A 56,071-nucleotide genomic window follows, 5' to 3' on the forward strand; every position below is an offset into this window, starting at 1 on the left:
TCCCCACGCTCCTCGGCGACGGCGGCGAGTTCCTCGTTCAGGTCGCCGGCGATGGCGTCGAGGACGAACCAGCCCTTCGCGTCCCGCCGCGCGGTGGTGACACGTCCGACCCAGCCCTTGACGGCCTTCGCGAGCCACTCGGAGACGTCCGGCGCGACGTCCAGCTCGGGGAAGCGCTCGAGTACGCCTTGCACGTACGGCGCGGTGGCCTCGGCGCGTGGCGCCCACCACTCCTTCGCTTGCCAGTCGAAGCGCCGGCCCGGGATCGAGCGCACGGCGTCGACGATGTCCGCCCGGTACGGGAAGCAGAACACCACCGAGTCGTGCCCTTGGGCGTTGACGCGGAGCTCGACGTGGTGGACCGGGTCGGCTTCTCGCACCCTCCAACGGTACCTAGGCCAACACGTGGCGCTCGATCGTCGCCGCAGTATGCGGCCGAAGATCGTGGAACACGTGGCGCCGGCCCGCGAGCGTGCGGACCGTCAGCTGGGCGCGCTTGCGCCGGACGCGATGCTTGGCCTCGGCGACGTTGCGGAACGTGAGGCTGTGCACGCGGGACACGGGCGCGTCGTCGAGCAGCCACAGCAGCCGGCGGTCGGTGACGGCGAGGATGGCGCGCGGGGACGCCCAGGTGGACGTCGGCGTGACGAGCTTGACGTCCTCGCCGCGGAACAGGTGCGAGAGGAGCTCGGGGCCGAGCGCGAGCCGCAGCGCCGGCAGCAGCCAGTCGCCGGGTGCCTTGGCGACGCCGGCGGGCGACGTCTCGAAGCCGATGGGGCTCGCCTGGCCGTGCTGCGCGGCGGCGCGCGCGAGGTCGTAGGCGGCGTTGAGCTCCGCCATCCGCTCCGCGCCCTCCTCCCCCGCCTTGTCCGGGTGCCAGCGCTTCGCCGCCTCCCGGTACGCGGCCACGACTTCCGCCTCCGCCGAGCCGGGACGCACTCCGAGCACGGCGTACGGGTCCATGGCGGTCATTGTGACGAGCAAGACCGGGTACCGTCCCCGGGCATGCGGGTCCTGGCGCTTGCGGATCGCCCGTTCCACGCCGACGTGGCGAAGCTCGCGGCGAACTACGACGTGGACGCGATCCTGACGCTCGGCGACCTCCAGCCCAGCTGGCTGGAGTCGCTGGACAAGTGCTGCCAGCCCAAGCTCGGCGTGTACGGCAACCACGACGACGAGCCGTACATGACCTACTTCGGGATCGACAACCTGCACCTGAACCAGCTGGACCTCGGTGAGCTGTCGTTCGCGGGCTTCGAGGGTTGCGTGTCCTACAAGCGCTCGGGCATCGCCCGCGTCGGGCCGTCCTACACGCAGCGTCAGGCGAAGCGGCTCGTCCGCAAGCTCCCGGCGGCCGACGTGCTCTGCTGCCACTGCCCGCCGCGTGGCGTCAACGACGATCCCGAGGACCCCGCGCACATCGGCTACGAGGCGCTGCGCGAGTGGGTGGACAAGTACCGCCCGCGCTACCTCCTGCACGGGCACGTCCACCCGCGCCCCGGCACGGTCCTCGACCACATCGGCGACACGAAGGTCGTCTACGTCAACGGGGCCAAGGTCCTGAACCTCGTCTAGAGGTGGGGACAACCGAACTCCGCGCTGACCTGCTGCCCGCATGTGCGCACGGTCGATCGTGGGCAATCTTGAAGGGGTGACCTCACGCAGTTCTGCCGCACTGACGTACGCCGGCGTGACCGGTGTCCTCGCGTTTCTCGCCTTTCTCGCCGGTGGCGGGACGTTGTGGGCGAGCGCCCGCTACGACGACGGCTTCTGGGCCACCGGCGGCGCCGCGTCGCTCGGCTGGGGCCTGCTCGCGCTCGGGTTCGCGGCGGTGGTCGCCACCGCGATGCTGACGCTCAACGCCACGCGCCCCGAGCCGCGCTCACCGCGCTAGCGCGCCGACCACTTCCTGCCACCAGGCCTTCTCGGCGGGCGAGGACGCGTTCGCCAGCCGCCGTCGCGCGAACGCCTGCAGCTCGCCGGCCGGTCCGATCGCCATCAGCGGCCCGGACACGCCGTAGCGCCCGTCCTCCATCGCCACCAGCGCGCCCGGCTCGTCGCGCCGCGTGCGGAGCTGCTCGACCACGTTCTGCCCCGCGAGGATCTTCGGCCGCTGCGGATCGCCTTCCTCGGAGGACCAGGGCCGAATCGTCGTCACCGAAGGGCGCGAGCGCGGCTGGCGGCGTGGCCGCTCGGGCGGGCCGACCGGGCCGGTGCGCCAGCGCCGCATCAGCTCGCGGAAGTCCATCGCGACCTCCTGGCGGACGAGCACGTGGAGCTGGTCGTGCTCCTGGATGATCGTGGACCCTCGTGGAGGGATCGCGCGGTCGCCGCGGACGATCACGTTCAGGAGCGCTTCCCGCGGCAGGCCGAGCTCGCGCACCGGCCGGCCCTCGATCGCGTCGCCGTTGCGCACCGGGAACTGCATGGTCTCCGCGCCGAGGCGGTTCAGCAGCACGGGCTCCACCAGCGGCGCCGGGATCGCGGCCTCGTCGCTCGTCACGCCCAGCCAGCGCGCGACGGGCTCGATCGTCAGCCCCTGCAGGACCGTCGAGAGCAGCACGACGAAGAACGCGACCTTGAAGATGTCCTCGCCGTGCGGGAGCCCTTCGGTGACCGGGAAGGTCGCGAACACGATCGGGGTCGCGCCACGCAGACCCGCCCAGCCGAGGATCAGCCGCTCCGGCAACGAGAAGCCGTACGCGACGAGCACCGCCGCCAACGGGCGCGCGATCACCGCCGTGACGATGGCGATCGCCGTGCCCTCGGGGATGAACTCGATCAGCTCGCGCGGGTTCACGAGCAGGCCGAGCAGCAGGAAGAGCGCGAGCTGGGCGACCCACGCGAGCCCTTCGTGGAAGGTGATGATCGTGCGCCGTGCCGGCGACGACGCGGACCCGATCACGAGCCCGGCGATGAAGACGGCGAGGAAGCCCGTGCCGTGCGCCTCCGCCGCGCCACCGTAGGCGAGCGCCGCGAACGCGACGGACGCGACCGGGTACAGGCCGGCGGACGGCAGCGTGACCTGGCGCAGCACGAACACGCCGAGGAAGCCGACCGCCATGCCGACGGCCGCGCCGATCGCCAGCTCCGAGCCGGCGAGCCACAGCGCGTCCTCGATCCCGTAGTCGCTGTGCTTGATCGCCTCGATGCCGCCGATCACGAGCAAGATGGCGATCGGGTCGTTGACGCCCGACTCGCCCTCCAGCGTGCGCGCGATCTTGCGCCGCAGCGTCGATCCGCGCAGCACCGCGAACACGGCGGCGGCGTCGGTCGCGGCCACGGTCGAGCCGAGCACGAACGCCTCGAGCGTCGTCAGCTCGCTGAACAGGAACAGCGCGGCGACCGCCGTCACGCCCGCGGTGATCAGCGTGCCGGCCGTGGCCAGCGCGATCGACGGCCCGATCACGGGCCGGATCTCCGCCCAGCCGGACGAGAGGCCGCCCTCGTACAGGATCAACGCGAGCGCGAGCACCGCGGCGCCCTGCGCGACCTCGTAGTCGTGGAAGTCGATCAGCGTCACGCCGTCGGTCCCGATGACCATGCCGAGCACGAGCACCAGCACCAGGCCGGGCAGGCGCAGACGGCCCGCGAGCAGCGAGGCGGCGATGCCCGCGGCGAGCAGTGAGCCCACCGCGAGTGCGAGGAAACCGACTTCTTCCACCGGAGGACCCTTTCAGAAGAGCGTGTCGGACGGTGGCGTGGGTGGTGCGTCCGGCGGGTGCAGCAGCTCGGGACCTTCGACTCCGGCCCTATTGACCGCCGGATTCGCGGGTGCTACGGAGACCCGCTCGCTCGGGAACGGGATCAGCAGCCCTTCGGCCTCGGGGATGTCGACCGCCTCGGAGAGCCACATCGCCTCGGCCTCGGGCCCGTCCAGGATCACGGGCATCCGGTCGTGCACGGGCGCGCAGATCTCGTTGGCCTCGGTGGTGAGGATGGCCACGCCCGTGCCGTCGTAGACGCCGGCGAACGCGAACAGCGACCCGTCGTCGACCGTGTAGCGGAACGGCAGCTTTGGCTGGCCCTTCTTCTCGGCCTTGAGCCACTCGTACCAGCCGTCGGCGAGCACGAGGCAGCGGCCGCGGTCCATCAGCCACTTGAAGCGCGTCGCCGCCGTCTCGGACCGCACGTTGATCGGCGCGAACTTGCCGCCCTTGAACGGCCGCAGCCCCCACTGCACGCCGTTGAAGTGGCCGGGCTCCGTCACCGCGGCCACGATCTCCGTCGGGCACACGTTGAAGCGCCCCAGCGTCTCCTCCGACGGCGGGTTGATGAGGCTGAAGCGCTGGGCGATCTCAGGACCGTCGACGGTCGAGAGCGTGTAGCGGCCGCACACTAGGCCGTTTCGACCTCCGCCAGCCCGAGCGACTCGATCGCGGCGTCGCGCAGCTTGTACTTCTGGATCTTGCCGGTCACGGTCATCGGGAACTCATCCACCACCTGAACATAACGCGGCACCTTGTAGTGGGCGATCTTGCCCTTGCAGAACTCGGCCACCGCGTCGCGGTCCAGCGCCGCGCCGGCGCGGGTCTGGACGTACGCCATCAGCTCCTCGCCGTAGCGCGGATCGGGCACGCCGACGACCTGCACGTCGGCGATGTCCGGGTGCCCCATCAGGAACTCCTCGATCTCCCGCGGATAGACGTTCTCGCCGCCGCGGATGACCATGTCCTTGATGCGGCCGACGATCTTCACGTAGCCCTCGTCGTCCATCTGCGCCAGGTCGCCGGTGTGCATCCAGCGCGCGCGGTCGATCGCGTCGGCGGTCTTCTCGGGCTCCTCCCAGTAGCCCAGCATCACGCTGTAGGCGCGGGTGCAGAGCTCGCCGGGCTGGTTGCGAGGGACGATCGCACCGTTCTCGGGGTCGACGACCTTGACCTCGACGTGCGGATGGACGCGGCCGACGGTGCCGACGCGCTTCTCCAGCGGATCGTCGGCGCCCGTCTGCGTGGACACGGGTGAGGTCTCGGTCATGCCGTACGCGATCGTCACCTCCTCCATGTGCATCTCGTCGACGCAGCGCTTCATCGTCTCGATCGGGCACGGCGAGCCGGCCATGATCCCGGTCCGCAGGCTCGTGAGGTCGAACTCGCCGAACTCCGGGTGCTCGAGCTCGGCGATGAACATCGTCGGCACGCCGTAGAGCGACGTGCAGCGCTCGTCCTGGACGGCCTGGAGCGTCGCCACGGGGTCGAAGGCCGGCGCCGGGATGACCATGCAGGCGCCGTGCGACGTGCACGCGAGGTTCCCCATGACCATGCCGAAGCAGTGGTAGTACGGCACCGGGATGCAGACGCGGTCCTGCTCGGTGTAGCGGCAGCCCTCCCCTACGAAGTAGCCGTTGTTGAGGATGTTGTGGTGGCTGAGCGTCGCGCCCTTGGGGAAGCCGGTGGTGCCGCTCGTGTACTGGATGTTGATGGCGTCGTCGAACTGGGTCGCGACCTGGCGCGCGTTGAGCTCCTCCGCGCTGACCCGCTCGCCGCCGCCGACGAACTCCTCCCAGTCGTGGCCGATGAACACGACCCGCTCGAGCCGCGGGCAGTCGTGGCGGACGTCGGCGACCATCCGCACGTAGTCGCTCGTCTTGAACGCGGTGGCCGCGACCAGCATCCGGATGCCGGACTGGTTGAGCACGTACGCGAGCTCGGACGTCCGGTAGGCCGGGTTGATGTTGACGAGGATGATCCCGGCCTTGGCGGTGGCGTACTGGACGAGCGCCCACTCCGCGCAGTTCGGGCTCCAGATGCCGACGCGCTCGCCCGGCTCGATCCCGGCGGCGATGAACGCCCGCGCGCAACGGTCCACGGCCTCGCCGAGCTGGGCGTACGTGTAGCGCAGGTCCTGGTGGACGGAGACGAGCGCCTCACGGTCCCCGAAGCGCGCGATCGTGCGGTCGAGGTTGTCGCCGATCGTGTCGCCGAGCAACGGCGTAGTCGACGTTCCGGATGCGTACGACTGCTCCATCGTGTCTCCAATCTCTCCTTGTCGGAGAGACTAAAGGAGGCTCAGCTGCTGGTGCGCTGGAAACGCTCGTCGGCGGCCGGAACGGTGTCCAGCGCCGTGAGCGACGTGCCGTCGAGCCGGAAGCGCACGCGCTTGGTGCCGCTCGGGGAGCCCGCCTTATCGCCGTCCTTGTAGACGCCGTAGCGCAGCGTGATCGTCGCCTTGCCCTGCTTGGCGACCTTGAGCTCTGAGCTGCGGAACTGCGCGTCCTTGTCCAGGAAGCCGTCCTTGGTGAAGAAGTAGGCCGTGTAGCCGCCCGTGGCGTCGCCGACCGGCCGGCCGATCAGCACCCGCAGCCGTGCGCGCGGGTCGTAGTCCTCCGCGCGCAGGGTCGTGTCGCCCTGCTCGCGGATCGTGTCCACGGCCGTCTCCCGCGCCCGCTTCTCCGACTTGGTCAGCGGCTTGGGCTTGGTCGTCTTCTGCTTGGACCCGCTCTTGGACTTCTTGGCCTTGGGCGTCGCGGTCGGCGTCGCCGAGGTCACGGCCGCGCCGACCGAATCGGTGCCTTCGGGGCGGACCATGTCGTAGATGGCGAAGCCGACGCCCAGGAATGCGGCCGTGGCCAGCAGGCCGAGGATCCGTCGGGTCCAGAGCGCCCAGGGGCTGCGCGCGGGCAGCCTCCGTCGATCCCTTTCCGCCTGCACCCTGCGCGCCTTCGAGTCCATCCCGCCGGGATGGTCTACGAGTTGGAGCGCTGAGTCAATGGGTGACAGAACCTATCCGCGCAGGACCACCCGCTTTGTGAGCGTCTCGGTGCCGACGCTGACCGTGAGCGTGGCCGTGACCGTCACTTTTCTGAGACGCCGGCTCGGCTTGAGCGTGGCGCGTTCGAGCGTGTTGGCGGCCAGCTTGACCGTGCCGCGGGCGAGCACGCGCGATTTGACGCCGAGCCGGCGGGCGTCCCGGGCGCTGACGAGCACGCGCGCGGCGGCCGTCGTCGCCACCGAGCTGCGCAGGCGCAGGTCCAGGCCGCGCTTGGCGAAGCGCGCGTGGCTCACGCGCGCAGGGACGCCGGTGAGCGTGTAGCTGGGCTTGGGCGCGGGCGTGGCCGCCGGGGGCTGCGGGGCCGGGGCCGGGATCGGGGTCGCCGTCGCGATGCTCCCCAGCGGCGTGGCCGTCGGGGTCGCGGTGGCGGTCGGCGTGGGCGTGGGCGTGGGCGTCGCGGTCCGCGTGGGCGTCGCGGTCGCCGTGGCGGTCGCGGTCGGCGTCGCCGTGGGCGTGACCGTCGCGGTCGGGGTGGGCGTCGCCACCTGCACGCTGCGGTAGCTCACGTCCGCGCCCGCGCCGTCGTTCTGGATCCCGAAGTACCCGGCGCTCGGGTCGCGCTCCGGGTGCGGCGACGTGTACTCGTTGATCTTGACCCCGTTGAGCCGGATCGTGATCAGCTGGTCGACGACCTGGACCTCCATCACGTTCCACTGCCCGTGCGGCTTGAGGGCGAGCGCGCGAGCCGCGGCGTCCGCGGCCCGGAACGAGTAGACGCCGCCGGTCGTGCGGCTCGGGTCGCCGTCCGTCGGGTCGATCTGGATCTCGTAGCCCTCGGCGACCGGCTTCCACGGGTCGTCGAACGGGTCCGGGAAGCCGATGAACACACCGGAGTTGTCGTCGTCGCCGTAGATCCGCCACTCGGCGCGGATCGTGTAGGGCGAGACGAGCTGCTGCTTGGCGTACCAGAGCAGGCCCATGCCGCCCCAGGCGTCGATCACGCACTCGCCGGCGCGCGGCTGGAAGCCGCCGGGGCCGGCCATCGTCCAGTCGCCCAGGCTGGGGATGGTGCCGTCGTAGAGCGCGCGGAAGCCGGGCTCGGGCGTCACCGGCGCGCAGGTTGGCACGGCGGCGATCGTCACGTCGAGCGTGGCGGCGGCGGACGTGTTGCCGGCCTTGTCGGTCGCCCGGTAGCGGACCGGGCCGGTCGCGGTGACCGTGATCGGGCCGCTGTAGGTGGCGAACGCGCCGTCGCCGAGCGCGTACTCGACCTTGGCCACGCCCGAGCCGAGGTCCGTGGCGGCGAGCGTCACCGTGGCCTTGTTCAGGTAGGCGCCGGCCTGCGTGGGGATCCCGTCCGGCGCGGCCGTGACCGTCGGCGCGGTCGCGTCCGGGCCGCCGCCGCCCACGAGGCGGAAGTAGTCGAAGCTCGCGTTCGTGACCTGGGCGGGGTCGTTGGTGACCGCGGTCAGGCCGACGCGCGGGGTGCTGAACGAGGACGCGTTGCCCGGACGGCCGATCGGCTGCCACGTCAGGCCGTCGGCCGAACCTGAGGCCGTCACGGTGCCGTTGGCCTGCGCGAGCCGGACATGGAACGTCTTCGGGAAGTCCGCGGGGATGGCGAGCCGGTCCAGGGCCGCGTCGTAGCGCGGGCTGCCGCCGATCTCCTGGACGATCTCCATGAACCGCTCGGTCGGGCTGCGCGCGAGCAGCACGGCCTTGACGTAGTTGTCATCGTCGGCGTAGAGGATCAGCCCGGCCTGCTGGCTGCCCGCCTGCGCGTCGATCGTGACCTTCGTCGTCGCCTCCCACGCGCCGCTCGGCGCCTTCTGGAGGATGAGGTTGGGCGCGTCTCCGCCGCTGCCGTACAGGTCGCCGCGCGCGGTCGGGACCTGCAGGACGCCGCCGCCGACCGTGTGCTGGTTCGTCGAGCGCACGATCGACCACTGGCAGCCGAGGCTCATGCCGTCGAACTCGTCCGTGGTCGCGGCGCAGGGCTGCGGCGGCGGCACGGAGCAGTCGCCGGCGGCGTAGCCCGCGGCCCAGCGGATGCCGCCGGCGAGGTGCTGGCGGAACGCGGGATCGGCGTAGGAGTCCTGCGTGTGGCCCATGCCCGTGTACCACGAGCGGCCGCCCTGGAAGGCGTGGCACCAGGCGATCGGGTGATCGGCGCCCATCGCCCCGCTGCCCGGCGAGTACGACAGCTCGTCCAGGTTGGCGAGGACGTGAACCTTGCCGGTGGGCGACTCGCGGTAGTTGTACCACTCGTCGTGCCGGTTCCAGACGAGTGGGAGATGGCTCGTGGAGGGGTGCGAGCGGTCGGTCACGCGGACGTCCGCGTTCTGGTTGGCCGGGTGGCTGTTGAAGTACGCGCCGACCAGCTGGCCGTACCACGGCCACGAGTACTCGGTGTCCGCCGCGGCGTGCACGCCGACGTAGCCGCCGCCGGCCTTGATGTAGGCCTCGAACGCGACCTGCTGCGCGTCGCTGAGCACGTCACCGGTGGTCGAGAGCCAGATCACGGCGTCGTACTGGTCCAGGTTGGCGGCCGTGAACGCGCTCGCGTCCTCCGTCGCGTCGACCGCGAAGTTGTTCGCCTCGCCGATCGCCTTGATCGCCGTGATGCCCTGCGGGATCGAGTCGTGGCGGAAGCCCGCCGTCTTGGAGAACACGAGGACCTTCTGCGCGTGGGCGGTCCCCGCGCCCGCGAGCAGCACCACAACCATCACCGACAACAGCTGCACCGTGCGAAGCACGTCTCCCCGCCCCTTCTGAACGCGCTTCTAACCGAAGAACGTTTGATACAGGAGAAAGCAGTTCAACGCGATGATCATCCCGGCGACGGTGCTCGCGATGACGGTCGTCAGCGTGCGGTTCACGAGCGCGCCCATGATGTCCTTGCGGCGCGTCAGCAGGACCATCGGCACGAGCGCGAACGGGATGCCGAACGACAGGACGACCTGGCTGATCACGAGCGTGGTCGACGGGTCCACGCCGATCGCGAGCACGATCAGCGACGGCGCCATCGTGATCGCCCGGCGCAGGAACAGGTTGATGCGGCGGTTGATGAAGCCCTGCATGACGACCTGGCCGGCGAACGTGCCGACGCTGGAGGAGCTCAGGCCGGAGGCGAGCAGCGCGACGGCGAACGCGAGCGCCGCGCCACCGCCGAGCAACGTCTCGAAGCCGCGGTGCGCGCTCTCGATCGACTCGACGTCGGTGAGCCCGCTGTCGTGGAACAGCTGCGCGGCGACGACGAGCATCGTCAGGTTGATGATCCCGGCCAGGCCGAGCGCGATCACGACGTCCAGCCGCTGGAAGCGCAGCAGCTGACGCTTCTCGGCGACGTTCTGCGGGGCGATCCGCTTCGACGTCAGCGCCGAGTGCAGGTAGACGACGTGCGGCATGACCGTGGCGCCGAGGATGCCGACGGCGAGCAGCACGCTGTCCGTGCCGTCGAAGCTCGGGATCAGGCCGGCGGCGAAGTCCCCCGTGTCCACGCCGACCTGGAGCAGGTCGTACATGAAGCCGAAGAAGACGATCATCAGGAAGGCGCCGATCGCCAGCTCGAACTTGCGGTAGCCGCGCGTCTGCAGCTCGAGGATCGCGAAGGCGACGACCGCGGTCATCAGGCCCGCGACGAACGGCGGCACGCCGAACAGCAGGTTCAGCGCGATCGCGGCGCCGACGAACTCGGCGAGGTCGGTGGCGATGGCGATCGCCTCCGCCTGCAGCCAGAGGCCGAAGGTCACCGGTTTCTTGAAGTGCTCGCGGCACAGCTCCGGCAGGTTCTTGCCCGTCGCGATGCCGGTCTTCGCGCTCAGGTACTGGACGAGCATCGCCATCAGGTTCGCGGCGACGATCACCCACACGAGCATGTAGCCGTACTTGGCGCCGCCCGCGATGTTCGTGGCGAAGTTGCCGGGGTCGATGTAGGCGACGGCGGCGACGAACGCCGGGCCGAACAGCGCGAGGACGCCCTTGACGCGGCCGCGCGAGCGGGTCTCCTCGAGCGGCGTCTGCGGGTGCGGCGCGGCGTCGGCGGCGCGCGCGGCCTCCAGGACGTTGGGCGGCGGGTTCACGCCGCACGCACCCGCATCGAGGCGGCCAGCCGGCCACCGAGGGCGTGCGTCTCTTCGCCGATGACCACGAACAGCGGGCCGCCGAACGGCTGCTTGTCGACGACCTCCAGCTCGGCGCCCGGCGCGATGCCGCGTGCGGAGAGGTAGCGGAGCATCTCGGGGTCGGCGTCCGCGACGCGCGCGAGCGTGCCCTGGTCGCCCGGCTCGAGCGTGGCGAGCTCCCGCGTGTCGTCCGACGGGAGCGTCAGGTCGGCGGTGGGGATCGGGTCGCCGTGCGGGTCGTGCGTCGGGTGGCCAAGCTTGGCCGCGATCCGCGCCTCCAGCTCTTCGGAGATGACGTGCTCGAGGACTTCGGCCTCGGCGTGCACGCGGTCCCACGGCATCCCCAGCGACACCGCCAGGTAGGTCTCCAGCAGCCGGTGGTGGCGGATCATCTCGAGCGCGAGGCGGCGCCCGCACTCGGTCAGGCGGACGCCCTTGTAGGGCTCGTGGGTGACGAGGTCCTGCTCCACGAGCCGGCGGACCATCGCCGACGCCGACGCGGGCGTGACGCCCAACCGCTCGGCCAGCGCCGTCGTCGTGACCGTGCCGCAGCGCTCTTCGAGCGCGTATATCGCCTTGGCGTAGTCCTGGACGGCGGTCGTGAAGTCGGGCACTAGCGTCCGATTATGGCATGCCTAACTTTGGTTTCAATAGGCCGAGAGTTGAGAGTGCTATGGCGCACAGAGCGATGCTCGCGCCCGCCGCGATCTCCAGTTGGTAGGACACGATGAGCCCACCCACGCCGGCGACGACCGCCAGCGCCGCGGCCAGGGCGAGCACGTGCGGCAGCCGCTGCGCGAGGTTCAGCGCCGCGGCCGCCGGCGCGAGGATGAGCGCGACGAGCAGCAGGTTGCCGAGCCCTTGGACCGCGGCGACCGTGGTCACGGCGAGGATCGCGAGCAGTGCGAGGTCGGCGCGGCCGCCGCGGCCTTCGAAGCCGGCGAGGGCCAGGCTGCGGTAGGCGAGCGCGAGCGCGATCAACACGCCGACCGACAGCAGCGCGGCCGCGAGCAGGTCGCCGTTGGTGACGCCGAGCAGGTCGCCGAACAGCAGCTCCCCGAGCCGCGGCGGCGTCTCCGGCGAGAGCGCGAGGATGCCGCCGAGCCCGAACAGGCCCGAGACGACGACCGCGACGCCGACGTCCCCGCGCACCGCCGCGATCAGCACGGCGGCGACGAGCACGCCCGCCGCCGCGCCGAACACGAGCGGAATGCCCGCCAGCGCGGCGATCACGAGCCCGGGCAGCATCGCGTGGCTCAGCGACTCGGCCGCGTACGAGCGCCGCAGCAGCAGGATCCACACGCCGAGCGGCCCGCACGCGAGCCCGAGGACGATCGCCTCGACGAACGCGCGCTGCATGATCCCGGACGAGAACATCAGCCGCGTGCCTCGTCGCCCGCCCGCGACGGCCCGGCGCCGCCGCCGCTGATCTCGCGGCGCGCCATCAGTGGTCGTGGTGGTGGTGCGCGACGGTCACGGCCTGGCCCGAGCCGTCCAGGATCACGAGCTCGTCGCCGTACGTCGCCGACAGCACCGCGGTGCTCAGGCAGTCGTCGGGCTTGCCGTACGCGACCTGGCCGTGGTTGAGGCACAGCACGTGGCCCCACGTGCGGGCCTGCGCGACGTCGTGCGTGGCGACGAGCAGCGCGCGCCCCTCGGCCTGCAGCTCGCCGAACACCCGCTCGATCTGCACGACGCTCGGCCGGTCGACGCCCGACAGCGGCTCGTCGAGCAGCAGCACCCGCGCGTCCTGCACGATCGCCCGCGCGATCAGCACGCGCTGGCGCTGCCCGCCGGAGAGCGTGCCGAAGCGGTCGTGCGCGCGGTCGGCGAGCCCGACCCGCTCCAGTGCCTCGTCGGCGCGGACGCGATCGGCCTTGGCGACGCGCTTGAACCACGCCGTCCGCCCGTACGCGCCCATCAGCGCCACGTCGTGCGCGGACACGGGGAAGTCCAACCGTGCCCGCTCGGTCTGCGGCACGTACGCCGGCCGCCCCTCGAGGTCGACGGTCCCGCTGCGGAACGGCAGCTCGTCGAGCAACGCGCGGAAGAGCGTCGTCTTGCCGCCGCCGTTGGGCCCGAGCACCGCGACGATCTCGCCGGGCTGGACCACGAACGTCGCCCCGCCGAGGACGTCGGTGCCGCGCACGTACCCGCCCCGCAGGTCGGTGACGGACAGCGCCGGAGTGCTCATGCGGTGGCTCCCTTCGGCGTGACGATGTGGTGGATGTGCTTCGCCCCGAGCGCGGCAGCGCCGTAGACGAGCGCGCCGAGCACGGCCAGCGCCGGGCCCGGGCCGACGTTGAAGGTGTCGGCCACCGCGATCGCGATCACGCCCTCGACCGCGGTCAGCGCGAAGGTCGCGACCTGCTGCGTGCGCAGCCCCGGCTCGAACAGGCGCACGGTCGCGGCCGGCACCGTGAGCACGACGGTCACGAGGAGCGCGCCGACCGCGTCGATCGCGACGACGACCGCCACGGCGACCGCGACGAGCAGCATGCGGTCGGCGAGCGCGGTCCGCACGCCGCCGGCGCGGGCGGTGTCGGCGTCGAAGCCGGTCGCCAGCCAGGAGCGGTGCATCAACCGGTCGCACACCAGAGCCGCGGCGGCGGCGGCGGCCGTGAGCCACAGGTCGAGCGGCGTCAAGGCGATCAGCGAGCCGAACAGCAGCCGGTCCACGCCGGCGCCGGATTCATACACGTCGCTGGCAAGGATCACGCCGACCGCCAGTGCGCCCACGAGCAGCAGGCCGATGGCGGCGTCCGGATCGATCCGGCGCGTGCGCTGCAGCCGCTCCAAGACCCCGCCGAAGCCGACCGCGCACACCAGCGCCGTCAGCTGCGCGGGCACGCCCCACGGGCCCGCGACCACGAGCCCCGGGAACGTCGCGGTGCCGATCGCGTGCGTGTAGAACGGCAGCCGGCGCAGCACGATCCAGGTCCCGAGCACGCCCGCGATCACCGCGAGCAGCAGCACCTCGATCAGCCCGCGCTGGATGTAGGGAGCCGAGAGGTCAAGCATCGCCGAAGCTGCAGTCCGCCGGCTTGCCCGTGAAACCCTCGACGAGCGCGCGCGTGTTGGCCTCGATCGAGCCGATGTACGTCGCGCCGTCGCTGCCCTCCGGCCCGAGCGAATCGGCCCACAGCTCGGCTCCCACCTTCACGCCGGCCTCGCGCGCGATCGCGTCCTCGACCTTCGCGTTCACGGAGCTCTCGGCGAAGATCGTCTTCACGCCGGTCTCGCGGATCGTGTTCACCAGCGCGTCGACCTCGCCGGCCGACGGCTGCCCGCTCGTCGACAGGGAGGGAATCACGGTCCCGACCACGCGGATGCCGTAGCGGCGCGCGTAGTACCCCAGCGCGTCGTGGCTCGTCACCAGCAGCCGCTCGGCCTCCGGCACCGCGTCGATGCACGCCTGCACACCCCGGTCCAGCGCATGGAGCTGCTCCACGTACGGACCCGCGTCAGCGCCGTCGATCCCCCGCCCGATCGCCGTCGCCGCCTTCTCGGCCTTGCGCGGGTCCTGCCACCAGTGCGGATCGTCGCCCTCGAGCCCGGCGGCGGCGCCCGCGTCGACGATCTTGTCGTCGCTGACGCCCGCGCTCTTCAGCGCGCCGTCGAGCCACTCGTCGGTCTCGCCGCCCGAGCGCAGCACGACGTCGGCCTTGGCCAGCGCCTTCACGTCGGCGGGCCGCACCTCGTACGCGTGCGGGTCGGTGTTGGCGCTCAGGATCGCCGTGACGTCGGCGTCAGGCGCGACGTTGCGCGCCATGTCGGCGAGCTGGGTGGTGGTCGCCACCACGCGCGGACCGCCGGAGGAGGCGCCCTCGGAGGAGGAGCCACACCCCGCCACGAGCGCCAGGAAACCGATGAGAAGGACGCGCATCTTCAAGACGGGACGTCAGCTTACTGAAACTCATTCCCATTTTCGATCGCAGGATCTCGTGCAAGGCCCCAGACCGCTCCAAACCGCACCATGCTGGGTTTGTCTTCTCGATGGACCTCTCCCGCCGCCAAGTCCTGGGGCTCGGCGCGGTCGCCCTCGGCGCGCTGCGACTCCCCACTACCGCGAACGCGAAGGCCGCGTCTTCGCCGCGCCTGTTCGAGCTCGGCCTCGGCAACCTCAACAGCTCCTCCTGGCAGCTGACCAAGCCGCTGAAGGCGCCGGGCCGCTTCGACCTCGTCGGCCTGCGCTGGGCCAAGGGCGCCCACGTCCACGCCCAGGTGCGCGCCCGAGTCGAGGGTGGCCGCTGGACGCGCTGGACCGCTCTCCCCCACCCGCACGTGCCGCTCGACGGCACCGACCCGGCCTTCACCGGCACCGCCGACGAGCTGCAGTTCCGGCTCCGGGGCGAAGCCAAGCAGCTGTCCGCGCGCTTCGTGCGCGCCCTCGGCGACGCGCCCGCACGGCCCAAAGCGCGCGCCAGCCAGGCCGGCCCGCTCGTGATCCCGCGTGACAGCTGGGGCGCCGCCCAGGTGCCGCCGCGTGGCGCGCCGAGCTACGGCGTCGTGCAGGCCGCGTTCGTCCATCACACGGCCGGCAACATCGCCTACGCACCCGAGGAGTCGCCGAGCATCGTGCTCGGCATCGCCCGCTACCACGTCGAGTCCAACGGCTGGAACGACATCGGTTACAACTTCCTCGTCGACCGCTACGGCGCCGTGTTCGAGGGCCGCGCGGGTGGGATCGAGGCCGCGGTCATCGGCGCGCAGGCGCAGGGCTTCAACGACGACACCACCGGCATCGCCTGCCTCGGCACGTTCACCGCGGTCGCGCTGGACGAGCCCGCGATCGAAGCGCTCGCCAAGGTGATCGGCTGGAAGCTCAGCCTCCACGGCGTCCCGGTCCAGGGCCAGGTCACGCTGATCTCCGGCGGCGGCGCCACGAACCGCTACCCGGCGGGCACGCCGGTCGTGTTCGAGCGCATCAGCGGCCACCGCGACAGCAACGAGACCAGCTGCCCGGGCGACCAGCTCTACGCGCAGCTCCCGCACCTGCGCACGCGCGCCGCCCGCTACGCGTTCTCCGCCTCGGGCCTGACGCTCAAGGCCGCGAGCCAAAAGGGCGCCGCGCCCGCCACGGTCTCCGGCCAGCTGCGCTTCGCGGACGGCTCCTCGCCCGCCGGCGCGCCGCTCGGCGTCGAGTACACGACCGCGGGCAGCGCCTGGACGCAGATCTCGACCACGACCGCGGGCCCGGACGGCACCTGGGCGGTCAGCGTGACGCTCCCGGCCAGCGGGCAGGTGCGTGCCGTGTTCGCCGGCGACGCGTCCCGCGGGCGCCTGGAGTCGACGCCGATAACTGTCAAGGTCGTCCCAAGCCTCACGCTGACGACGGACAAACGGCGGGCGAAGCACAACATCGCGTTCGCCGTCTCGGGCGTGCTCACGCCGTCCCAGCCGCGCGTCGAGTGCGTGCTCGAAAAGCAGGTGAAAGGCCGCTGGACGCGGGTTCAGCGCAAGCGCATCAACGTGCGCGGCGGTCGCTTCGCCACGAAGGTCAAGCCGAAGACGCCCGGGCTGTACCGGGTTTCGATCGTCGCGGACGGTGTCGTCCGCCGCCGCACGCTCCGCGCGCTGCGCTGAAGAAACTCGACAGACGTCCGACCAAGGTGGCGTGACGTCTTGGATCCCACGTGGCCGCGCATTGCCCCACGAGGTGTGGGCTGCCCGCCACCGGGCGCTCCTGCTCGTGCTGGCCGCGCACCTGATCGTCCTGCCGGCCTTCGCGGCCACGCGGGGCTGGTCGCTCCCCGCCGCCTGGGCGTTCGACGTCGCCCCCGCCCTCTCCGGCGCGCTCGCCTGCGTTCCGCGGCTGAGCCGCACGGTGCGCTCGTCGCTGTGCGCGACCGCGCTGCTGTGCTGCTCCGCGGTGCTCGTCGTCGCCTGGCACGGCACGACCGAGGCGCACTTCCACTACTTCGTCATGGTCGGCACGCTCGCCCTCTACCAGCAGTGGTGGACCTTCCTGCTGGCGATCGGCTTCGTCGTCGTCCAGCACGGCGCGTTCGGCGCCGTGCACGCCGAGACCGTCTTCTCGCACGACCACAGCCCGTGGAAGTGGGCCGCGATCCACGGCGCGTTCGTCGCTGCCCTGGCGGTCGCGATGCTCGCCAGCTGGCGTGAGAGCGAGCGCGTCGCCGAGGCCGAAGCGGCGTCCGAGGAGCGGTTCCGGCGCGCGTTCGACGACGCGCCGGTCGCGATCGCGCTCGTCTCGCCCCGCGGCCAGGTCATCCAGGGCAACCGCGAGCTGCGCGAGCGCACGGGCCACGTGCAGCCGGAAGGCCTGCTGATCTGGGACTTCGTGCCCGAGCTGGATCGCGTCGAGCTCGCCGCCGCCTGGCCGCCCGCGCCGGACGCGCCCGAGCAGGAACGTCGCTACGTGCGCGCCGACGGCACGGTCGGCTGGTTCCTGTGGCGCTCGTCGCTGATCAGCGACGCGTCGGGCAACCCCGACCACTGGATCCTCCAGGGCGTCGACATCACCGCCCGCAAGCAGGACGCCGAGCGCCTCGACCACCAGGCGCACCACGACGCGCTCACCGAGCTGCCCAACCGCGCCCGCTTCGACACGGTGCTGAAGGCCGCGCTCGCGCCCGGCCGCGACGTCGCCGTGATCTTCGCCGACCTGGACAACTTCAAGATCATCAACGACTCGCTCGGACACCGGACGGGCGACGAGCTGCTGGTCGAGGTGGCGGAGCGGCTCGCGGCCGAGCTGCGCCCGGACGACGTGCTCGCCCGCTTCGGCGGCGACGAGTTCGTGATCCTGCTCGAAGGGCTCGACGGCATCGGCGAGGCGCGGCGCACCGCGAACCGGCTCGCGGCCGTGCTCAAGGAGCCGTTCGTGCTCGCCGGCCACCAGCGGTTCGTCAGCGCGAGCTTCGGCATCGCCGTCGGCAACGCCGACGCCGAGGCGCTGCTACGTGACGCCGACGCCGCCATGTACCACGCCAAGGAGCAGGGCAAGGCGCGCCTGGAGGTCTTCGACGAGTCGCTGCGGGCACGCGCGATGGCGCGCCTGGAGATCGAGGCCGGGCTGCGCGAGGCGATGGCCGCCGGCGAGCTCGAGCTGCACTACCAGCCGAAGATCTCGCTCGCGGACGGCTCGCTCTACGGGCTGGAGTCCCTGCTGCGCTGGCAGCACCCGGTGCTCGGGACGATCTCCCCCGCGACCTTCATCCCGATCGCCGAGCAGAGCGGGCTGATCGTCCCGATCGGCGAGTGGGTGCTCAACACCGCCTGCCGCCAGGCCGCCGAGTGGCGCTCGCGCGGGCACGAGTTCGTGATCGCCGTCAACCTGAGCCCGGTGCAGCTCTCCTCGCCGAGCCTCGCGCGGGTGGTCGACGACGCGCTGCGCGACAGCGGCCTGCCGCCGGCCGCGCTGTGCCTGGAGATCACCGAGACGGCGATCATGGAGGACCCGGAGGCCGCGCGGCGCGTGCTGCAGTCGCTCAAGGCGCTCGGCGTGAAGCTCGCGATCGACGACTTCGGCGTCGGCTACTCCTCGCTGTCCAAGCTCAAGTACCTGCTGCCGGTCGACATCATCAAGATCGACAAGTCGTTCGTCGACGGCATCACCGACTGCCCGGACGACCGCGCGATCATCGCCGCGATCGTCTCACTCGCGCACGAGCTCGGGGCGACCGCGGTCGCCGAGGGCGTCGAGACGGAGGATCAGGCCAACGCCCTGCGCGCGCTCGACTGCCACGTCGCGCAGGGGTACCACTTCTCGCGGCCGTTGCCGGCTTACCGCTGCTTCAGCCAGTCGGAGATCTTGTCGGCGGCCTCGCCGGCCTTGTCGCCCGCCTTGCGCGCGCCGACGCCGACCTCCTCGAAGATGCCCTTGAACTTCTCGGCGTAGTGGTCGGTGGCGTCGGCGGCCGCCTCGCGCGCGTCCGCCTTCGAGCCGCGCTGGACGTACTCGCCGTTGATGATCCGGTCGTACTCGCCCGAGCGGACCCAGTTCATCAGCTCGTGCACGCGGCGGACGGGATACGGGTGCGTCATCTGCAGCTCGCGCCCGAACCGCATCAGCTTGTCCCAGCCCGGCTCCCAGTCGACGTACTCATTGGCCTGGTTGACGAACTCGTCGAGGCTGAGCTTGCGCGACGCGGTGCCGGCCGCCATGACCATCATCGTCTGGCAGGTCGTCATCGGGCTGCGGGTGACGAGCGTCGCCGCGCGGTCGCAGCTGAGCTCCGCGGCGCGGTACCACTCCAGCAGCGCGAGCTTGATCGCCAGCAGCGGCAGGCCCGCGAAGAACGGCAGCCGCTGCAGCGGGCCCGCGCTGAGCCGCAGCAGGATGAACAGCGCCGTCTGGTAGAGCACGTGGTCGGACAGGATGTGCCCGGCCTCGTGCCCGAGCACCGTGCGCAGCTCCTGCGCGTCCATCACGTTGACCGTGCTCGAGTTGAGCACCACGATCGGGTTCTTGGAGCCGATCGCCATCGCGTTGATGAGCGGCCACTGCATGATGTACAGCGGCGGCAGGTACTCGATGTCCAGCCGCGCGAGCGCCGCGCGATGGGAGGCGTAGACCTCCGGCATCTGGTTCTCGCCCAGCCGGACCGCGCTCGCCAGCAGCTCCTGGTAGACGGACCGCTCGCCGAACTCGATCACCCGCCGCAAGATCGTGTCGATCATCGGGATCTGCTGCAGCGCCGCGGTCGCGGCACGGTCAGCAGGATGCTCGTACGCCTTGGGCGAGATGTTGTGGAGGCGCTGGTCCTCGGGAAGCTCGTCGGCGGCCATGTCGCTCAAGGTAGCCGGTCTTTGACGCGAATCACGAGGCGCAGACCGCTCCACGTCTCGTCAATGGCGGCGACCTTGTTGTCCACCAGCCGGTTTCTCAGCGCGATCTCACGAACGACGTCCTCGGTGATGTCGGTCGGCTGCTTGGACGCCTTCTTCGGCCAGGCGATCCACAATCCGGCGTTCTGCTCCATGTGGCTGCGCAGCTTCGGCAGTCGCTGCTCGAACGCCCTGCGCTCGGTGTGGAAGCTGAGGATCACGTCCGCAAGCCCGCTCGCGCGTTGGACGACCGGCACGTCGTGGAGCTCGAACCCCTCGGGCGCGTTGAGCAGCAGCACGCGATGCCCGGGCTTGATCCCGAGCTTCTTCTCCAGCGGTGTGCCGCTGTAGCCCGCGCTCATGACGCCAGTTCGGCGATCACCTTCGAGACCTGGGCGCCCTGCCAGGCGAGGGGTGAGGCGCCTTCGTCCTCGGAGATCAGGCGCGCGTTCGGGATCGCCTCGGCGTAGCGCTGGCCGGTCTCGTACGGGTGCTCGGGGTCGACCTCGTCGCGGCTGGCGACGACGACCGTGGGCGCTTGGATCTGCGCCAGGTCGCTCCAGGCCTCGAAGGGCTTCGAGCGCGGGACGGCGCTGAGCGCGTCGGCGAGTGCTTCCGGGTGCGCGTGGGCGGAGAGGCGCTGGTGCAGGACGCGCAGGATCGTCTCGTGCCACTTCTCGGGCACGTTCGGGGTGCCGTAGGCCTCGACGAAGCCGTCGACGCCGCCGGTGCGCAAGCCGTTGGCGAGGCGGTCCCAGCGCTCCAGGCCGGGGTCGCGCTCGGGCGAGTAGGCCGGGGTGAGGATCGCGAGGCCGGCGACGCGGTCCGGGTGCAGGAGGGCGAAGCGGGTGATCGTGTGGGCGCCCATCGAGGCGCCGGCGAGCGTGGCCTTGTCGATCCCGCGGTCGTCGAGGACGGCGAGCAGGTCCTGCGCCAGGCGGTCGTAGGAGTAGTCGTCGCCGCCGTCGGACTGGCCGTGGGCGCGGGCGTCGTACATGACGACGCGGTGGCCGGCGCGCTCGAGCGCCTTGGAGCCCATGACGACGTAGCGACGCGTCGCCGTCAGCCCGTGCAAGAGGACTACGGGCGAGCCCTCGCCCGCGTCTTCGCCGTCCAGCGTCACCCCGTCCGCGTCGATCTGCATGAGTTCTATCCTCGCAGCGTGCCCATCGACGCCACTGATACGACGTTCGAGCAGGAAGTCATCAAGCGCTCGTACGAGAAGCCCGTCGTTGTCGACTTCTGGGCGGAGTGGTGCGGTCCGTGCCGCTCGCTCGGCCCGGTGATCGAGAAGGCCGTCGAAGATCGTGACGGCGCCGTCGAGCTGGTCAAGGTCGACACGGACGCGAACCCGCGCGTGTCGCAGGCGTTCGGCATCCAGTCGATCCCCGCCGTGAAGGCGTTCAAGGACGGCAAGGTCGTCGAGGAGTTCGTCGGCGCGCTGCCGCCCGCGCAGGTCAACCGCTTCCTGGACCTGCTCGTCCCCTCCGAGGCCGAGGCGCTCGTGGCCGAGGGCAGCGAGGCCAGCCTGCGCCGCGCGCTCGAGCTCGAGCCGAACCGGATCGACGCGAAGGTCGCGCTCGCCCGCCTCGTCCCGCGCGAAGAGGCGGTCACGCTGCTCGCCAACGCGACCGGCTTCGCCGCCGAGGGCCTGCTCGCCCGCCTGCGCCTCGAAGAGGACCCGAACCTCGCGGAGGCGTTCTCCCAGATCGACCGTGGCGAGACCGAGCAGGGGCTGGACACGCTGATCGCCGCGATCGCCGCTTCGAGTGGTGAGCAGCGTGAGGATCTGCGCCGCGCGGTCGTTGGTGTGCTCGACGAGCTCGGCGTGGAGCATCCCGTGGCGCGCGAGGCGCGTCGCAAGCTCGCCAGCGCTTTGTACTAGTTCCTCGGGAACACCCAGGGACTTATCGCGTGGGCCGAAACTGCCAGGGACCCATCGCGTGGGCGCGGGTCCTGTCCTCGCGGGACCCGGGTCGTCGGTGAACGGCCACTCGTGTGCCAGGCGCCGGTCGTGTGGCACCGTTCACCGCCGACCCCCAAACGCCCACGAGGCCACCCGCGCGTGGAGCGGCGCGGAGCGGCGCCGTGGATTGCGCTCGGTGTGGCGGGCGTGGTTGGCGGGCATTACTCAGGGCATGGAGGCGCTTGTCCAGGCGGTGGTTCCCGGCGGGTCGGTCGCAGTGCTGCGTGACGAGATCGGGCTGTGGATCGGGTCCCGGCTCGAGGGCGACGAGCGTTTTGGGGCGACCGCGATCGAGGATCGGCGTGCCGGGAGTACGAGCGGGCCGGGCTGGACGGCCGTCGGCGGCGGGCTGCCGCCGCGCGTCGACCGTGCGGTTGTGCGCGGCCCCGCCGGGCCGGTGGACGCTGAGATCGGCCAGGGCGCGTGGATCGCCGTGCTGCCCGCGAACGAGTCCGGCCCGGCCGTGCGCTTCGAGGACGAGGACGGGCTGCTGGTGCGCGATCCGCCGCAGGGCGCGTCGATCGCCGACGCCACCGACCGCTGCCCGGCCTGCAACGCGCTCGACTGGGAGCTCACGAACGACGCGTGCGTGCGCTGCCGCGCGTGCGGCCACACGTTCCGGATGCCGCTGCTGTACGCGGGCGCCCCGAACGGCGACAACGGCGACTGGCAGCACGTGCGCCCCGACGGTCCGCGCTTCACCCGCGCCCGTGCCGACCGCGCCGCCGACGCGCTCCGCCAGGCGCCCGGCCCGGTCTACGCCGCGCCCGGCGGCCGGCCCGAGATCCGCGGCTTCGGCGGCACCGACGACGCGATCAGCCACATCAAGCTCGCCACGGGTGAGATCGAGGTCGACACGCGCTTCGGCCCCGCACCGGGCGCGCCGGAGGACGCGGCGCGCGCCGCGGTCGCCCAGCTCACCAGCGACGTCGCGTGGCCCGCGCGCTCGGAGCCCGCGATCGCGATCTGGCTCGACGCCCGCCGCCGTGAACGCGAGGAGGCGAGCGCGAACGCCGAGGCGAGCGAGGTGCGGATCGCCGTCGACGGCCAGACCCGCACGTTCACGCTGGTCAGCGTCGGCCGCTGCTGGGCTGCCGCGTGCGGCGGCATCCTCGTGAGCGGGCGCGGCGAGCTGCCCGCCGCGATCCACAGCTACAACGGCAGCACGAGCTGACCGCGGGCGGACCGGCGCACTTGGACGGCCCTTAGAGCGGCAGCACGAGCTGACCGACCGGCGCGACGGGCGCCGGCGGCTTGTCCGGCTCCACGTCGTCGAACGCCGCCAGGCGTACCCCGAGCAGCCGCACCGGCTGCGACGGCGCGTACGCGCGCAGGAGCGTCACCGCCGTCTCCGTGACGAGCTCGATCGCGTTGGTCGAGCCGTCCAGCGTCTTCGCTCGCGTGACCGTCGTCCAGTCGGCCAGGCGCACCTTGATCGCGACGGTCCGTCCTTTGCGGCCCTTCTTCTGCAGGTTCTCGCACAGCTCGCGGGCGAGCTTGCGCATGATCTCCTCCTGCTCGTCGTGCGTCTCGACGTCGGTGTCGAACGTGCGCTCCGTGGACACGGACTTCGCGGCGCCGGACTCCGTCTCCACGGGAGAGTCGTCGTGGAACGAGGCTCGGGCCTTCAGGTAGCGCGCCCAGCGGTCTCCGAAGCGGGCGGCGAGCTGCGCCTCGTCGGCCTCCTGCAGCTGCGCGACGGTCACGTAGCCGAGCTCGGCCAGCCGTTCCGCCGTCTTGGGCCCGATGCCCGGCAGCCGGCGCGTCGGCGCGGCGGCGAAGCGAATGCACGCCTCCTCCCGCCCCATCGCGACGAACCCGGCGGGCTTGCCCAGATCGCTGCAGCACTTGGCGATGAGCCGGTTCGGCCCGACGCCGACCGAGATCTGGATGCCGGTCTCCGTCTTGACCTGCTCGACCAGCTCCCGCAGCACGCGCAGCGGCTTCTCGACGCCAGTGAGGTCGGCGTAGGCCTCGTCGATCCCCATGCCCTGGACGGACTCCAGGCGCGCGCGCACGAGCGTCCACACCTCGCGCGACTTCTCGCGGTAGGCCGTGAAGTCCGGCGGGATGACGACGGCCGTCGGGCACAGCCGGCGCGCGTGGGACGCGGGCATCGCCGAGCCGACGCCGAACTTGCGCGCCTCGTACGACGCGGTCGTGACCACCGAGCGCGGCCCGGAGCCGGCGACGATCAGCGGCTTGCCCTTCAGGTCAGGCTGCTTGATCAGCTCGACGGTCGCGTAGAACGCATCGCAATCCAGATGGGCGATCACGCGCTTCGGGGCCATCCCACCACACGGTAGGGATGACCCCGGACGCGAACGTATGTGCGCCTTAACGCGTGGCCTGGATCGGCCCGTGGCCGCTGAAGCCGAGCTTGCGCGCCGTGGCGGCCGTCAGGTCGTACTCGCGGCCGCCGACGTACGGGCCGCGGTCGATCACGCGCACGCGCAGCACGCGGCCGCGGTGGCGCAGGGTCACCTTGCTCCCGCACGGCAGGTGCTTGTTGGCGACGCCGATCGAGCCGGTCGTGAGCGTGCCGCCACAACCGAGCTTGTTGCCGAACAGGCCGGGGCCGTACCAGGACGCCAGGGCGCGCCGGTACACGTTCAGACGGCCGACGACGCGCGTGGCGCCGGTGCTCGTCTTCACGCGCGCGCGAGCGCTCGTCGGGCGCTTCAATCGCCCACGCAGGGCGTAACGCCCAGCAGCATCCGTGCGGTCACGGTCGATCGTCACCCAGCGGTTGCCCCGCTGGATCTGCAGTCGTGCGGTGCCGGGAGCAGCGAGGCGACCCTTGACGGTCGCGCGGCTTCCGGCGTGGATGTTCAATTGCTTCGCGCTGACGCCCACCTGGGGAGCAGCATCAGCCAAGGCCGGGGTGGTGGCCGAAGCCGTGAGGCACAGCGCACCGGCGCCGAGCGCGCGGAGCAGCGTGGATCGCGGCATGGATCCTCCTGTATCGCTCGTCCGGCTGGGACTCTTTGCCTGCAGGGTGTGTCGGTGATCTCCGCGCGTCTCCTCCCGAGACGCTTGCCCTTCTAGAGATCCCCCACCCGCGAGCACCACCGGGCGCTCACGGCTCGGCAACACCGAACGAGCGTTCTGTTATAGCGGCGCTCGGAGCCGCTTCAACCGCGCGCCCCCCATCCGGAGGGGTCTCACACTGCGACGGCGTATTCGTCCCGCAGGCGGGCGAGCCCGAGCCGGATGCGGCTCTTGGCGGTGCCGAGCGGGACGTGCACGCGGTGCGCGATCTGGTCGGCCGTGAGCCCGCCCCAGTAGGCGAGCACGAGCGCCTCGCGCTGCGCCTCGGGCAGCTTCTCGAGCGCCTCGCGGACCTCGTCGGTCTCCTGGTGGCGGTAGGCGACGATCTCCGGCTGCTCCTCGGCGCGCGGCTCCTCGTTGCCGCCGACGAGCTTCAGGCGGTCGGCCGCGCGGGTGCGGACCTGGGTCTCGCGCCACAGGTCGAGCGCGCGGGAGCGGCCCATCAGGCGCAGGTAGGCGCCGAGGTCGCCGCGGGCGGGATCGAACGCCGTCGGGCGCTTCCACAGGCGCAGGAACACGTCCTGGACGACGTCCTGGGCCAGCGCCGCGTCCCCGATCACGCCGTACGCGGCGGCGTACACCTTGCGGTGGTGGTCGTCGAACGCCCGACGGAAGGCGCCGGGCTCACGGAGATCGGTAGTCACAAACAACGTTATACACGCTGTTGAAGGTTCTGAAACACCGCCTCTGGGAGACTTTCTGACCATGGCACGGCTGACGGGTCTGGATGCGTCGTTTCTCGCGTTCGAGAAGGACGGCGCGCACATGCACGTCGGGTCGGTGCTCGTGTTCGAGGGACCGGCGCCGGACTACGTCGCGTTCGCCGCGCGGATCGAGAACGGGCTGCACTCCGTGCCGCGCTACCGGCAGAAGCTCGCGTTCCCGCCGCTCGGGGTCGCGCGGCCAATCTGGGTTGACGATCCGCACTTCAACGTCGGCTACCACGTGCGCCACACCGCGCTGCCCGCGCCCGCCGGCGACGCGGAGCTGCGGGCGCTGGCCGGGCGGGTGTTCGCGCAGCAGCTGGACCGCGACAAGCCGCTGTGGGAGATCTGGCTCGTCGACACGATGGGTGACGGCCGCTTCGCGCTGATCTGCAAGACCCACCACGCGCTCGTCGACGGGATCAGCGGCGTGGACATCATGAGCGTGCTCTTCGACCTGTCGGCCGACGCGGAGGAGCCGGAGCCCGGGCCGCCGTGGTCGCCGCGACCGGCGCCGAGCGGCGCGGAGCTGCTGGCCGAGGGCCTGATCGAGCGCGTGACCGGGCCGGTGCGCTTTGCGCGCGGGCTGGTGGCCGCGCCGGATCGGGCGGGCGCGGACGCCGGCCGTGCGGTCGCCGGGTTGGCGGCGATGGCCGCGGCCGGCGTGGCGGGTGCGCCGCCGTCGCCGCTGAACGTGCGGATCGGGCCGCACCGTCGCTTCGCGTGGGTCTCGGCCGACCTCGACCAGTTCAAGGCGATCAAGAACGCACTCGGCGGCACGATCAACGACGTCGTGCTGACCGTGGTCACGGGCGCGCTGCGGGCGCACCTGATCCGCCGTGGCCGCGATCCCGAGGGCACGGAGCTGAAGGCGATGGTGCCGATCTCCGTGCGCGCGGACGCCGAACGCGGCGCGCTGGGCAACCGCGTCGCCGCGATGTACGCGCCGCTGCCGGTCGGCCTGCCCGGCGCGCTCGAGCGCTTCCGCACCGTGCACGAGGCGATGGCGGGCTTGAAGGAGTCCGGCCAGGCCGTCGGCGCGCAGGCGATCACCCGCCTGGCGGACGTCGCGGCGCCGACGGTGTTGGATCAGGCCGCCCGGCTGCAGTCCCGTCAGCGGTTCTTCAACCTGACCGTGACGAACGTCCCCGGCCCGCAGCTGCCGCTGTTCATGATGGGCCGCAAGCTGGAGGCGTTCTACCCGAAGGTGCCGCTCGTCCTGAACACCGCGCTCGGGATCGCCATCATGTCCTACGACGGGCACCTGTTCTTCGGGCTGCTCGGCGACTACGACGCCATGGAAGACCTCGACGAGCTGGCCACCGACCTCGAAGCCGCGATCCGCGAGCTGGCGTCCTGCGCCGGCGTCAAGACGTCCCGCAAGCCCCGCCGTCGCGTGCCGGTCCGCACGTGAAGGCGCTCTACGCGCTCGCGGTCGCGGGACTCGCCGCGGGCCTGTGCCTCGTCCTGATCATCGTCCTCGCCTCGCGCGATTCCTCCCAGGTCGACCCGGGCGCCGCGGCCGGCCCGGGCACGCTGGAGTCCGACCGCGGCGCGCAGGTGGTGACCACCGGGCCGGACACACCCGCCTCGGCACCGGACGCACCCCCGACCTCCGGCCCGCACCGCGAGGAACCGGTCGACGCGGACCGCAACGCGCTGACCGACGACCAGATCCTCACCGCCCTCGCGCAGGGCAACGTCGTCATCGCCTACGAGGGCGACCCACCCACGGCCGTGCAGGAAGCGGTGAGCGGGCCGTACGACCCGGAGCTCGCCGCGGCGGGCCAGGCCGTGATCCTGGCCAAGCGCCCGGGCGTCGGCGCGCCGCAGGCCCTGTCGTGGCGGCATCGCTTGGTGGCGACCGGTCCGGAAGACCCGAAGCTGCGCGACTTCGCCGAGGCGTGGCTGGGCCAGGGCGCGCCGACCGGCTCCGGCTAGCCGCGCGCCACGGTCGTGCGCACGACGGCGCAGAGCCGGCCCTCGGCGTCCGACACGTCCGTCTCCCACACCGCCGTCGTCCGACCACCGTGCCGCCGTCGGGCGACCACGTTCATCGTCCCGCCCAGCACCGGCCGCAGGAACGACGTCTGGTTCGTCACCACCCGCCCGTCGCCCGCGGTCAACGCGTCGGCGATCACCGCGTAGACCCCGCCGTGCACCAGCCCGAGCGGCTGCTTGAGGCCGTCGGTGACCGGCACGCGAGCACGCACCTCGGTCTCCGTGGATGAGTCGATTTCCAGGTCGATCAGCGCAGATCCGCTCATGGCTTCACTAGGCTACGAGCCCAGATGCCGGCAAGCCGCGCCACCGCGTTCGACAGGCTGGCGCCCGATCAGCGCGCCGCCGTGGAGCTCGTCCTCCGTCAGGGGCGGTCCTACGGCGAGCTGTCCGACCTGCTCGGGATGCCCGAAGAGACGATCCGCGCCCGTGCGCGCGGCGGCGTCGCTACGCTCGCGCCGGATCTGCCCGCGCCGGGCCGGTCGGGCGAGATCGCCGACTGGCTGCTCGGCCAGCAGTCCGAGGCGCACGCAAAGCGCACGCGCGAGCTGCTGCTGAGCGACCCGGCGGCGCACACCTGGGCGGCGACGGTCGCCGCGCCGCTGCGCGACACCGCCGGCGGCGAGGCCGTGCCGGAGCTGCCGACGAGCCCCGACGCGGAGACGCCGCGCGTCAACGGCAAGAGCCGCCGCGCGGTGACGCGCGACGAGGCCACGCCGACGGACCGCGAGGCGGCGCGCGACGAGACCGCGCCGACACCCCGCGCCGACCAGGCCGGTGAAGACGCGGACGCGCCCGAGCCGCACGCGCCCGTCGGCCACGACGGCGGGTCCTCGTCCCGCCTCGGCGGCGCGCTGCTCATCGGCGCGGCCGTCGTGATCGTCGCTGCGGTGATCGCGTTCGTGTTCCTCCAGGGCGACGACGAGCCGGAGACCGCGGCCACGGGCGACACGCCGACCGCGACCGCGACGCCCGCCACCACGGCGGTCGGCTCCAACCAGTTCGCACTGCGCGGCCCGGCCGGGTCCAGCTCGATCGCCCTGGCGCAGATCTTCGAGGCCCAGGACAAGACGGTGCGCTTCGCGCTCGCCGGGCAGGGCGTCGCGCCGAACGCCGACGGCGAGCGGTACTCGATCTGGCTCACCCGCCAGGACGGCAAGCCGCTGCTGCTGGGCGACGTCAACGAGCCGGTAGCTGAGAACGGCGAGCTGACGGCGGCCGGCCCGGGCAACGACGACGCGCCGAAGTTCCTCGAGTGGCTGCAGACCTACGACGCCATGGCGATCACCCTTGACGAAAAGGGCGCCAAGGAGCCGGGCAAGGTCATCCTCACCGGCACCTTGCCGCGCGGTTAGTCGACGAGCAGCTTGCCGGGGTTCATGACCCCGGCCGGGTCGCAGCGCGTCTTGACCGTGCGCAGCAGCTCGATGCCCAGCTCGCCGATCTCCTCGCCCAGGTAGGGCGCGTGGTCGCGGCCGACCGCGTGGTGGTGCGTGATCGTCCCACCGGCGCTCACGATCGCGCGTGAGGCTGCGTCCTTGAACGCGCCCCACTGCGCGACCGGATCGTCCGACTGCGCGCCGAGCACCGTGAAGTACAGCGACGCGCCGGTCGGGTACAGGTGCGAGATGTGGCAGCCGACGTGCAGGCCCGGCAGCGCCGCCAGCACGGCGCGGTAGAGCCGCTCGAGGTTCGACCACGTCGTCGCCGTCTCAATCGTCTCGACGAGCACGCCGCGGTCCATCAGGTCATCACGCAGGTGCGGCCCGGCGAAGCGCGACTTCTCCCACGCGTGGCCCGGCGCCGGGCCCAGCGGCAGCGCGCCGCCGCGGATGAGCTTGCGCGCGGCGCTGGCCCGCCCCGTCGCGCCCTGCCAGCCGCACACCAGCAGGCAGCGCCCGCCCAGCAGTCGACGGCCCACGGTTCCCGTCCCGGCCAACGCCAACGACGTCCGCGTCTCCTCCTCGTCGGACAGCCGCGCGATGTCCGGCGCGATCCCGTCCTGCTCCAGTGCCCGCAGCAGCTCGGCGCCCGCCAGGAACGACTCCACCGACCAGGCGTCGTAGGACGCCTCGACCCGCCGCCGCACGCGCAGCGCGACCGACGTGATCACGCCCAGCGTCCCCTCGGACCCCAGCACGAGCTCCCGCAGCGCAGGACCGGCAGCCGAGCCGGGAGCGTCCAGCGTCGACAGCGACCCCACCGGCGTCACGCACGACAGCGCCACGACCTGCTCGTCGATCCGCCCGTGCCCGGTGGACGTCTGCCCGGCCGAGCGCGTCGCCGCGCAGCCGCCGACCGTCGCCCACTCGTACGACTGCGGCACGTGTCCCAAAGCCAGGCCCTGGGCCCGCAACGCGGCATCGGCCTCGGGCAGCCGGATGCCCGGCTCGAACACGGCGACGAGCGACCACGGATCGATCGAGACCACGCGATCGAGCCGGCCCAGGTCCAACGAGACCAACGCCGAGCACCGGCCCCGCTCCCCCGCGAGCCCGCCGACGACGCTCGTCCCGCCGCCGAACGGCACGACCGCTACGCCGTACTCCGAGCACAGCTGCAACACCGAGGCCACGGCGCGCGCGTCGGCAGGAACCACGACGGCGTCCGGGGCGGAAGCGAAGTCGCCGGACCGCGAAGCCAGCAGGTCCAGGTACGACTTCCCGCGCGAGCGGAGCACCCGCGCCTCCACGTCCTCGCGCACCTCGGCGACCGCTTGCAGCCGCTCCCGCAACGCGGCGGGCAGCGCGGACGGCGGCAGCGCCACCGCGTCGAGCTCGACCGGCCGCGAGACGATCTCGCCCGAGACGCCGATCTCCTCGCGCAGCAGCTCACCCGCGTGCTCGGGCAGCGACGGCCCGGCACCGGGCTCGCCCCAGCCCCAGAAGACCTGCTCGCGCCGCACTACTCGCCTGAGTAGGCGATCAGCGTCTGCACGTCGATCCCGTCGAGCGTCGAGCGCCCGTTCAGGAACGCCAGCTCGACCAGGAAGCCGAACCCGGCGACGACCGCGCCGCGCCCCTGCACCAGATCGACCAGCGCCCGCGCCGTTCCGCCCGTGGCGAGCAGGTCGTCGTGCAACAGGACCCGCGCGCCGCCCTCCAGCGCGTCGGCGTGCATCTCCAGCGCGTCCACGCCGTACTCGAGGATGTACTCGGCCGACACGGTCTCCCCCGGCAGCTTGCCGGGCTTGCGGGCCGGCACGAAGCCGACGCCGAGCTCCCGCGCCAGCGCGCCCCCGAGGATGAACCCGCGCGCCTCGGCGGCCACAACGAGGTCCACGTTCAACGGCCGCGCCCACGCCGCCAGGGCCGCCACCGCGGCATCCAGCGCCGCCGGGTCGAGCAGCAGCGGCGTGATGTCCTTGAAGACGATCCCCGGCTTGGGGAAGTCCGGGATGTCCCGGATGTACGCCTTGAAATTCATCCGGTGGTCCGTCGGAGATCCCGGACCAGCAGCAGGTGCTTCAGGTGCGAGGCGACCGCGGCCAGGTTCTCCAGCGCATCCAGCGCCTCACGGCGGCGCTCCGGATTGCGCGAGCGCAGCGATGGGGCGAGGATCTGGTTCAGCAACGCCGCTTCACGTTCCGCCGAGGACTTGAAGACGCGCAGGTTGCGCCCGGCCACGCCGTACGCGGCCAGCTCACGCACCGCGCGCACGATCTCGCGGTCGGTCTCGTCGTAGTAGCGCGTGCCGCCCTTCAGCTCGCCCTTGATGATCCCGAAGTCCTCGAGCTCCTGGACGAGGCGCGCCTCGGCGCCCGTGTCCTCGACGACGTCCTCGAGCGAGTAGGTCGAGCCGCCCGGGCGCACGGACACGGACATGCGGCGCGGCGAGCCACCGGCGGGACGGGCCGCGGGCGCTGCCCCGTCCGCGGACGCGGGTGCCGCGGCCGAGGAGTCCTCGACCGTCCGGCCCGAGGCCAGCTCCTGCCGGATGACGGCGAGCGGCATGTACTCGTCGCGCTGCAGGCGCAGGATCGTCCGCAGCCGCGCCACGTCGGAGGGCGAGTAGAGCCGGTAGCCGCCCGGCGTGCGCCGCGGCGTGACCAGCTTCTGGTCCTCCAGGTAGCGGATCTTGGAGATCGAGATGTCCGGGAACTCCTGCTGGAGCCCCTTGCAGACCGCCCCGATGGTCAGGGACTTGGCCTGGCGCGGAGGCTGCTGAATCGGCTGCTCGCTCGCGAGGGCGGCGTCGTCGGTCATGGCCACCGTCAGCGCGCGAGATAGGTGAGCTTGTACTTGCCGACTTGCAGCTCGTCGCCGTCGTCGAGCTTGTGCGACTCGATGCGGCGGCGATTGACGTAGGTGCCGTTCAAGGAACCGGAATCATCCAGGAACCAGTGACCGGAGCGTCGCACGAGCACCGCGTGGTCGCGCGAGACGGTCACGTCGTCCAGGAAGATGGCAGCGTCGGGCGAGCGGCCGATGACCAGCCGGTCGCCCTCGAGCGGGAACGACTGACCGACCCGGCCGCCGCCGGAACGAATGACGAGTGCGCCTGTGGCAGCGGCGACATCACCGACGTCGACCGGCTTCAACTCGCCGGTCTTGTCGTCGATCATGTACGTCGCGGTCGTCGCGTCTTTGTCCCGCGTCTCTTCGCGCACACCGACGTACGCGCCGCAACGCGGGCAATAGTTCGCGCCTTCCGTGACGACGAACCCGCATTCAGGGCAATGACGGGCCAAGCGGCCGGGCCTCCCCGTGCGGGTTAGATCGTGTCGTCGCCGGCGCCCGAAGCGCGACCGGCGAGAATGTCGGTCAAGCGCTGGACGTCAGCACCGGAGATGACTTCCTCGCCGCCCTCGTGCTTCTTGCGGAGGCGATTCACCAGTTCGGCACGGAGGATGTCGATCTTGCCGTGCAGGATGCGACGGCGATAGGACACCTCCTGCTCTTCGTCAGTGAGCTGCTGGATGAGGTCCTTGAGCTCCTGGTCGGAGAGTGAACCGAGATCGGGGAAGGTGTCCATCTGTGAGCGAGTCCTCTCCTCTGGGCGACGAGACGGAAGGGGAAGCATAGCGTTCGTAAAGCTCAACTAGAGCCTTGGCCTCGCGCCATGCGGCGACCATCACGAACGTACTGCACGGTTGAGCCGAGTACCAGCACCAACCCGACATAAAGGCACGCTAGCGCGAGCCAATCCACATTGCACAGCGCGAAGAACAACGCGCTGAAGACGGGCCACACGCCCCATCGGCCGAGCCAGTTGATCTTGAGATCGACCTTGCGATGAAGCGCGTAACGGGCCAGCCCGACCATGAACAGCTCCCGGGCCGCCAGGATGGCGAGCGCCCAGCGCGGCAGCAGGTCGAACTTCCAGCACACGATGACGCCCGCGATCACGAGCATCCGGTCCACGAGCGGGTCCAGGATCGCACCCATCCGCGAGTACTGGCCGGTGACCCGGGCGGCGATGCCGTCCAGGTAGTCGCTCCAGCCGATCACCGCGAACAGGACGGCCGGAAGCGCGTCCGTGCCCGACTCCGACTGCAACGCGAGCACCAGGAACACCGGCACCATGAGCAGGCGGACGTAGCCGATCGCGTTCGGGATCGTCCACGGGCGCAGCGGCGCGCCGGCCACCGTCTCCGGCGGCGGCGGGCCCGAGCGATCGAGCCCGGACAGCCGCCGGAAGGTGAGCTTGGCCTTTTCTACGGAAGTGTCTTCCACAGCTCGTACGCGGCCTCAGCCGCGCCCTCGAGCGGGACGGAGCGGGTCTCGCGGCCACGCCGGACCTGGGCCTCGACCTCGCCGGCCTCGATCGTGCGCCGGCCGACCGTGAGCCGCAGCGGGCAGCCGACCAGCTCGGCGTCGGCGAACTTCGCGCCGGGACCGCCGTCACGATCGTCGTAGACGACGTCCAGGCCGAGCGCCCGCAGCTCCTCGTAGAGCTTCTCCGCGAGCGCGTGCTCGTCCGTGCCCGCCTTGCCGAGGCCGACGAGGTGCACGTCGAACGGCGACAGCGAACGCGGCCAGGAGATGCCCTTCTCGTCGGCGAACTGCTCGACCGCGGCGGCGCAGATGCGCGCCGGGCCGATGCCGTAAGAGCCCATCCAGACCGGCTTGGAGTTGCCGTCCTCGTCGAGGAAGGTCGCGCCGAGCGGGACGGAGTAGCGGGTGCCGAGCTTGAAGATGTTGCCGATCTCGATCGCGGGCTCGATCCGGATCTCGTGGCCGTCGACGGTGTCCCCCGCCTCGACGTTGCGCACGTCGACCAGCGTCGACTCGAAGTCGCGCTTGGGGTTGACGCCACGCACGTGCTTGTCCGCCTCGTTCGCGCCGGCGATGTAGGAGTCGCCGTCCAGCGCGGAGTCGAGCAGGATCGGCACGCCGGACACGCCGACCGGGCCGATGTAGCCGGCCGGGCCGATCCTGTCCGCGAACTCGGCCTCGTGGGCCGGGCGGAACGCCGCGCCGAGCGCGTTGCCGAGCTTGATCTCGTTGACGCGATGGTCGCCGCGGACGAGCACGAGCCGCAGCTCGTCCTCGCCGACGATGATCGGGAACGCCTTGATCAGCGCGCCCGCGGGCACGCCCGCCAGCTGCGACACGGCCTCGATCGTGGTCGCGCCCGGCGTCTCGAACACCTCGGGCGCGTCCAGCGCGGCCGGCAGCTCCACGGGCTTCGGGGTGGCGGCCGCCACCTCGACGTTGGCCGCGTAGCCCGGCGCGAGCGCGACGTCGTTCTCGCCCGCGGGACACGGCGCCATGTACTCGTGGGCGCCGGTGCCGCCCATCATGCCGACGTCCGAGTCCACCCGGTACCACTCGAGCCCGCAGCGGTCGAAGATCTTGTCGTAGGCCTCGCGGTGCTTCTCGTAGCCCACGTCCAGGCCCGCGGCGTCGCGGTCGAACGTGTACGAGTCCTTCATGATGAACTCGCGGGTCCGGAGCACGCCGGCGCGCGGACGCGGCTCGTCGCGCTCCTTGACCTGGAAGTGGTAGAGGATCTGCGGCAGGTCGCGGTAGGACCGCACGACCTGGGCCACGTGCGTGGTGACGATCTCCTCGTGCGTCATCGCCAGCACCATGTCCGCGCCGCGGCGATCCTTCAGGCGGAACAGCTCGCCGCCGATCGCGTCGTAGCGGCCCGACTTCTGCCAGATCTCCGCCGGGTTCAGGACCGGCATCAGCATCTCCTGGGCGCCGATCGCGTCCAGCTCCTCGCGGATGATCTGAACGGCCTTCTGATGCGCGCGGTAGCCCGCCGGGAGCCAGCTCCACAGGCCGGCGCCGACCTGCCGGATCATGCCGGCACGGACGAGCAGCTTGTGCGAGAGCGCTTCCGCGTCGGCAGGCGGCTGCTTCTCGGTGGGAAGGAAGTACTGGCTCAGTCGGGTCATAGCGAGGCCCGAAGCCTAGTGCCCGGGGGTTACGGACCGGCGCTCGGTGATAGAACGCAGGGACCGACGCAGAGTTCGAACCCGCCGGGAGGCATGTCCCAATGGCTTACGAAGTTCCCGCACTGCCCTACGCGTACGACGCGCTCGAGCCGCACATCGACAAAGAGACGATGACGGTGCACCACGACAAGCACCATCAGGCGTACGTCGACAAGGTCAACGCCGCGCTCGAAGGCACTGAGTGGGCCGACAAGCCGATCGAGGAAGTTCTCAAGAACCTCGATTCGCTGCCCGCCGACAAGCAGGCGGCCGTCCGCAACAACGGCGGCGGCCACTACAACCACGCGCTGTTCTGGGAGTGGCTCTCCCCGGACGGTGGCGGCGAGCCCACGGGCGAGCTGGCCGACGCGATCAACGCCGCCTTCGGGTCCTTCGACGACTTCAAGGCGAAGTTCAAGGACGCCGGCATCACCCAGTTCGGCTCCGGCTGGGCCTGGCTCGTCCACGACGGCTCCGGCCTCGCGGTCACCAAGACCCCGAACCAGGACACGCCGCTCTCGGCCGGCCAGACGCCGCTGCTGGGCGCCGACGTCTGGGAGCACGCGTACTACCTCAAGTACCAGAACAAGCGCCCGGACTACCTGGACGCCTTCTGGAACGTCGTGAACTGGGCCAAGGTCGCGGAGCTGTACGCCGCCGCCAAGTAAGAGGCGAGCCGCGCTAGCCGGCTAGCGCCGGCTGGCTTGGGTCGCGCGAATCGCTTCGCGATTGCTGCACCGCAACTCCCGTCCGGGCGGGGCGTTGGAATGTCTCTGATGAATGAGACGACCCGACGCCGCGCCCGGCGGCTGTTCGCCGTGGCCGCAGTGTGCACCGCTGCCCTGCCCGCGGCCCCCGCTCTGGCCGCCCCCGACCAGCTGTCCCTCATCGAGGATGAGAAGCTGATGCTCGAGTCGGGCCCGGAGGTCCAGGCCCAAGCCCTGGACGAGGCCAAGGCGCTCGGCGCTGATCTCATCCGCGCCAACGTGATCTGGGCTCGTGTTGCTCCTGCCTCGAACGCGACGAAGAAGCCGAAAGGGTTCAACGGCAAGAAACCCGAGTCCTACGGCGCCGCGTTCGCGATGCTCGACTCGTTCGTCGCCGGCGCCCAGGCGCGCGGCATGCAGGTGCTGCTGACGCCGACCGGCCCGATTCCCGCGTGGGCGTCCCGCTGCAAGGGCTCCGCCGCCGCGCGCAAGGTCTGCAAGCCCGACCCGAAGCTCTTCGGCGACTTCGTCCGCGCGCTCGGCACCAAGTACCCGACCGTCAAGTACTGGTCGATCTGGAACGAGCCGAACCTCGGCTCGTGGCTCTCGCCGCAGTACGAGGTCGTCGGTGGCGTCGCCGTCCAGCGGTCCGCGTCGCTGTACCGCTCGCTCGCGAAGGCGGCCATCTCCTCGCTGAGCGCGACCGGCCACAAGACCAAGACCGACCAGATCTGGCTCGGCGAGACCGCCCCGCTCGGTGACGACCCGTCCGGCTGCTCGGCCCAGCGCAAGCTGCGCGCGCCGAAGTCGTGCGCGTCGAAGATCAAGAAGACGTCGCCGTCGACGTTCCTGCGCGGCGTGTTCTGCCTCTCGACGTCCGGCGGCTCGCTGGGCGGCGTCGAGGCCACCGAGCAGGGCTGCAAGGGCTACAAGAAGCTCGGCGTCAACGGCTACGCGCATCACCCGTACACGCGTGGCGGCTCGCGGCCGCCGCTGTCGAAGACCAACGCCGGTGAGATCACGATCGGCACCTCCTCGCGCCTGACCAAGCTGCTCGACCAGGCCGGCAAGCGCAAGCGCATCCCGACCAAGCTCCCGGTGCACTACACCGAGCACGGCTGGCAGACCAACCCGCCCGGCGTCAACGACATCTTCGCGGTGACCGACGCCCAGCAGTCCGAGTACATCAACCAGTCCGACTGGATGGCGTACAACAACTCGCGCGTGAAGACGGTCGCGCAGTACAAGATCGTCGACGACCAGAGCATCGGCGCCGGCTTCCAGATGGGCCTGCGTCTCTTCTCGGGCGGGGCGCGCAAGCCGTCCTACGACGCCTACAAGCTGCCGATCTGGGTGTCCAAGAAGGGCGCCAACGTGACCGTGTATGGGCAGGTCCGCCCGGCCGACGCCGGAGCCGCCGGTACTGTGGAGGTCCAGAACGCGGCGGCCGGATCGTCGTCGTTCAAGACGGTGCAGAGCGTGCCGGTCACATCCGCGAACGGCACCTTCACCGTGGAACTGCCCGATTCGGGCGGTGTGTGGCGGCTGAGCTGGAACGGGATCACGTCCCGCCAGGCGGAGGTAGCGAGCAAGTGAAGCGTTTCGTAGTGGCCGCCGTGGCGGCGGTGTCCTTGGCGGCGGCGGGAGCACCCGCCGCGCACGCGGCCGATTTCGAGGTCGGCATGGAGGACGAGGGCCTGATCCTCTCCAACCAGCACCTCGCGCCCGCGGCCGTCGAGGCGTGGAAGAAGTTCGGCGTCGACGTCGTGCGCATCCACGCGCGCTGGTGGGAGATCGCGCCGGCCGACAGCTCGGCCAGCAAGCCCGCCGGGTTCGACGCCGGAAACCACCTCGATCCGCAGTACAACTGGGCCAAGTTGGACGCCGCGATCGCGATGGTCCGCGCCCAGAACATCCGCGTGATGCTCACGCTGACGGGTCCCGGCCCGCTGTGGTCGAGCTCGGAGCCGGCGAAGCGCAACCCGCGCTACAAGCCGGATCCGAAGGCGTTCGCGGACTTCTCGAAGGCCGCGGCGACGCGCTACAAGGCCGACGTGGACCGCTACCTGATCTGGAACGAGCCCAACCAGAAGGGCTGGCTCCAGCCGCAGTGGGAGCGGATCGGCGGCAAGTTCCAGCCGGTCTCCCCGCACATCTACCGGTCCCTGGTGCGCGCCGCGCAGCCCGTCGTCAAGGCCGCCGACCCCGGCGCCGAGATCGTGATCGGCGAGCTCGCGCCGGTCGGCAACAAGCCGATCAGCGTGGACACGCCGATGCGCCCGCTCGCGTTCCTGCGCTCGCTGGGCTGCGTCGACGACAACTACAAGACGGTCAAGTCCGGGCGCTGCAAGGGCTTCAAAGCGGCCAAGGGCGACACGCTCGGCTACCACCCGCATCCGCAGAAGTACGCGCCGGACCGCGCGAACCCGGACCAGGACGCCGCCCAGTTCGGCGACCTCAAGCGCCTGTTCACGGCGATCGACAAGCTCAAGGCCCGCAAGCGCCTCTCGGTCAGCAAGAACATCCACCTGACCGAGTTCGGCTACGAGACGTCGCCGCCGGATCCCGCCTCGGGCATTTCGACGACGCTGCAGACCAAGTACCTGCAGCAGGCGTCCTACATCGCCTGGGCGACCAAGCGCGTGCGCGGCCTGTCCTTCTACCAGTGGGACGACGAGCGCGTGCAGAACCTCGGGTCGGGCACGAAGCGCTACTCGGGTTGGCAGACCGGCCTGCGCTTCAACGACGGTCGCCCGAAGCCGGTGCTCTCGATCATGTCCTCGCCGTTCGTGATCGACCAGAAGGCCGGCGCGAAGTCCGGCCTGCTCTGGGGCCAGGTCCGCGCCGAGGCGCAGAGCCAGGTCCGGATCGAGGTGCGCGCCAAGGGCTCGGCGGAGTTCAAGGCCGTCACGACGCGCAACGCGGCCGCCGACGGCGTGTTCTCGTACCGCACCACGCTGCAGACGGGCGCGTCCTACCGTTATGTGTGGACGCCGAAGCCTTCGCTCCTGGACCCGAACCCGCAGCCGCGGACCTCGGGGATCATCGATCTGAGCAAGAAGGAAAAGAGCCAGTACAAGGCCGCTGCGGCGCTGACCACCACCTCATGAGCATCGAAGCGCGCCAAGACCCCACGGCCTTCTACACCGCCGGCTATTCGCTGGACGACCACGAGCGTCGTCTGAAGATGGGCCGGTGGCGGGCGATCGGCGCGCGTTCGAAGGCGGCCCACGCCGCTGAGCTGTGCGCCCGGGCGGACCTTTCCCCCGCCCGGGTGGTCGAGATCGGCTGCGGCGACGGCGCGCTCTTGAGCGCCCTGTCGGACCTGTGGCCGGCGAGCCGCTTCGACGGCTTCGAGCTCTCCGCGCCCGCGATCGAGATCGCCCGCGGGCGCGGCATCAGCCGTGTCGAGCGCCTCGAGGCCTACGACGGCGACCGCATCCCCGTCGAGGACAGCACGTACGATCTCGCGATCCTCTCGCACGTGCTCGAGCACGTGCCGGACCCCGAGCCCCTGCTGGCCGAGGCCGCGCGCGTGGCCAAGCACGTGCTCGTCGAGGTGCCGCTGGAGAACAACCGCTCCGCGGCCCGTCCGGCCAAGCGCGCCATCTCGGCCTCGATCGGCCATCTCCACGCTTTCGACCGCGCCTCCGTGCGGTCGCTGGCACGGCGTGCGGGCGTCAAGCCCGTCGCCGAGCTGGCCGACCCGCTGGGGCGCGAGCACCACGCGTTCTTCGCGGAGTCCGCGAAGTCACGCGTGGCCGCGGCCGCCAAGTGGGCGGTCCGCGCCGCGTCGCACCGCGCCCACGCGCCCAGCGCGGAGCGGATGTTCACGGTGCACTACGCGGTGCTGACCGAAGCCGCGTAGAGCGGCAACGGCACCGGCTGAGCACACCGTCGGGCGTCGCGTCAAGCAATTCATGCCCCGACGTTGGGGTTGACGACGCGGTCGTCAGGAATTGCTTGACCCGCCGCGGCCGGTGCGCTGATGGGCAGGTGAGGAGGGTTCCCCTCACTATGGAACGCGTTCGCGTTCCCCCGGGGCCATGGCTAAGGCCGATTTCGGAGGGGTGTGCCCGGAAAAGTCCGCGAGGCGGGAGTTTCCGGACACACCCCCTCGTCCAACCTGCGCGGGCTGGTCCTTCGTGATCGATCCGAGGTGAACGCATGTGCGTTCGCACAGTGAGGGGAACCCTCCTCACCTGCCCACATCACGCCCGCCGCGACGGGTCAAGCGGGCTCGCCGCGAAGCGCGAGTTTGCTTGACGCGGCGCCCGCGGGTGTGATCAGCCGTTGACTTACGCGCGGGTGAAGCGCCGACCCGCGACCGGGCTCAAAGCCTCGTCGATCGCGTCCGCGTCGGCCTTGGCCTTCTCCAGCTCCATCGCGGCGAGGCGCTCCGGCGTCATCGCCGTGGCGTCCTCTTCCTCGGCGAGCCAGGCGGCGGCCTCGGCGGCGGCGGTCGCGTCACGCGTGACCTGCTTGCCGGAGGCGTAGTACTTGTCGATCTCGGTGAAGAGCTCGTCGACGAGGTTCTCGGTGCGGACCTTCTTGATCGGCTCGCCCTTGGAGTAGATCATGCCCATGTCCTTGGCGCCGGTGATGCCGAAGTCGGCGTGGCGGGCCTCGCCGATGCCGTTGACGGCGCAGCCGAGGACGGAGACCTCGATCGGGTCGTCGTAGGCCTCCAGGCGGCGCTCGACCTCGGCGACGACCGAGTCCATGTCGAACTGGAGCCGACCGCACGTCGGGCAGGCGATGAGCACGGGCCCGCGCTCACGGAGCTTCAGCGCCTTGAGGATCTCCCAGGCGACCTTGACCTCTTCCTCGGCGTGGAAGGTGCTCAAGGAGATGCGGATCGTGTCGCCGATGCCGTCGGCCAGCAGCGTGCCCAGGCCGACTGCGCTCTTGAGGGAACCCGACCACTTGGTGCCGGCCTCGGTGATGCCGAGGTGCAGCGGGTAGTCGATGCGATCGCTCAGCAGGCGGTTGGCGGCGATCGTGTTCGGGACGGACGTCGACTTGAGCGAGACCTTGAAGTCCTCGAAGCGCAGGCGCTCCATCAAGCCGACGAACTCGACGGCGGCGGTGACGAGCGCCTCGACCGGGTTGGTCATCTCCAGGTCGTGCAGATGCTTGGGCAGCGAGCCGGAGTTCACGCCGATGCGCAGCGGCACGCCCGCGGCCTTGGCGCGGTCGGCGACCTCGGCGACCTTCTCTGGCCCGCCGATGTTGCCCGGGTTCAAGCGGATGCAGTGCGCACCGGCGTCGATCGCCTTCAGCGCCAGCGTGTGGTTGAAGTGGATGTCGGCGATGATCGGGATCGGCGACTCGCGCACGATCGTCTTCAGCGCCTCGACGTCCTTCTCACGCGGAACGGCGCAGCGCACGATGTCCGCGCCGGCGTCGGCGACGCGGCGGATCTGGTCCATCGTGGCCTGCAGGTTGGCCGTTTCGGTCTTGGTCATGGTCTGGACCGCGACCGGGGCGCCCCCGCCGATCTGGACACCACCGACGGTCACTGAGCGCTTGGAAGCCATTGCCGACGAGTTTAGAGGCCGGAGCGACGTTCAAGTGTAAACGTCTTGATTCCGAAAGGTTTTGTGGCTAATCTTTTGGAGACGAACTATGAACCTTGAACCTCATGTCAAGCGGATCGCGATCGCCGTCGTCCTCGGCTCGATCATGTCCGTGCTCTCCACCACCATCGTCAACGTCGCACTCGAGACGCTGGCGGTGAAGCTCGACTCGCCCCTGGATGAAGTCCAGTGGGTCGTCACGAGCTACATGCTCGCGCTCGCCGCGGTCATCCCCGTCTCCGGCTGGGCCGCCAACCGCTTCGGCGCCCGCCGCCTCTACGTCATCTCCCTCGTGCTCTTCACCGCGGGCTCCGCGCTCTGCGGCCTGGCCTGGAACCTCGAGACGCTGATCGGCGCGCGCGTCCTCCAGGGCCTCGCGGGCGGCCTGCTCGTCCCGATCGGCCAGATGGTCCTCGTCCGTGCCGCCGGCCCCGGCAACATGGCGCGCGTGATGAGCGCGATCGGCGTCCCGATCATCCTCGCCCCCGTCTTCGGCCCCACGCTCGGCGGCTTGCTCGTCGAGCACATCAGCTGGCAGGCGATCTTCTTCGTGAACATCCCGGTCGGCATCGTCGCCGCGATCGCGTCGCTGCGCCTGCTGCCGCGCGACGAAGCGGCCCCCTCGACCGAGAAGCTCGACGCGATCGGCCTCGGGCTCGTCGCCACCGGCCTCGTCGGCCTCACCTACGGCCTCGCCGAGAGCGGCACCACCGGCTCGATGACCGCCCCCGCCGTGCTCATCCCGGCGCTCGGCGGCCTCGCGCTCGTCGCCACCTTCGTGATCCGCGCGCTGCACATCCCGAACCCGCTGCTCGACGTGCGCCTCTACGCCAACAAGGCCTTCGCCTCGGCGTCCGTCACGACCTTCGCCCTCGGCGCCGTGCTGTTCGGCGGCATGGTCCTGATGCCGCTCTACTTCCAGCTCGTCCGCGGCGAGGACGCCGTCACGACCGGCCTGCTGCTGATGCCGCAGGGCATCGGCGCCGCGCTCGCGATGGCGCTCTCCGGCCGCGTGACCGAGCGCCTCGGCGGCGGGCTCACCAGCGTCCTCGGCGCCGCGATCATGATCGTGGCCACACTTCCGTTCGTGCTGATCGACGAAGCCACGCCGCTCGTCTTCCTGGCCGCCGCCATGGTCGTGCGCGGGTTCGGCATCGGCATGTCGATGATGCCGGCGATGACCGCCGCCTACGCGACGCTCAAGCCCGAGCAGATCAAGGACGCCACGCCGCAGCTGAACGTCCTGCAGCGTGTCGGCGGGTCGATCGGCACCGCCATCCTCACCGTCGTGCTCCAGAACGGCTTCACGTCCAACTCGCCGTCCGTCATGGCCGGCAGCTTCGCCCACACGTTCTGGTGGGTGATCGGCATCGGCGTCGTCGCGCTGATCCCGACGCTCCTGCTCGCGTCGATCGAGCGCCGCCGCGTGACCGAGCGCGAGCCCGAGCTGGTGCTGGCGTGACCGACGAGGTGCGGGCCGCGATGAACGAGCTCTTCGCCGCGGAGCGCCGCCTGCGGGGTCGCGATCCGCACCGCGCCGGCGACCTGTCGGCCACCCAGGTGCGCGCCCTCTTCCAGCTCGAGCGCGGCGAGGCGTGCACCGCGGGCGAGCTGGCCAAGCGCGCCGACCTCTCCCCCGCCTCGATGACCGCGCTGCTCGACCAGCTCGAGCAGAGCGGAATCGTCGAGCGCCGGCGCAGCGAGAAGGACCGCCGGCAGGTGATCGTCTCCCTCACCGACGCCGGCCACGAGGTGCTCGCGGCCAAGCGCGCCCGGATCGAGGAACGCACGCGGGAAGTGCTCGGCGTCCACAACGACGAAGAGCTCGACGCAGCGGCGCGCGTGATGCGCTCCCTGGTCGAGCTCCTCGACAGCCTCGGAAAGTAGGGCCACCCCCACCTTCAGATGGGGGCCTCTACGCAGTCGATCGCGCGGACGGGGCGACAGACTGGAGATCCTCCGGCCGACCACGGCGTCATCGCGTGGTCGGCCGCTGAATCTTTCGGGGCTTAGGACAGGCGGAACGTGGCGACGAGCTGCTCGAGCTCGGCGGCCGTACCGGCCAGCTCCTGCGCCGACGCAGCAATCTCCTGCGTCGAAGCGCTGGTCTGCTGCGTCGAGGCGGAGACCTGCTCGCTCGAAGCGCTCGCGGACTCGGCGACCGTGGCGACGCCGACGACGTCGTCAGCGATCTGGTTCGCGTCCAGCGAGAGGGTCTCGACGGCGCCGGCGATGTCCGCGGCACGCGCCGTGACCTCGTCGACCGCCGCGCCGATGGCCTCGAACGCCGCGCGGGCGCGCTCGACCGTCTGCGTGCCACCCTCGGTGCGCTCGGCCGTGTCGGCCACCATCGCGACGACGTCGGTCGTCTCGCGCTGGATCTCGCTGATGAGGCCCGCGATCTCGCCGGCCGCGGACTGCGACTCCTCGGCCAGCTTGCGGACTTCCTCGGCCACGACGGCGAAGCCGCGGCCCTGCTCGCCGGCACGGGCGGCCTCGATCGCGGCGTTCAGCGCGAGCAGGTTGGTCTGCTCGGCCAGGCCGGTGATCGTGGTCACGATGCCGCCGATCTTCTCGGACTTGGCAGCGAGCGTCTCGATCGCGCCGGTCACGCCGGACGCGGACTCGGCCAGGCCGCTCATGGCGGCGGACGCCTCACCGGCGGCCACGAGGCCCTCGGTGGCCATGCCCTTGGCCTTCTCGGCCTCGCCGGCGGCCTCGTGGGCACGCTCGGCGCTGTCGCGGGCGGTGCCGGCGACGCGCTCGGCGGCCTCACGGACGGCTTCGACCTTCTGGACCTGCACGTTGGTGCCCTCGGCGACCTCGCCGATGGCGACCGCGATCTCCTGGATCGCGCGGCCGGCCTCGTCGGAGGTGCTGGCCATCTGGCGCGAGGCGTCGCTGACGCCCGTCGCCGTGCTGGTGACGCGACCGACGATCCCGCGGAGGTCCTCCACGAGGCGGTTGAAGGCGATCCCGAGGACGTCCTTCTCCGAACGCGGCTCGACGGACACCGTCAGGTCGCCGTCGGCGACGGCCTCGGCGGCGGTGGCCTTCTCACGCAGGTAGTCGACGGTGCGCTCGAACGAACCGGCCAGGCGGCCGATCTCGTCGTTGGTCTTGACGTCGATCTGGACGTCGACCTCGCCGTTGGCGACGCGCTCAGCGGCGTCGGTTACGGTGCGGATCGGCTTGGTGAGCAGGTTCGCGACGAACACGATCACGAGGCTGATGAGGATCAGGGCGATCACGCCGACGATGAGCAGCGTGTTCTGCAGGCTCTTGACGGGCGCGAGGACCTCGGACTGCGGGACGGCGGTCAGGAAGCTCCAGCCCGCGGCGTCGATCTTGTTCCAGGTCAGGACGATGTCCTTGCCCGTGAACGGGTCCTTGGTCTCGATCTGGCCGTCCTTGCCGGCGGCGATCGAGTCGGCGACCTGCTTGAGCTCCGGGTTGCCCGTGCTCTCGGCGAGCTGCGCGAGGCTGACCTTGCCGGTCTTGGTCTTATCCGGGCTGGAGAGCAGCACGCCCTTGCCGGACACGGCGTAGGCGTAGCCCGTGTCGTAGAACTTCATCTCCGACAGACCCTTGTCGATCAGCGCGAGCGTGTTGGCGGTGCCGGCGTAGCCGACGACCTTGCCGCCGCGCTCGACCGACGCCTGGTAGGTCACGTACATCGTGCCCTCGTAGGCGGCCGGCTCCTGAACGCCCGGCTTCGGGGCCTTCACGTACGCCTGCGCGCCCGTGACGCCGTCCTTGCTGGCCGTGACGGCGATGTTGCCCTTCTCGTCGAGCGCGACGCTCGGCTGGAACGACCCGTTGGGGAGCGTGGCCGGCTGGCCGACGGCCTTCGCGTCGCTGCCGAACGTGTTCGGGAGCAGGCCGCCGAAGACGGCCACGACGCTGTCCTTGCTCTTGGTCTCGAGCGCGGTGAGGCCGGCGATGGCGTCCGCGCGGCTGTTGCTGGTGGACAGGATCAGCGCGGCGCTGTTGGCGATGTTCTGGACACCGGCGATGGCGCCGTCGACGTTCGACGACTCGAGCGCCGTCGTCTTCTGCAGCTCGGCATAGGAGGACTTCTCCTGCGACGAGCCGGCCTTCGAGATGGCGATGAACGTCACGGCGGCAAGCGCGACGATGACGGGGACGAGGATCAGTGCCAGCATCTTGCTGCGCAGTGATCGAAGCTTGGGCATTGGGGGCGGTCTCTCCTTGAGGTTGCCTTGACGTGAGCTTGACCTCGGAGATCGGGAAACCGCCGCAAATCTTTAGCTGTACATCCCCTCGATGTGGAGGGAATACTTCTCATAAATCGGCCGCCGCTTGAGCTTCATCGTGGGGGTCAGCTCATCCCCACCGGGGAGCCAGTCACCCTCCAGAATCGTCCATTCCTTGATCTGCTCAGGGCGCGAAAGCGTTGAATTGGCACTCGCGACCGCTTCGCCCACGACCCGCTCGTGGTCGTCAACCGTCGCGGCGTAGTCCGGGTCGAGCACGAGCAGCGCGACGTTGTACGGACGGCCGTCGCCGACCACACAGGCCTGGCCGATGAGCGGCGACGCCCCTTTGAGCGCCGCTTCGATGTTCGCGGGCGACATGTTCTTGCCCGCGGCGTTGATGATCAGCTCCTTCTTGCGATCGACGATCGTGACGTACCCGTCCTCGTCGATGGTCGCGACGTCGCCCGTGTGCAGCCACCCGTCGTCGTCGAGCGCTTCGGCGGTCTTCTCGGGCAGATTGCGGTAGCCGACCATGACCACCTCTGAGCGCGCGAGCAGCTCCCCGTCCTCGGCCAGCTTGAGCTCCACGCCGGGCGACGGCAGGCCGACCGTGCCGATCTTGATCCGCTCCTCGGGGTTCGACGCGCCCGCGCCGCAGGTCTCGCTCATCCCCCAGATCTCGGCCAGCGGGACGCCGATGGCGTGGAAGAACACGAGCACCTCACGCGGCGTGGGTGCGGCGCCGACGTTCACGAGCTTCGCCTCGTCGAGCCCGATCGCGGCCCGCAGCGGCGCGAACAGCTGCTCCTCCCCCAGCTCGACCGCACTTTCGAGTGCGTCCGGCACCGGCTGCCCCGCCTGGCGGAGCTCCACGACCTGCTTCGCGGCCCCGAGCACCGTCTGCGCCTGCTCGTTCGCCGCCAGCTTCGCCTCGATGCCGGCTTTGAGCTTCTCCCACACGCGCGGGACCGCGAAGAACCAGGTCGGCTTGACCGCCGGCAGCCACTCGCCGATCCGGCGCGGGTCCGGGCACGTCGTGATCGTCATGCCGTAGACGATCGGGAGGTAGTGGTGCGCGGTGCGCTCGGCGACGTGCGCGCTCGGCAGCCACGAGATCACGCGCGAGCCGTCCGGGAAGCCGACGCGCTTCTCCACGGCGTCCACGGCCGCCATCTCGTTGCGGTGCGAGAGCTGGACGCCCTTCGGCGGGCCGGTCGTGCCGGACGTGTAGATGATCGTGAGGATGTCGTCGGGCTCGACCGCGCGCCAGTCGGGCTCGAAGCCCTCGACGAAGTGCTCCTCCCACTCGTCGACGACGATCACCTGGTCGACGAGCGGCCGCATGGCGTCCGCGAACGGCGCCTCGACCACGGCGACCTTCGCGCCCGCGTCGCCGACCACGTACGCGATCTGGTCCGGCGCCGACGTCAGGTAGATCGAGAACGGCGTCGCGCCGAGCATCGTGGCCGCCAGGTCGGCGACCACGAACTCCGGCCGGTTGGAGACCATCAGCGCGAGCGTGTCCCCGCGCCCGAGGCCGAGCTTGGCCAGCCCGCCGGCGAAGGCGTCGACCTTCGCCTGCAGCTCGGCCCACGTCCAGGCGACCTCGTCGTCCTTCGTGCGGACCGCGATCCGGTCCGCGTTGTCCTCGACCGTCAGCCGGAAGGCCTCGGCGATGGTCGGGGCGTTTACTGAGCGTCTCTCCCCCATGGGAGGACGCTATCGAATCCCGAAGCCGCCGTTCTGCAGTCGGTCGATGTCGTTCGTGAGGCCGATCACGAACAGCATGATCACCAGCGCGAAGCCGACGAAGCCGGCGCGCTCCATGACGGCGAACGGGATCGCCTTGCCGCGCACCTTCTCGGCGAGCGCCCAGAAGATGTGGCCGCCGTCGAGCGGCAGGAACGGGAACAGGTTGATGATGCCGAGGCTGAGCGAGATCAGGGCGAGGATCGTGAGCGTGAGGATCAGGTCGTCCTGCTCGATCGTCTGCCGCGTCTGCTCGTAGCCGCCGACGACGCTCCCGATCTCCTTGCGCTTCTCCGCCTTGAAGATCTGGGCGATGTGGCTGACCGTCGTCGAGGTCACGACCCACATCTGGTCGAGCGCGAGCCCGGGTGCGCGGCCGACGCCCACGTCGGTGCGCATCGCCTCCTGGTCGTACCCGAAGCCGAAGCGGTAGCGCGGCTCCTCGAGCTTGTTGTCGAGGAAGGTGTTGCCGCTGACGGTCAGCTCGCGGCCGTCACGCACCAGCGTGAACGAGACCGCGTCGCCCTTGTGGGCGCCGACGGCGTTCGTGACCTGGTCCAGCTGCGTGCCGGCGTCGCCCGTCAGGCGCTTGCCGTCGACGGCGATCACCTGGTCGCCCTCCAGCAGCTTGCCCTGGGCGGGCGTGCCGTTCTGGACCGCGCCGACCACGAGCGGGGGCTCGATCGGGCCGCGGAGCATGAACACGACGGCGAGGATGATGAACGCGAGCACGATGTTCACCAGCGGCCCGGCGCCGATCACGACGATCCGCTTCCACACCGGCTGGCGGTAGTAGGCGCGGTGAGCGTGCTCCGGCGAGATGTCCTCCGCCGGGTTCATGCCCGTGATCTTCACGTAGCCGCCGAGCGGGATCGAGCCGATCGCGTACTCGGTCTCGCCGCGCTTGTAGCGGGCGACGAGCGGCGGGAAGAAGAGGCTGAAGCGCTCGACGCGCATGCCGACGGCCTTGGCCGCGAAGAAGTGCCCCGCCTCGTGCAGGATGATCAGCACGGCAAAGCCGAGGAAGGCCAACAACCAGCTCATGGGCGAACCATCCGGGCAGCCGCTGACGCGGCGCCATCGGGGGTCGCTTGGAGCATCGCTTCGCGGATGCTCATGCGTGCACGCTCTCGATCAGCTCGGCGGCGATCTCGCGCGCCTCGGCATCGGTCACGTACAGCGCCTCGAAGTCGTGCACGCGGCGTGAGCCGAGTTCGTCCAGGACGCCCGCGATCACCTGCGGGATGCCCGTGAACGGCAGGCGGCCGTTGAGGAAGGCGTGGACGGCGACCTCGTTCGCGGCGTTGAGCGCGCACGGCGCGGTGCCGCCGGCGACGGCCGCCTCGCGCGCGAGGCGCAGGCACGGGAACGTCTCGAGGTCGGGCGCTTCGAAGGTGAGCTGGCCGAGCTCGACCAGGTCCAGCGGCTTGATCGGCAGGTCGGCGCGGTCCGGGTGGTGCAGCGCGTAGCCGATCGCGACGCGCATGTCCGGGTAGCCCATGTGCGCCTTGGTCGAGCCGTCGCACAGCTGGACCATCGCGTGGATGATCGACTGCGGGTGCACGACGACGTCGATCTTGTCGTACGGCGTCCCGAACAGGTGATGCGCCTCCATCACCTCGAGGCCCTTGTTCATCAGGGTCGCGGAGTCGATCGTGATCTTGCCGCCCATCCGCCACGTCGGGTGGTTAAGCGCGTCCTCGACGGTGATGCCGGTCAGGTCCTTGCGCCCGCGGAACGGACCGCCGCTCGCGGTGATGACGAGCTTGTCGACCACCCCGGGAGGCTCGCCCGTCAGCAGGTGGTGGATCGCGGTGTGCTCGGAGTCGATCGGGATCAGGCGCGCGCCCGTGGCCTCGGCGAGCGCCGTGACCAGCTCTCCGCCGACGACGAGCGACTCCTTGTTGGCCAGCGCGACGTCCATCCTCTCGGTGAGGGCGACGATCGTCGGGCCGAGGCCGGCGGAGCCGACGATGCTGTTGAGCACGAGGTCGGCGCCGGACTCCGCGACGAGCTGGACGAGGCCTTCGGGACCCGACAGCACTTCGCCGCCGGTCCAGTTCTCGCCGGCGCGCGCGGCGGCGTCCGGGTCGGTCAGCGCGATCCGCTTGACGCCGCGCTCGATCGCCTGCTGGACGAGCGGGAGGTGGTTGCTGCCGGCCGACAGGCCGACGATCTCGAACTGCTCTGGTGCGCGCTTGACGACGTCGAGCGCCTGGGTGCCGATGGATCCCGTGGAACCCAGGATGAGAAGCCGCTTCACGGTGGCTCAGTGTGGCACGGGCCAGATCAGGCGCGGATAAGCTCGCGCGTATGGCGGTCGTGTTCCTGCATGGCGTGATGGTCGATGGTTCGCTCTGGGACGACGTCGTGGCGCGCCTGCCCGACGAGGAGTGCGTGGTGCTCGAGCTGCCGCTCGGCTCGCACACGCAGCCGGTCGCGGATCGTTCCACGCAGACGCCCGCGGGCGTGGCCGACTGGATCGTGCGCGAGCTCGAGCGCCGCGACCTGCGCGACGTGACGCTGGTCGGCTGCGACACGGGCGGGACGCTCGCGCAGCTGGTCGTGGCCCAGGACGCCTCGCGGATCTCACGGTTGGTGCTCACCCCGTGCGACGCGCTGGAGGTGTTCCCGCCCGCGCTGTTCAAGCCGCTCTTCTCGCTCGGTCACGTGCCGCTGGCGATGAGCGCGTTCCTGCAGCCGATGCGGTTCACCCCCGCGCGCCGGCTGCCGATCGCCTTCGGCTGGCTGACGAAGCGCGTGGACCGCGAGCGGCTGCGGCGCTGGGGCACGCCGGCGCTGCGAGATCGCGAGATCCTGCGCGACGCCGCCCACTTCGCGGCGGCGTGCTCGCCCGCGATCACGCTCGACGTCGCGCCGAAGCTGCGCGCCTTCGAGGGCGAGGTGATCATCGCCTGGCCGCCGGAGGACCGCTGCTTCCCGATCGAGCTGGGCTATCGCCTCGCCGCGCTGTTCCCCAATGCCCGCCTGGTCGAGGTCGAGGACTCCTACGCCTTCGTCCCGATCGACCAGCCGGACGTGCTCGCCGCGCTCATTTGAAAGTCAGCGGAAGTCCTGGCCCCTGGGCCATGACTTTCAGCGGAACGAGCCCGCAGGGCGAGGCTCCGCCGGCCATTCGATCTCGCGCCGGACCGCGTCGGCGTCGTCGCCCAGCAGGTACAGCGCCATGTCGATGCCCGAGGTCACGCCGCCCGCGGTGACGATGTCGCCCTCGTCGACGTAGCGCGCGTCCTCGGCGACGTCGGCGCCCGCCGCGCGCAGGTCCTCGATCGCGGTGTGGTGGGTGATCGCGCGGCGACCGGTGAGCAGCCCGGCCTCGGCGAGCAGCATCGCGCCCGTGCACACGGAGGCGATGCGGCGGCCGGCCGCGTGGCGCTCGACGAGCTTGGCGCCGATCACGCCGCGCTGCGCCTCGAGGTAGGCGCCGCCGGCTGCGCGGTCGCTCCAGCCGCCGCCGGGGATCACCAGCAGGTCGGGGTCGCCGAGCACGCCGTGCGGGACGACCGTCGTGCCGTGCGAGGACGTGACGCGCTCGACCGGCTCGACCGTGACGTAGCGCGTGTCACGGCCCGCGGTCCGGAACACCTCGAACGGGCCGAACGCGTCCAGGTCGTCGAAGCCGTCGAACAGGAGGATCTCGATCGTCATGCGGAGATCGTCCCGCGGCACGCTCACCCGCACGAGTGGCAGGAACGCCAGTGTTCGTTACGATCCTGCCAATGGCCGTTCACGAGATCGCCGTGCTGGCGCTGGATGCCGTCGTCCCGCTCGACCTCGCGATCCCCGCGCAGATCTTCGGCAACTACGAGGAGGCGCCGTACCGCGTGACCGTGTGCGCGGCGACGCCGTCCGTGGCGACCACCGCGGGGTTCACGATCGGCGCGCAGGCGGGCCTGGAGGCGCTCGCGACCGCCGACACCGTGATCGTCCCGGGCTTCACCCCGCACCTGCGCGTGCCCGACGACGACGTGCTGGAGGCGCTGCGCGGCGCGCCCGGCCGGATGGTCTCGATCTGCACCGGCGCGTTCGCGCTCGCCGCCGCCGGCCGACTGGACGGCCGGCGCGCCACCACCCACTGGCGCGACGCGGCCGATCTCGCCGCCCGCTTCCCGCGCGTGGCCGTCGAGCCCGACGTCCTCTACATCGACAACGGCGACGTGCTGACCTCGGCCGGCGTCGCCTCCGGGCTGGACCTGTGCCTGCACATCCTGCGCCAGGACCACGGCGCCGCGCTGGCCGCCTCGATCGCGCGCCGGATCGTCGTCCCGCCGCACCGCGAAGGCGGGCAGGCGCAGTACGTCGAGCAGCCGCTCCCCAAGTACCCGGGCGGCTCGCTCGCCCCCACCCGCGCCTGGGCGCTTGAGCGCCTGCATGAGCCGCTCACCGTCCGCGTCCTGGCCCACCACGCGCACGTCTCCGAGCGCACGTTCGCCCGTCGCTTCCAGGCCGAGACCGGCACCTCGGTCCTGTCCTGGCTGCTCGCCCGCCGCGTCGACGCCGCCCGCGGCGCGCTCGAGACGACGTCCGCCGCGATCGACGACATCGCGTCCGAGTGCGGCTTCGGCACCGCCGCGAACCTCCGCAAGCACTTCCACCGCCAGCTCTCCGTCACCCCAACGGCCTACCGTCGCGCCTTCCGCTCCCAGTAGTGAGCGCGCGTGCGCTTTACTCGGCGCCCAGGCGGTGGCGGGAACAGTCGGTGATCATTGGGGCGTGGCCCTGCTCGAGCGTGAGGCCGAGCTCGACGTGGTGCGCGAGCGGTTCGACCAGCTCGGCGAGCACGGCGAGACCCTCGTGGTGCGCGGTGAGCCCGGAGCGGGCAAGTCCGCCCTCGTCGGCTGGGTGAAGGCGGAGGCCGCGGCGCGCGGGCTGCTGGTGCTCAGCACCGTCGGTGTGCAGTCGGAGGCGCTGATGCCGTTCTCCGGGCTCCAGCAGCTGCTGCGGCCCGCTGCCGATCGCGTCTCGGCGTTGCCCGACGCCCAGCGCGACGCGCTCCTGAGCGTGTTCGGCGCGGCGGCCGGTGCCCCCGACCCCTATCTCGTCGGGCTCGCCACGCTGACCCTGCTCGGGGATCTCGCCGCCGGCACGCCGATGCTGCTCGTCGCCGACGACGCCCAATGGCTGGACCGCGCGACCGGCGAGGCCCTGGCGTTCGTCGCGCGGCGGCTGGACGCCGACCCGATCCTGCTGCTGGCGAGCGCCCGCGAGGAGAGCGTCGCCTGGCTCGAGGACGCGCGTGCGCGCGAGCTGCGGCTGGCGGCGTTGAGCGAGGCGGGTGCGCGGCGGCTGATCGAGGCCCGGGCGCCCTGGCTGGCCCCGGACGTCCAGGAGCGGGTGCTCGTCGAGGCGGCCGGCAATCCGCTGGCGCTGATCGAGCTGCCGATCGCCTGGCGGGACCGCGGCGGCGACGTGCTCGCGGACACGCTCCCGTTGACCGCGCGCCTGGAGCGCGCGTTCGCGTCCCGGGTGACCACGCTGCCCGCGGCCACCGCGACGCTGCTGCTGGTCGCCGCGCTCAACGACGCCGAGTCGCTGGCCGAGACCCTCGACGCCGGAGCGCGGCTGCTGGGCGCGCGGCCGCAACTGGCCGACCTGGCGCCCGCCGAGGCGGCGGGCCTGATCGGGCTCGACGCGCACGGGGTGCGGTTTCGCCACCCGCTGGTGCGCTCGGCGATCCGCCAGGCGGCCGGAACGGTCGAGTGCACGCGCGCCCACGCGGCCCTGGCCGAGGCGCTCGCGGGCGAACCCGATCGCAGCGTCTGGCATCGCGCTGCGGGAACGCTGGAGCCGGACGAGGACGTCGCGAGCGCGCTCGAGGCGGCGGCGGGGCGGGCGAAGCGCCGCGGCGACCTCCCGCTCGCAGTCACGGCGCTCAAGCGCGCGGCGGCGCTAACGGCGGCGCCCGCGGCTCGCGCCTTGCGCCTGATCGCGGCCGCCGAGCTCGAGCACCAGCTGGGCCGCGAGGACGAAGCGCTGCAGCTGCTGCGCCAGGTCGACGAGAGCCGGCTGGACGACCCGCAGCTCGGCCGCCTGCTGTGGCTGCGCGAGGTGATGCACCAGACGGCGGGTCCGGTCCCGATCGGCCGGCTCGTCGCGCTCGCCGGGCGCATGCTGGGTGCACGGGAGACGGGGCTGGCGTTGGACGTGGCGCTCGCGGCGGCCTACAAGGCGTACTGGTTCGACGCCCCGGACGCCGAGCGGCGGGCGATCGTGAACGTGGCCCGGCGGCTCGGGGCCGACGAGCGCGAGCCGCGGCTGCTGGCCACGCTCGCCCTAGCGGACCCGGTCGGGCACGGCGCGCTCGTGATCGAGCGCCTGGCCGACAGCGCGGCGGAGACGTTCGCCGACCCCGAGGAGGTGCGCCTGCTCGGCATCGCGTTGATCGTGATCCCGGAGTACGAGCTCGCGGGCACGTTCCTGGCGCTCGCCGTCGAGCGGCTGCGCGAGCAGGGCCGGCTCGCGATGCTCGCCCGTGCGCTCGGCTCGCAGGCCCACGCGGCGCTCTTCCGTGGCGACTTCGCGCTCGCCGAGCAGGCGGCCGAGGAAGGCCTGCTCCTGACGCGCGAGACCCGGCAGCCCCGCTGGGAGTGCTCGTGCCTGACGTTCCTCGCCCACCTCGCGGGGCTCCGCGGCGACGCCGAGCGTGCCGAGGCGCAGCTCGTGCGCGCGGAGCAGCTCCTGCACCCGCCGAGGTCGACGCCGGCGCTGCAGCATCTCCAGCTGGCCCGCGGCGCCGTCAGCCTCGCCGCCGGCGAGCCGGAGGCCGCGTTCGACCAGATCACGCGCGTCTTCGATCCCGAGGACAGCACCTACAACCCGCTGGTCGGCGCGCCCGGCCTCGTCGATCTGGCGGATGCCGCCGCGACCGTCGACCGCCTGGATGACGCGCGGGCGATCGTCGAGCGCATCGAGCCATTGCTCCTGCGCACCGGCTCCCCGACGCTGCACAGCCAGCTCCGGTACGCGCGCGCCGTGCTCGCCGAGCCGGAGGCCGCCGAGGCGTGCTTCCAGGACGCGCTCGGCCACGACACCGCGGACTCGACCTGGGAGCGCGCCCGGCTCCGGCTCGCCCACGGCGTCTGGCTGCGCCGCCAGCGCCGTGCCGTCGAGGCCCGCGTGTCCCTGCGCATCGCCCGCGAGGGCTTCGACGCGCTCGGCGCCCACCCGTGGTCAGAGCGCGCCCGCCAGGAGCTCCGCGCGACCGGCGAGCGCAGCCGCCGTCAGGAGCCCAACGCCCGTGACGCGCTCACCCCGCAGGAGCTGCAGATCGCCCAGCTCGCCGCGGAGGGCCTGACCAACCGCGACATCGGCAAGCGGCTGTTCATGTCCCACCGCACGGTCGGCTCGCACCTGTACAAGATCTTCCCGAAGCTCGGCATCACGTCCCGCGCCGAGCTCGCCCGCGCCGTCGTGACCGGCGCTGACCGCTAGCTACGGGACGTCGGTGGAGAGCGTGACGAGCAGGACCTTGCGGTAGCTGCCGGACGCCTTGCGCTCGACCTTCTGGCGCAGCTTGACCGTCGCCGCCTCCCGCGCGAGCGGGCCCGTCCAGCGCGCGAGCGGCTCACCGACCGTCGTGTCCAGCGGCGTGAAGGACGCAGAGCCGACCCGCGCCTCGAGCGGCTCGGGCAGCAGCTTGGACCCGCTCGCGAGCCGGCCCACCTTCGCTCCGCTGGCGACGTCACCGTCGACGACCGACAGCAGCGCCCGGTTCTCCGTCGTGGTCGCCAGCACGTCGAACGACGTCGAGTACGTCTTCGCCGACGAGAACGTCGAGAACGCCGCCTTCGGCTGGCTGAGGATCAGCTCGTAGTAGTTCGGGCCGACGACCCCGCCGACCCCGGTGTCGCCGTCGGTCTGCGCCGCCGCCCCCGGCGCGGCCACGAGCCCCGCCGCGATCACTGACCCCACGATTCGCCACTGCATGCGAACGAGCGTAGCCACGCTGCGCCCGGATCGGACCGGTATCGCGGGTGCCTCGGGGAAGGAACTCCGGGTGCGCGGCGCCGTCGGCGCCGCGCACCCTCCGCTCTACGCCGTGTCCGCCTCGTAGGTCAGCTCGATGTACGGGGCGGTTGAGGGACCGTCCTCGGAGGCCGCGAAGGTCGCGGCGAGCACCCCGGGCCAGGGGCTCACGAGCGCGAGGCCGTTGTTGGGCACGACGCCCGCGGCCCAGTCGGCGGCCATCGCCGTCACGTCCCAGTCGGCCCAGTCGGGCAGATCGATCGAGGAGATGTAGTTCTCGTCCTCCGCCGAGCCGAAGTCGCCGCCACCGGTCGTCCACGCGGTCACGCCGTCGCGCGTGTTCCAGGTCGCGTTCCCGTCGAAGCTCGACGTGAGCCGGTGCACCGTCGCCCAGCTCTCGGACTCGCCCTGGTCGATGAACTTGAGCTTGAGCGTCGCGGACTCGACGTGATAGCCGTCCGGCACATACGCCGCGACGTCGAACTGCAGCACGGAGTGGATCGCGTTGCCGGCGACGCCGAAGTTGCGTCCGACGTTGAGCGTCGTGTCCGTGCAGAACGACGTCGACCCCGAGTTCGCGTACAGCGAGCAGTCCTCGGTGACCGGAACGTCCACCGTTGTCGCCTGCGCGACGCCGGCGAACGCCGTCGTGCCACCGATCGCGGCCAGCGCGGCCGCCGTCATGACGCACCGGCGCAGCGCAAAGCCGCGCCGGCTCGAAGAACCAACACTCATCTCGTACCCCTCTTAACGTGGTCCGCCACCAGCCCTTGCCGATGGCGCCTGCCCCATCCCTTCGGCCCGGCTTGCCGACCACGTACGAGCGCCGGCGGGCGCAACAAAACCCGTTCCTTGAGCGAGTGTCAACCGCTGAACGACGCGAACTGCCCCTTTTGTTCGCGCCCTGACGAACGCGATCAAGAAGCGTCTTTTGACTCAGCCGCGCAGGATCGGGCGTGCGAACCAGAAGACCACGAGCAGCAAGGCGATCGCACCCGGGCCGGCGATCACGATCCAGTGCTCGTACAGGAACGACGTGACCATCGTGATCGCGAGGACGATCGCGATCGCCAGGCACGTCAGGCCCGCGATC

Annotated in this window: 54 protein-coding genes and 1 pseudogene (2 of these 55 running past the window's edge); 18 read left to right on the forward strand and 37 right to left on the reverse strand. The window is 71.3% G+C overall.

Annotation, left to right across the window (positions count from 1 at the left end; translation table 11 throughout):
- On the reverse strand, positions 1–380 hold the beginning of the coding sequence (locus OJ997_RS10455) for a DEAD/DEAH box helicase (RefSeq protein ID WP_270025033.1). It extends 1,777 nt beyond the left edge of the window; the window shows 380 of its 2,157 coding nt (coding positions 1–380); its start codon is at positions 378–380; its stop codon lies off the left edge, out of view.
- 13 nt (positions 381–393) lie between these two features.
- Positions 394–963, reverse strand: coding sequence for a J domain-containing protein (locus tag OJ997_RS10460; RefSeq protein ID WP_270025034.1), 570 nt, complete (start codon positions 961–963; stop codon positions 394–396).
- Positions 964–1,005: 42 nt separating this feature from the next.
- Between OJ997_RS10460 and OJ997_RS10465 the strand changes: the two genes are divergently transcribed.
- The gene (locus tag OJ997_RS10465) at positions 1,006–1,575 is read left to right on the forward strand and encodes a metallophosphoesterase family protein (protein WP_270025035.1); all 570 of its coding nucleotides are present in this window, start codon (positions 1,006–1,008) and stop codon (positions 1,573–1,575) included.
- A gap of 115 nt (positions 1,576–1,690) precedes the next feature.
- Positions 1,691–1,894, forward strand: a complete 204-nt coding sequence (locus tag OJ997_RS10470; RefSeq protein WP_270025036.1) for a hypothetical protein — start codon at positions 1,691–1,693, stop codon at positions 1,892–1,894.
- Here OJ997_RS10470 and OJ997_RS10475 read toward each other — a convergent pair.
- The 11 genes from OJ997_RS10475 to OJ997_RS10525 all read right to left on the reverse strand — a co-directional run bounded on the left by OJ997_RS10475 (position 1,883) and on the right by OJ997_RS10525 (position 14,721).
- A complete protein-coding gene (locus OJ997_RS10475) occupies positions 1,883–3,664 on the reverse strand; it encodes a potassium/proton antiporter (RefSeq protein WP_270025037.1) in 1,782 nt (593 codons plus the stop codon). The genes OJ997_RS10470 and OJ997_RS10475 overlap by 12 nt on opposite strands.
- 12 nt (positions 3,665–3,676) lie before the next feature.
- Positions 3,677–4,339 carry an SOS response-associated peptidase gene (locus tag OJ997_RS10480; RefSeq protein WP_270025038.1) on the reverse strand — a complete coding sequence of 221 codons (663 nt, stop codon included), beginning with the start codon at positions 4,337–4,339 and terminating at the stop codon, positions 3,677–3,679.
- A complete protein-coding gene (locus OJ997_RS10485; protein ID WP_270025039.1) occupies positions 4,339–5,967 on the reverse strand; it encodes an AMP-binding protein in 1,629 nt (542 codons plus the stop codon). Before OJ997_RS10485 ends, OJ997_RS10480 begins: the two co-directional genes overlap by 1 nt.
- 41 nt (positions 5,968–6,008) lie before the next feature.
- Positions 6,009–6,650, reverse strand: coding sequence for an LppP/LprE family lipoprotein (locus tag OJ997_RS10490; protein ID WP_270025040.1), 642 nt, complete (start codon positions 6,648–6,650; stop codon positions 6,009–6,011).
- Between the two features lie 72 nt (positions 6,651–6,722).
- Complete coding sequence (locus OJ997_RS10495; RefSeq protein ID WP_272599617.1) at positions 6,723–9,437, reverse strand: ThuA domain-containing protein; 2,715 nt, start codon at positions 9,435–9,437, stop codon at positions 6,723–6,725.
- A 57-nt stretch (positions 9,438–9,494) separates the two neighbouring features.
- Positions 9,495–10,793: an Nramp family divalent metal transporter gene (locus OJ997_RS10500; RefSeq protein ID WP_270025042.1), complete on the reverse strand. Its 1,299-nt coding sequence runs from the start codon at positions 10,791–10,793 to the stop codon at positions 9,495–9,497.
- On the reverse strand, positions 10,790–11,449 hold the full coding sequence (locus OJ997_RS10505; RefSeq protein WP_270025043.1) for a metal-dependent transcriptional regulator: 660 nt from the start codon (positions 11,447–11,449) through the stop codon (positions 10,790–10,792). Before OJ997_RS10505 ends, OJ997_RS10500 begins: the two co-directional genes overlap by 4 nt.
- 10 nt (positions 11,450–11,459) lie before the next feature.
- Positions 11,460–12,212 carry a metal ABC transporter permease gene (locus OJ997_RS10510; protein WP_270025044.1) on the reverse strand — a complete coding sequence of 251 codons (753 nt, stop codon included), beginning with the start codon at positions 12,210–12,212 and terminating at the stop codon, positions 11,460–11,462.
- Between the two features lie 67 nt (positions 12,213–12,279).
- The gene (locus OJ997_RS10515; RefSeq protein ID WP_270025045.1) at positions 12,280–13,029 is read right to left on the reverse strand and encodes a metal ABC transporter ATP-binding protein; all 750 of its coding nucleotides are present in this window, start codon (positions 13,027–13,029) and stop codon (positions 12,280–12,282) included.
- Positions 13,026–13,856, reverse strand: a complete 831-nt coding sequence (locus OJ997_RS10520) for a metal ABC transporter permease (protein ID WP_270025046.1) — start codon at positions 13,854–13,856, stop codon at positions 13,026–13,028. Before OJ997_RS10520 ends, OJ997_RS10515 begins: the two co-directional genes overlap by 4 nt.
- Complete coding sequence (locus tag OJ997_RS10525) at positions 13,849–14,721, reverse strand: metal ABC transporter substrate-binding protein (RefSeq protein ID WP_270025047.1); 873 nt, start codon at positions 14,719–14,721, stop codon at positions 13,849–13,851. Before OJ997_RS10525 ends, OJ997_RS10520 begins: the two co-directional genes overlap by 8 nt.
- Positions 14,722–14,831: 110 nt before the next feature.
- Between OJ997_RS10525 and OJ997_RS10530 the strand changes: the two genes are divergently transcribed.
- A complete protein-coding gene (locus OJ997_RS10530; protein WP_270025048.1) occupies positions 14,832–16,421 on the forward strand; it encodes an N-acetylmuramoyl-L-alanine amidase in 1,590 nt (529 codons plus the stop codon).
- A gap of 31 nt (positions 16,422–16,452) precedes the next feature.
- Complete coding sequence (locus OJ997_RS10535) at positions 16,453–18,699, forward strand: putative bifunctional diguanylate cyclase/phosphodiesterase (protein ID WP_270025049.1); 2,247 nt, start codon at positions 16,453–16,455, stop codon at positions 18,697–18,699.
- On the opposite strand, the gene OJ997_RS10540 is transcribed toward OJ997_RS10535, so the two are convergent.
- The 3 genes from OJ997_RS10540 to OJ997_RS10550 are packed head-to-tail and all read right to left on the reverse strand — an operon-like array spanning position 18,585 to position 20,772.
- Positions 18,585–19,589, reverse strand: a complete 1,005-nt coding sequence (locus tag OJ997_RS10540; RefSeq protein WP_270025050.1) for a M48 family metallopeptidase — start codon at positions 19,587–19,589, stop codon at positions 18,585–18,587. The genes OJ997_RS10535 and OJ997_RS10540 overlap by 115 nt on opposite strands.
- A gap of 5 nt (positions 19,590–19,594) precedes the next feature.
- Positions 19,595–19,990 (reverse strand): DUF3052 domain-containing protein, encoded by a 396-nt coding sequence (locus tag OJ997_RS10545; RefSeq protein WP_270025051.1) that lies wholly within the window; start codon positions 19,988–19,990, stop codon positions 19,595–19,597.
- Positions 19,987–20,772 (reverse strand): alpha/beta fold hydrolase, encoded by a 786-nt coding sequence (locus tag OJ997_RS10550; RefSeq protein ID WP_270025052.1) that lies wholly within the window; start codon positions 20,770–20,772, stop codon positions 19,987–19,989. The genes OJ997_RS10545 and OJ997_RS10550 overlap by 4 nt, the downstream gene beginning before the upstream one ends.
- Positions 20,773–20,790: 18 nt before the next feature.
- Between OJ997_RS10550 and trxA the strand changes: the two genes are divergently transcribed.
- Positions 20,791–21,513 carry a thioredoxin gene (trxA, locus tag OJ997_RS10555; RefSeq protein WP_270025053.1) on the forward strand — a complete coding sequence of 241 codons (723 nt, stop codon included), beginning with the start codon at positions 20,791–20,793 and terminating at the stop codon, positions 21,511–21,513.
- A 253-nt stretch (positions 21,514–21,766) separates the two neighbouring features.
- On the forward strand, positions 21,767–22,768 hold the full coding sequence (locus tag OJ997_RS10560) for a zinc ribbon domain-containing protein (protein ID WP_270025054.1): 1,002 nt from the start codon (positions 21,767–21,769) through the stop codon (positions 22,766–22,768).
- Between the two features lie 31 nt (positions 22,769–22,799).
- Here the strand turns inward: OJ997_RS10560 and dinB are convergent, their stop codons facing one another.
- From dinB to OJ997_RS10575, 3 genes are all read right to left on the reverse strand, one after another.
- Entirely contained in the window at positions 22,800–23,885 is a 1,086-nt protein-coding gene (gene dinB, locus OJ997_RS10565; RefSeq protein WP_270025055.1) for a DNA polymerase IV, read from the reverse strand.
- A 46-nt stretch (positions 23,886–23,931) separates the two neighbouring features.
- Positions 23,932–24,546, reverse strand: a complete 615-nt coding sequence (locus OJ997_RS10570) for a septal ring lytic transglycosylase RlpA family protein (protein ID WP_270025056.1) — start codon at positions 24,544–24,546, stop codon at positions 23,932–23,934.
- 212 nt (positions 24,547–24,758) lie between these two features.
- Positions 24,759–25,289 carry an RNA polymerase sigma factor gene (locus OJ997_RS10575; RefSeq protein ID WP_270025057.1) on the reverse strand — a complete coding sequence of 177 codons (531 nt, stop codon included), beginning with the start codon at positions 25,287–25,289 and terminating at the stop codon, positions 24,759–24,761.
- A 61-nt stretch (positions 25,290–25,350) separates the two neighbouring features.
- Between OJ997_RS10575 and OJ997_RS10580 the strand changes: the two genes are divergently transcribed.
- Together OJ997_RS10580 and OJ997_RS10585 are read left to right on the forward strand one after the other, a co-directional pair.
- Complete coding sequence (locus tag OJ997_RS10580) at positions 25,351–26,763, forward strand: WS/DGAT/MGAT family O-acyltransferase (RefSeq protein WP_270025058.1); 1,413 nt, start codon at positions 25,351–25,353, stop codon at positions 26,761–26,763.
- The gene (locus tag OJ997_RS10585) at positions 26,760–27,290 is read left to right on the forward strand and encodes a DUF3105 domain-containing protein (RefSeq protein ID WP_270025059.1); all 531 of its coding nucleotides are present in this window, start codon (positions 26,760–26,762) and stop codon (positions 27,288–27,290) included. The genes OJ997_RS10580 and OJ997_RS10585 overlap by 4 nt, the downstream gene beginning before the upstream one ends.
- Here the strand turns inward: OJ997_RS10585 and OJ997_RS10590 are convergent.
- Positions 27,287–27,616: a PaaI family thioesterase gene (locus OJ997_RS10590; RefSeq protein ID WP_270025060.1), complete on the reverse strand. Its 330-nt coding sequence runs from the start codon at positions 27,614–27,616 to the stop codon at positions 27,287–27,289. The genes OJ997_RS10585 and OJ997_RS10590 overlap by 4 nt on opposite strands.
- A gap of 24 nt (positions 27,617–27,640) precedes the next feature.
- Here OJ997_RS10590 and OJ997_RS10595 point away from each other — a divergent pair, with 24 nt between their 5' ends.
- Positions 27,641–28,705 carry an RNA polymerase sigma factor gene (locus OJ997_RS10595; RefSeq protein WP_270025061.1) on the forward strand — a complete coding sequence of 355 codons (1,065 nt, stop codon included), beginning with the start codon at positions 27,641–27,643 and terminating at the stop codon, positions 28,703–28,705.
- Here OJ997_RS10595 and OJ997_RS10600 read toward each other — a convergent pair.
- From OJ997_RS10600 to OJ997_RS10635, 8 genes and pseudogenes are all read right to left on the reverse strand, one after another.
- Complete coding sequence (locus tag OJ997_RS10600) at positions 28,702–30,255, reverse strand: FAD-binding oxidoreductase (RefSeq protein WP_270025062.1); 1,554 nt, start codon at positions 30,253–30,255, stop codon at positions 28,702–28,704. The genes OJ997_RS10595 and OJ997_RS10600 overlap by 4 nt on opposite strands.
- Entirely contained in the window at positions 30,255–30,776 is a 522-nt protein-coding gene (locus OJ997_RS10605) for an adenine phosphoribosyltransferase (RefSeq protein WP_270025063.1), read from the reverse strand. The genes OJ997_RS10600 and OJ997_RS10605 overlap by 1 nt, the downstream gene beginning before the upstream one ends.
- On the reverse strand, positions 30,773–31,555 hold the full coding sequence (ftsR, locus tag OJ997_RS10610; protein ID WP_270025064.1) for a transcriptional regulator FtsR: 783 nt from the start codon (positions 31,553–31,555) through the stop codon (positions 30,773–30,775). Before ftsR ends, OJ997_RS10605 begins: the two co-directional genes overlap by 4 nt.
- Before the next feature lie 8 nt (positions 31,556–31,563).
- The gene (locus OJ997_RS10615; protein WP_270025098.1) at positions 31,564–31,914 is read right to left on the reverse strand and encodes an FHA domain-containing protein; all 351 of its coding nucleotides are present in this window, start codon (positions 31,912–31,914) and stop codon (positions 31,564–31,566) included.
- A 57-nt stretch (positions 31,915–31,971) separates the two neighbouring features.
- A pseudogene (locus OJ997_RS10620) lies at positions 31,972–32,040 on the reverse strand (zinc-ribbon domain-containing protein); the annotation flags it as partial.
- Positions 32,041–32,063: 23 nt separating this feature from the next.
- Positions 32,064–32,324 (reverse strand): RsiG family protein, encoded by a 261-nt coding sequence (locus OJ997_RS10625; RefSeq protein WP_121256364.1) that lies wholly within the window; start codon positions 32,322–32,324, stop codon positions 32,064–32,066.
- A 62-nt stretch (positions 32,325–32,386) separates the two neighbouring features.
- Complete coding sequence (locus OJ997_RS10630) at positions 32,387–33,025, reverse strand: CDP-alcohol phosphatidyltransferase family protein (RefSeq protein WP_270025065.1); 639 nt, start codon at positions 33,023–33,025, stop codon at positions 32,387–32,389.
- The gene (locus tag OJ997_RS10635) at positions 33,007–34,698 is read right to left on the reverse strand and encodes a proline--tRNA ligase (protein ID WP_270025066.1); all 1,692 of its coding nucleotides are present in this window, start codon (positions 34,696–34,698) and stop codon (positions 33,007–33,009) included. The genes OJ997_RS10630 and OJ997_RS10635 overlap by 19 nt, the downstream gene beginning before the upstream one ends.
- 101 nt (positions 34,699–34,799) lie before the next feature.
- On the opposite strand from OJ997_RS10635, the gene OJ997_RS10640 reads away from it, so the two are divergent.
- The 4 genes from OJ997_RS10640 to OJ997_RS10655 all read left to right on the forward strand — a co-directional run bounded on the left by OJ997_RS10640 (position 34,800) and on the right by OJ997_RS10655 (position 39,312).
- On the forward strand, positions 34,800–35,405 hold the full coding sequence (locus tag OJ997_RS10640) for a superoxide dismutase (protein ID WP_270025067.1): 606 nt from the start codon (positions 34,800–34,802) through the stop codon (positions 35,403–35,405).
- Positions 35,406–35,513: 108 nt separating this feature from the next.
- Positions 35,514–37,040: a cellulase family glycosylhydrolase gene (locus OJ997_RS10645; RefSeq protein WP_270025068.1), complete on the forward strand. Its 1,527-nt coding sequence runs from the start codon at positions 35,514–35,516 to the stop codon at positions 37,038–37,040.
- Positions 37,037–38,554 carry a glycoside hydrolase family 5 protein gene (locus OJ997_RS10650; protein ID WP_270025069.1) on the forward strand — a complete coding sequence of 506 codons (1,518 nt, stop codon included), beginning with the start codon at positions 37,037–37,039 and terminating at the stop codon, positions 38,552–38,554. Before OJ997_RS10645 ends, OJ997_RS10650 begins: the two co-directional genes overlap by 4 nt.
- On the forward strand, positions 38,551–39,312 hold the full coding sequence (locus tag OJ997_RS10655; protein ID WP_270025070.1) for a class I SAM-dependent methyltransferase: 762 nt from the start codon (positions 38,551–38,553) through the stop codon (positions 39,310–39,312). The genes OJ997_RS10650 and OJ997_RS10655 overlap by 4 nt, the downstream gene beginning before the upstream one ends.
- Before the next feature lie 430 nt (positions 39,313–39,742).
- Here the strand turns inward: OJ997_RS10655 and ispG are convergent, their stop codons facing one another.
- On the reverse strand, positions 39,743–40,984 hold the full coding sequence (gene ispG, locus OJ997_RS10660; RefSeq protein WP_270025071.1) for a flavodoxin-dependent (E)-4-hydroxy-3-methylbut-2-enyl-diphosphate synthase: 1,242 nt from the start codon (positions 40,982–40,984) through the stop codon (positions 39,743–39,745).
- Positions 40,985–41,072: 88 nt separating this feature from the next.
- Here ispG and OJ997_RS10665 point away from each other — a divergent pair, with 88 nt between their 5' ends.
- Positions 41,073–42,485 (forward strand): DHA2 family efflux MFS transporter permease subunit, encoded by a 1,413-nt coding sequence (locus OJ997_RS10665; RefSeq protein WP_270025072.1) that lies wholly within the window; start codon positions 41,073–41,075, stop codon positions 42,483–42,485.
- Entirely contained in the window at positions 42,482–42,910 is a 429-nt protein-coding gene (locus tag OJ997_RS10670; protein ID WP_270025073.1) for a MarR family transcriptional regulator, read from the forward strand. The genes OJ997_RS10665 and OJ997_RS10670 overlap by 4 nt, the downstream gene beginning before the upstream one ends.
- A 122-nt stretch (positions 42,911–43,032) precedes the next feature.
- Here the strand turns inward: OJ997_RS10670 and OJ997_RS10675 are convergent, their stop codons facing one another.
- The 4 genes from OJ997_RS10675 to dxr all read right to left on the reverse strand — a co-directional run bounded on the left by OJ997_RS10675 (position 43,033) and on the right by dxr (position 49,255).
- A complete protein-coding gene (locus OJ997_RS10675; protein ID WP_270025074.1) occupies positions 43,033–45,189 on the reverse strand; it encodes a methyl-accepting chemotaxis protein in 2,157 nt (718 codons plus the stop codon).
- A gap of 102 nt (positions 45,190–45,291) precedes the next feature.
- Positions 45,292–46,953: an AMP-dependent synthetase/ligase gene (locus OJ997_RS10680; RefSeq protein WP_270025075.1), complete on the reverse strand. Its 1,662-nt coding sequence runs from the start codon at positions 46,951–46,953 to the stop codon at positions 45,292–45,294.
- Between the two features lie 9 nt (positions 46,954–46,962).
- The gene (locus OJ997_RS10685) at positions 46,963–48,036 is read right to left on the reverse strand and encodes a M50 family metallopeptidase (protein WP_270025076.1); all 1,074 of its coding nucleotides are present in this window, start codon (positions 48,034–48,036) and stop codon (positions 46,963–46,965) included.
- Between the two features lie 70 nt (positions 48,037–48,106).
- Positions 48,107–49,255, reverse strand: a complete 1,149-nt coding sequence (gene dxr, locus OJ997_RS10690; RefSeq protein WP_270025077.1) for a 1-deoxy-D-xylulose-5-phosphate reductoisomerase — start codon at positions 49,253–49,255, stop codon at positions 48,107–48,109.
- 50 nt (positions 49,256–49,305) lie between these two features.
- Between dxr and OJ997_RS10695 the strand changes: the two genes are divergently transcribed.
- A complete protein-coding gene (locus OJ997_RS10695) occupies positions 49,306–50,052 on the forward strand; it encodes an alpha/beta fold hydrolase (RefSeq protein WP_270025078.1) in 747 nt (248 codons plus the stop codon).
- A gap of 36 nt (positions 50,053–50,088) precedes the next feature.
- On the opposite strand, the gene OJ997_RS10700 is transcribed toward OJ997_RS10695, so the two are convergent.
- Complete coding sequence (locus OJ997_RS10700) at positions 50,089–50,661, reverse strand: DJ-1/PfpI family protein (RefSeq protein ID WP_270025079.1); 573 nt, start codon at positions 50,659–50,661, stop codon at positions 50,089–50,091.
- Between the two features lie 71 nt (positions 50,662–50,732).
- On the opposite strand from OJ997_RS10700, the gene OJ997_RS10705 reads away from it, so the two are divergent.
- Together OJ997_RS10705 and OJ997_RS10710 are read left to right on the forward strand one after the other, a co-directional pair.
- A complete protein-coding gene (locus OJ997_RS10705) occupies positions 50,733–51,662 on the forward strand; it encodes a GlxA family transcriptional regulator (RefSeq protein WP_270025080.1) in 930 nt (309 codons plus the stop codon).
- A gap of 64 nt (positions 51,663–51,726) precedes the next feature.
- Positions 51,727–54,444 carry a helix-turn-helix transcriptional regulator gene (locus OJ997_RS10710; protein WP_270025081.1) on the forward strand — a complete coding sequence of 906 codons (2,718 nt, stop codon included), beginning with the start codon at positions 51,727–51,729 and terminating at the stop codon, positions 54,442–54,444.
- Here OJ997_RS10710 and OJ997_RS10715 read toward each other — a convergent pair whose 3' ends face one another.
- The 3 genes from OJ997_RS10715 to OJ997_RS10725 all read right to left on the reverse strand — a co-directional run.
- Entirely contained in the window at positions 54,445–54,939 is a 495-nt protein-coding gene (locus OJ997_RS10715) for a hypothetical protein (protein WP_270025082.1), read from the reverse strand.
- A 105-nt stretch (positions 54,940–55,044) separates the two neighbouring features.
- Positions 55,045–55,662: a DNRLRE domain-containing protein gene (locus OJ997_RS10720; protein ID WP_270025083.1), complete on the reverse strand. Its 618-nt coding sequence runs from the start codon at positions 55,660–55,662 to the stop codon at positions 55,045–55,047.
- 252 nt (positions 55,663–55,914) lie between these two features.
- Positions 55,915–56,071 carry the end of a DUF6328 family protein gene (locus OJ997_RS10725; RefSeq protein ID WP_270025084.1) on the reverse strand. The gene runs 278 nt beyond the window's last position, so only the last 157 of its 435 coding nucleotides appear in the window; its start codon lies off the right edge, out of view; its stop codon occupies positions 55,915–55,917.

Source organism: Solirubrobacter phytolaccae (assembly GCF_027587195.1).
Classification (GTDB): domain Bacteria; phylum Actinomycetota; class Thermoleophilia; order Solirubrobacterales; family Solirubrobacteraceae; genus Solirubrobacter; species Solirubrobacter phytolaccae.

Bases quoted from the DNA above. Each gene is read 5' to 3' on its own strand.
- OJ997_RS10665 (WP_270025072.1), top strand. From the start codon at position 41,073: ATGAACCTTGAACCTCATGTCAAGCGGATCGCGATCGCCGTCGTCCTC.
- OJ997_RS10545 (WP_270025051.1), bottom strand. From the start codon at position 19,990: ATGAGCGCGGGCTACAGCGGCACACCGCTGGAGAAGAAGCTCGGGATC.
- OJ997_RS10645 (WP_270025068.1), top strand. From the start codon at position 35,514: ATGAATGAGACGACCCGACGCCGCGCCCGGCGGCTGTTCGCCGTGGCC.
- OJ997_RS10570 (WP_270025056.1), bottom strand. From the start codon at position 24,546: ATGCCGCGATCCACGCTGCTCCGCGCGCTCGGCGCCGGTGCGCTGTGC.
- OJ997_RS10520 (WP_270025046.1), bottom strand. From the start codon at position 13,856: ATGCTTGACCTCTCGGCTCCCTACATCCAGCGCGGGCTGATCGAGGTG.
- OJ997_RS10715 (WP_270025082.1), bottom strand. From the start codon at position 54,939: ATGCAGTGGCGAATCGTGGGGTCAGTGATCGCGGCGGGGCTCGTGGCC.
- OJ997_RS10515 (WP_270025045.1), bottom strand. From the start codon at position 13,029: ATGAGCACTCCGGCGCTGTCCGTCACCGACCTGCGGGGCGGGTACGTG.
- OJ997_RS10720 (WP_270025083.1), bottom strand. From the start codon at position 55,662: ATGACGGCGGCCGCGCTGGCCGCGATCGGTGGCACGACGGCGTTCGCC.
- OJ997_RS10590 (WP_270025060.1), bottom strand. From the start codon at position 27,616: ATGAGCGGATCTGCGCTGATCGACCTGGAAATCGACTCATCCACGGAG.
- OJ997_RS10625 (WP_121256364.1), bottom strand. From the start codon at position 32,324: ATGGACACCTTCCCCGATCTCGGTTCACTCTCCGACCAGGAGCTCAAG.
- OJ997_RS10685 (WP_270025076.1), bottom strand. From the start codon at position 48,036: ATGAGCTGGTTGTTGGCCTTCCTCGGCTTTGCCGTGCTGATCATCCTG.
- OJ997_RS10605 (WP_270025063.1), bottom strand. From the start codon at position 30,776: ATGAATTTCAAGGCGTACATCCGGGACATCCCGGACTTCCCCAAGCCG.
- OJ997_RS10560 (WP_270025054.1), top strand. From the start codon at position 21,767: ATGGAGGCGCTTGTCCAGGCGGTGGTTCCCGGCGGGTCGGTCGCAGTG.
- OJ997_RS10595 (WP_270025061.1), top strand. From the start codon at position 27,641: ATGCCGGCAAGCCGCGCCACCGCGTTCGACAGGCTGGCGCCCGATCAG.
- OJ997_RS10675 (WP_270025074.1), bottom strand. From the start codon at position 45,189: ATGCTGGCACTGATCCTCGTCCCCGTCATCGTCGCGCTTGCCGCCGTG.
- OJ997_RS10460 (WP_270025034.1), bottom strand. From the start codon at position 963: ATGGACCCGTACGCCGTGCTCGGAGTGCGTCCCGGCTCGGCGGAGGCG.
- OJ997_RS10485 (WP_270025039.1), bottom strand. From the start codon at position 5,967: ATGGAGCAGTCGTACGCATCCGGAACGTCGACTACGCCGTTGCTCGGC.
- OJ997_RS10635 (WP_270025066.1), bottom strand. From the start codon at position 34,698: ATGACCCGACTGAGCCAGTACTTCCTTCCCACCGAGAAGCAGCCGCCT.
- OJ997_RS10580 (WP_270025058.1), top strand. From the start codon at position 25,351: ATGGCACGGCTGACGGGTCTGGATGCGTCGTTTCTCGCGTTCGAGAAG.
- ispG (WP_270025071.1), bottom strand. From the start codon at position 40,984: ATGGCTTCCAAGCGCTCAGTGACCGTCGGTGGTGTCCAGATCGGCGGG.
- OJ997_RS10640 (WP_270025067.1), top strand. From the start codon at position 34,800: ATGGCTTACGAAGTTCCCGCACTGCCCTACGCGTACGACGCGCTCGAG.
- OJ997_RS10695 (WP_270025078.1), top strand. From the start codon at position 49,306: ATGGCGGTCGTGTTCCTGCATGGCGTGATGGTCGATGGTTCGCTCTGG.
- OJ997_RS10700 (WP_270025079.1), bottom strand. From the start codon at position 50,661: ATGACGATCGAGATCCTCCTGTTCGACGGCTTCGACGACCTGGACGCG.
- dinB (WP_270025055.1), bottom strand. From the start codon at position 23,885: ATGGCCCCGAAGCGCGTGATCGCCCATCTGGATTGCGATGCGTTCTAC.
- OJ997_RS10655 (WP_270025070.1), top strand. From the start codon at position 38,551: ATGAGCATCGAAGCGCGCCAAGACCCCACGGCCTTCTACACCGCCGGC.
- OJ997_RS10550 (WP_270025052.1), bottom strand. From the start codon at position 20,772: ATGCAGATCGACGCGGACGGGGTGACGCTGGACGGCGAAGACGCGGGC.
- OJ997_RS10495 (WP_272599617.1), bottom strand. From the start codon at position 9,437: ATGGTTGTGGTGCTGCTCGCGGGCGCGGGGACCGCCCACGCGCAGAAG.
- OJ997_RS10530 (WP_270025048.1), top strand. From the start codon at position 14,832: ATGGACCTCTCCCGCCGCCAAGTCCTGGGGCTCGGCGCGGTCGCCCTC.
- OJ997_RS10540 (WP_270025050.1), bottom strand. From the start codon at position 19,589: ATGGCCGCCGACGAGCTTCCCGAGGACCAGCGCCTCCACAACATCTCG.
- ftsR (WP_270025064.1), bottom strand. From the start codon at position 31,555: ATGACCGACGACGCCGCCCTCGCGAGCGAGCAGCCGATTCAGCAGCCT.
- OJ997_RS10705 (WP_270025080.1), top strand. From the start codon at position 50,733: ATGGCCGTTCACGAGATCGCCGTGCTGGCGCTGGATGCCGTCGTCCCG.
- OJ997_RS10615 (WP_270025098.1), bottom strand. From the start codon at position 31,914: ATGATCGACGACAAGACCGGCGAGTTGAAGCCGGTCGACGTCGGTGAT.
- OJ997_RS10680 (WP_270025075.1), bottom strand. From the start codon at position 46,953: ATGGGGGAGAGACGCTCAGTAAACGCCCCGACCATCGCCGAGGCCTTC.
- OJ997_RS10465 (WP_270025035.1), top strand. From the start codon at position 1,006: ATGCGGGTCCTGGCGCTTGCGGATCGCCCGTTCCACGCCGACGTGGCG.
- OJ997_RS10510 (WP_270025044.1), bottom strand. From the start codon at position 12,212: ATGTTCTCGTCCGGGATCATGCAGCGCGCGTTCGTCGAGGCGATCGTC.
- OJ997_RS10525 (WP_270025047.1), bottom strand. From the start codon at position 14,721: ATGCGCGTCCTTCTCATCGGTTTCCTGGCGCTCGTGGCGGGGTGTGGC.